Annotated in this window: 53 protein-coding genes, 1 pseudogene and 1 riboswitch (1 of these 55 only partly in view); of the genes and pseudogenes, 20 read left to right on the top strand and 34 right to left on the bottom strand. The window is 71.6% G+C overall.

Annotated features, from left to right (window positions below; genetic code table 11):
- From ACFY5C_RS14695 to ACFY5C_RS14675, 5 genes are all read left to right on the top strand, one after another.
- Positions 1-399, top strand: partial view of an ABC transporter substrate-binding protein gene (locus tag ACFY5C_RS14695; RefSeq protein ID WP_389444335.1) — the final stretch only. Its footprint begins 951 nt before the window's first position; the window shows 399 of its 1,350 coding nt (coding positions 952-1,350); its start codon lies beyond the left edge, outside the window; its stop codon occupies positions 397-399.
- Between the two features lie 108 nt (positions 400-507).
- Positions 508-1,305 carry a rhamnogalacturonan acetylesterase gene (locus ACFY5C_RS14690; RefSeq protein ID WP_389444333.1) on the top strand — a complete coding sequence of 266 codons (798 nt, stop codon included), beginning with the start codon at positions 508-510 and terminating at the stop codon, positions 1,303-1,305.
- 31 nt (positions 1,306-1,336) lie between these two features.
- Complete coding sequence (locus ACFY5C_RS14685; RefSeq protein WP_389444331.1) at positions 1,337-2,647, top strand: polysaccharide lyase family 1 protein; 1,311 nt, start codon at positions 1,337-1,339, stop codon at positions 2,645-2,647.
- A 113-nt stretch (positions 2,648-2,760) separates the two neighbouring features.
- On the top strand, positions 2,761-3,897 hold the full coding sequence (locus tag ACFY5C_RS14680; RefSeq protein ID WP_389444329.1) for a pectinesterase family protein: 1,137 nt from the start codon (positions 2,761-2,763) through the stop codon (positions 3,895-3,897).
- Position 3,898: 1 nt separating this feature from the next.
- Positions 3,899-4,969, top strand: coding sequence for a pectinesterase family protein (locus ACFY5C_RS14675; protein ID WP_389444327.1), 1,071 nt, complete (start codon positions 3,899-3,901; stop codon positions 4,967-4,969).
- On the opposite strand, the gene ACFY5C_RS14670 is transcribed toward ACFY5C_RS14675, so the two are convergent.
- Complete coding sequence (locus ACFY5C_RS14670) at positions 4,870-5,736, bottom strand: hypothetical protein (RefSeq protein WP_389444325.1); 867 nt, start codon at positions 5,734-5,736, stop codon at positions 4,870-4,872. The two genes, ACFY5C_RS14675 and ACFY5C_RS14670, sit on opposite strands and share 100 nt — an antisense overlap.
- On the bottom strand, positions 5,733-6,302 hold the full coding sequence (locus ACFY5C_RS14665; protein ID WP_389444323.1) for a SigE family RNA polymerase sigma factor: 570 nt from the start codon (positions 6,300-6,302) through the stop codon (positions 5,733-5,735). The genes ACFY5C_RS14670 and ACFY5C_RS14665 overlap by 4 nt, the downstream gene beginning before the upstream one ends.
- Before the next feature lie 258 nt (positions 6,303-6,560).
- Between ACFY5C_RS14665 and ACFY5C_RS14660 the strand changes: the two genes are divergently transcribed.
- Positions 6,561-8,012, top strand: a complete 1,452-nt coding sequence (locus ACFY5C_RS14660; RefSeq protein WP_389444321.1) for an NCS2 family permease — start codon at positions 6,561-6,563, stop codon at positions 8,010-8,012.
- Between the two features lie 4 nt (positions 8,013-8,016).
- On the opposite strand, the gene ACFY5C_RS14655 is transcribed toward ACFY5C_RS14660, so the two are convergent.
- The 6 genes from ACFY5C_RS14655 to ACFY5C_RS14630 form a co-directional block, all read right to left on the bottom strand.
- Entirely contained in the window at positions 8,017-9,462 is a 1,446-nt protein-coding gene (locus ACFY5C_RS14655; protein ID WP_389444319.1) for a peptidoglycan D,D-transpeptidase FtsI family protein, read from the bottom strand.
- A gap of 55 nt (positions 9,463-9,517) precedes the next feature.
- Positions 9,518-10,180: a response regulator gene (locus ACFY5C_RS14650; RefSeq protein WP_389444317.1), complete on the bottom strand. Its 663-nt coding sequence runs from the start codon at positions 10,178-10,180 to the stop codon at positions 9,518-9,520.
- Positions 10,177-11,466 (bottom strand): sensor histidine kinase, encoded by a 1,290-nt coding sequence (locus ACFY5C_RS14645; protein ID WP_389444315.1) that lies wholly within the window; start codon positions 11,464-11,466, stop codon positions 10,177-10,179. Before ACFY5C_RS14645 ends, ACFY5C_RS14650 begins: the two co-directional genes overlap by 4 nt.
- Complete coding sequence (locus ACFY5C_RS14640; protein ID WP_389444313.1) at positions 11,463-12,461, bottom strand: hypothetical protein; 999 nt, start codon at positions 12,459-12,461, stop codon at positions 11,463-11,465. Before ACFY5C_RS14640 ends, ACFY5C_RS14645 begins: the two co-directional genes overlap by 4 nt.
- Before the next feature lie 80 nt (positions 12,462-12,541).
- Positions 12,542-13,012: a GNAT family N-acetyltransferase gene (locus ACFY5C_RS14635; protein WP_389444311.1), complete on the bottom strand. Its 471-nt coding sequence runs from the start codon at positions 13,010-13,012 to the stop codon at positions 12,542-12,544.
- Between the two features lie 4 nt (positions 13,013-13,016).
- Positions 13,017-13,790 (bottom strand): IclR family transcriptional regulator, encoded by a 774-nt coding sequence (locus ACFY5C_RS14630; RefSeq protein ID WP_383597305.1) that lies wholly within the window; start codon positions 13,788-13,790, stop codon positions 13,017-13,019.
- Between the two features lie 130 nt (positions 13,791-13,920).
- On the opposite strand from ACFY5C_RS14630, the gene ACFY5C_RS14625 reads away from it, so the two are divergent.
- Positions 13,921-15,450, top strand: a complete 1,530-nt coding sequence (locus tag ACFY5C_RS14625; RefSeq protein ID WP_389444309.1) for an aldehyde dehydrogenase (NADP(+)) — start codon at positions 13,921-13,923, stop codon at positions 15,448-15,450.
- Between the two features lie 108 nt (positions 15,451-15,558).
- On the opposite strand, the gene ACFY5C_RS14620 is transcribed toward ACFY5C_RS14625, so the two are convergent.
- Positions 15,559-16,221, bottom strand: a complete 663-nt coding sequence (locus ACFY5C_RS14620) for a response regulator (RefSeq protein WP_389444307.1) — start codon at positions 16,219-16,221, stop codon at positions 15,559-15,561.
- Positions 16,222-16,314: 93 nt separating this feature from the next.
- Positions 16,315-18,039: a sensor histidine kinase gene (locus tag ACFY5C_RS14615; RefSeq protein WP_389444305.1), complete on the bottom strand. Its 1,725-nt coding sequence runs from the start codon at positions 18,037-18,039 to the stop codon at positions 16,315-16,317.
- A 217-nt stretch (positions 18,040-18,256) separates the two neighbouring features.
- Here ACFY5C_RS14615 and ACFY5C_RS14610 point away from each other — a divergent pair, with 217 nt between their 5' ends.
- Both ACFY5C_RS14610 and ACFY5C_RS14605 read left to right on the top strand, forming a co-directional pair.
- Positions 18,257-18,853, top strand: coding sequence for a hypothetical protein (locus tag ACFY5C_RS14610; protein WP_389444303.1), 597 nt, complete (start codon positions 18,257-18,259; stop codon positions 18,851-18,853).
- A gap of 53 nt (positions 18,854-18,906) precedes the next feature.
- Positions 18,907-19,515, top strand: a complete 609-nt coding sequence (locus tag ACFY5C_RS14605) for a DUF1349 domain-containing protein (RefSeq protein ID WP_389444301.1) — start codon at positions 18,907-18,909, stop codon at positions 19,513-19,515.
- On the opposite strand, the gene ACFY5C_RS14600 is transcribed toward ACFY5C_RS14605, so the two are convergent.
- Positions 19,475-20,863 (bottom strand): MFS transporter, encoded by a 1,389-nt coding sequence (locus ACFY5C_RS14600; RefSeq protein ID WP_389444299.1) that lies wholly within the window; start codon positions 20,861-20,863, stop codon positions 19,475-19,477. The genes ACFY5C_RS14605 and ACFY5C_RS14600 overlap by 41 nt on opposite strands.
- A 71-nt stretch (positions 20,864-20,934) precedes the next feature.
- Here ACFY5C_RS14600 and ACFY5C_RS14595 point away from each other — a divergent pair, with 71 nt between their 5' ends.
- From ACFY5C_RS14595 to ACFY5C_RS14570, 6 genes are all read left to right on the top strand, one after another.
- On the top strand, positions 20,935-21,948 hold the full coding sequence (locus ACFY5C_RS14595; RefSeq protein WP_389444297.1) for a GlxA family transcriptional regulator: 1,014 nt from the start codon (positions 20,935-20,937) through the stop codon (positions 21,946-21,948).
- Positions 21,945-22,448 (top strand): GNAT family N-acetyltransferase, encoded by a 504-nt coding sequence (locus ACFY5C_RS14590; RefSeq protein WP_389444294.1) that lies wholly within the window; start codon positions 21,945-21,947, stop codon positions 22,446-22,448. Before ACFY5C_RS14595 ends, ACFY5C_RS14590 begins: the two co-directional genes overlap by 4 nt.
- 74 nt (positions 22,449-22,522) lie before the next feature.
- Complete coding sequence (locus ACFY5C_RS14585) at positions 22,523-23,239, top strand: DsbA family oxidoreductase (RefSeq protein ID WP_389444292.1); 717 nt, start codon at positions 22,523-22,525, stop codon at positions 23,237-23,239.
- A 99-nt stretch (positions 23,240-23,338) separates the two neighbouring features.
- Positions 23,339-24,391, top strand: a complete 1,053-nt coding sequence (locus ACFY5C_RS14580; RefSeq protein ID WP_389444290.1) for an aminotransferase class V-fold PLP-dependent enzyme — start codon at positions 23,339-23,341, stop codon at positions 24,389-24,391.
- A gap of 45 nt (positions 24,392-24,436) precedes the next feature.
- The gene (locus tag ACFY5C_RS14575) at positions 24,437-25,054 is read left to right on the top strand and encodes an RNA polymerase sigma factor (protein WP_389444288.1); all 618 of its coding nucleotides are present in this window, start codon (positions 24,437-24,439) and stop codon (positions 25,052-25,054) included.
- Between the two features lie 48 nt (positions 25,055-25,102).
- On the top strand, positions 25,103-26,119 hold the full coding sequence (locus ACFY5C_RS14570) for a maleylpyruvate isomerase family mycothiol-dependent enzyme (protein WP_389444286.1): 1,017 nt from the start codon (positions 25,103-25,105) through the stop codon (positions 26,117-26,119).
- Between the two features lie 183 nt (positions 26,120-26,302).
- Here the strand turns inward: ACFY5C_RS14570 and thpD are convergent, their stop codons facing one another.
- From thpD to ACFY5C_RS14540, 6 genes and pseudogenes are all read right to left on the bottom strand, one after another.
- Positions 26,303-27,190 carry an ectoine hydroxylase gene (gene thpD / locus ACFY5C_RS14565; protein ID WP_362378564.1) on the bottom strand — a complete coding sequence of 296 codons (888 nt, stop codon included), beginning with the start codon at positions 27,188-27,190 and terminating at the stop codon, positions 26,303-26,305.
- A gap of 7 nt (positions 27,191-27,197) precedes the next feature.
- On the bottom strand, positions 27,198-27,602 hold the full coding sequence (locus tag ACFY5C_RS14560) for an ectoine synthase (RefSeq protein WP_389444284.1): 405 nt from the start codon (positions 27,600-27,602) through the stop codon (positions 27,198-27,200).
- A 28-nt stretch (positions 27,603-27,630) separates the two neighbouring features.
- Positions 27,631-28,902 carry a diaminobutyrate--2-oxoglutarate transaminase gene (gene ectB / locus ACFY5C_RS14555; RefSeq protein WP_363034076.1) on the bottom strand — a complete coding sequence of 424 codons (1,272 nt, stop codon included), beginning with the start codon at positions 28,900-28,902 and terminating at the stop codon, positions 27,631-27,633.
- Positions 28,903-28,933: 31 nt separating this feature from the next.
- The gene (gene ectA, locus ACFY5C_RS14550; RefSeq protein WP_389444282.1) at positions 28,934-29,440 is read right to left on the bottom strand and encodes a diaminobutyrate acetyltransferase; all 507 of its coding nucleotides are present in this window, start codon (positions 29,438-29,440) and stop codon (positions 28,934-28,936) included.
- Positions 29,441-29,746: 306 nt separating this feature from the next.
- A pseudogene (locus tag ACFY5C_RS14545) lies at positions 29,747-29,881 on the bottom strand (DUF664 domain-containing protein); the annotation flags it as partial.
- 201 nt (positions 29,882-30,082) lie between these two features.
- Positions 30,083-31,183, bottom strand: a complete 1,101-nt coding sequence (locus tag ACFY5C_RS14540) for a pyridoxal-phosphate-dependent aminotransferase family protein (protein ID WP_389444814.1) — start codon at positions 31,181-31,183, stop codon at positions 30,083-30,085.
- A 198-nt stretch (positions 31,184-31,381) separates the two neighbouring features.
- Between ACFY5C_RS14540 and ACFY5C_RS14535 the strand changes: the two genes are divergently transcribed.
- From ACFY5C_RS14535 to ACFY5C_RS14520, 4 genes are read left to right on the top strand one after another with little or no spacing between them, the layout of a single operon-like run.
- Entirely contained in the window at positions 31,382-32,230 is an 849-nt protein-coding gene (locus tag ACFY5C_RS14535; protein ID WP_389444280.1) for a transporter substrate-binding domain-containing protein, read from the top strand.
- A gap of 5 nt (positions 32,231-32,235) precedes the next feature.
- Positions 32,236-33,078: an amino acid ABC transporter permease gene (locus ACFY5C_RS14530; protein WP_362378573.1), complete on the top strand. Its 843-nt coding sequence runs from the start codon at positions 32,236-32,238 to the stop codon at positions 33,076-33,078.
- Positions 33,075-33,884, top strand: coding sequence for an amino acid ABC transporter ATP-binding protein (locus ACFY5C_RS14525; protein WP_389444278.1), 810 nt, complete (start codon positions 33,075-33,077; stop codon positions 33,882-33,884). The genes ACFY5C_RS14530 and ACFY5C_RS14525 overlap by 4 nt, the downstream gene beginning before the upstream one ends.
- A 21-nt stretch (positions 33,885-33,905) precedes the next feature.
- Positions 33,906-35,000, top strand: coding sequence for an amidohydrolase family protein (locus ACFY5C_RS14520; RefSeq protein ID WP_389444276.1), 1,095 nt, complete (start codon positions 33,906-33,908; stop codon positions 34,998-35,000).
- On the opposite strand, the gene ACFY5C_RS14515 is transcribed toward ACFY5C_RS14520, so the two are convergent.
- On the bottom strand, positions 34,997-35,398 hold the full coding sequence (locus ACFY5C_RS14515) for a carboxymuconolactone decarboxylase family protein (protein ID WP_389444274.1): 402 nt from the start codon (positions 35,396-35,398) through the stop codon (positions 34,997-34,999). The genes ACFY5C_RS14520 and ACFY5C_RS14515 overlap by 4 nt on opposite strands.
- Before the next feature lie 277 nt (positions 35,399-35,675).
- Between ACFY5C_RS14515 and ACFY5C_RS14510 the strand changes: the two genes are divergently transcribed.
- Positions 35,676-36,593, top strand: a complete 918-nt coding sequence (locus ACFY5C_RS14510) for an SCO1860 family LAETG-anchored protein (protein WP_389444272.1) — start codon at positions 35,676-35,678, stop codon at positions 36,591-36,593.
- Between the two features lie 36 nt (positions 36,594-36,629).
- On the opposite strand, the gene cobC is transcribed toward ACFY5C_RS14510, so the two are convergent.
- From cobC to ACFY5C_RS14430, 16 genes are all read right to left on the bottom strand, one after another.
- Positions 36,630-37,703: an Rv2231c family pyridoxal phosphate-dependent protein CobC gene (gene cobC, locus ACFY5C_RS14505; protein WP_389444270.1), complete on the bottom strand. Its 1,074-nt coding sequence runs from the start codon at positions 37,701-37,703 to the stop codon at positions 36,630-36,632.
- Positions 37,693-38,631 carry a sirohydrochlorin chelatase gene (locus ACFY5C_RS14500; RefSeq protein WP_389444268.1) on the bottom strand — a complete coding sequence of 313 codons (939 nt, stop codon included), beginning with the start codon at positions 38,629-38,631 and terminating at the stop codon, positions 37,693-37,695. The genes cobC and ACFY5C_RS14500 overlap by 11 nt, the downstream gene beginning before the upstream one ends.
- Positions 38,628-39,230 (bottom strand): precorrin-8X methylmutase, encoded by a 603-nt coding sequence (locus tag ACFY5C_RS14495; protein ID WP_389444266.1) that lies wholly within the window; start codon positions 39,228-39,230, stop codon positions 38,628-38,630. The genes ACFY5C_RS14500 and ACFY5C_RS14495 overlap by 4 nt, the downstream gene beginning before the upstream one ends.
- The gene (gene cobJ, locus ACFY5C_RS14490) at positions 39,227-40,930 is read right to left on the bottom strand and encodes a precorrin-3B C(17)-methyltransferase (protein ID WP_389444264.1); all 1,704 of its coding nucleotides are present in this window, start codon (positions 40,928-40,930) and stop codon (positions 39,227-39,229) included. Before cobJ ends, ACFY5C_RS14495 begins: the two co-directional genes overlap by 4 nt.
- Positions 40,927-42,162: a precorrin-6y C5,15-methyltransferase (decarboxylating) subunit CbiE gene (cbiE, locus tag ACFY5C_RS14485; protein WP_389444262.1), complete on the bottom strand. Its 1,236-nt coding sequence runs from the start codon at positions 42,160-42,162 to the stop codon at positions 40,927-40,929. Before cbiE ends, cobJ begins: the two co-directional genes overlap by 4 nt.
- On the bottom strand, positions 42,159-42,977 hold the full coding sequence (cobM, locus tag ACFY5C_RS14480; protein ID WP_389444260.1) for a precorrin-4 C(11)-methyltransferase: 819 nt from the start codon (positions 42,975-42,977) through the stop codon (positions 42,159-42,161). Before cobM ends, cbiE begins: the two co-directional genes overlap by 4 nt.
- Positions 42,978-43,039: 62 nt before the next feature.
- Positions 43,040-43,786: a precorrin-2 C(20)-methyltransferase gene (gene cobI, locus ACFY5C_RS14475; protein ID WP_389444258.1), complete on the bottom strand. Its 747-nt coding sequence runs from the start codon at positions 43,784-43,786 to the stop codon at positions 43,040-43,042.
- On the bottom strand, positions 43,771-45,261 hold the full coding sequence (locus ACFY5C_RS14470) for a cobyrinate a,c-diamide synthase (RefSeq protein ID WP_389444256.1): 1,491 nt from the start codon (positions 45,259-45,261) through the stop codon (positions 43,771-43,773). Before ACFY5C_RS14470 ends, cobI begins: the two co-directional genes overlap by 16 nt.
- Positions 45,261-45,860: a cob(I)yrinic acid a,c-diamide adenosyltransferase gene (gene cobO / locus ACFY5C_RS14465; RefSeq protein ID WP_389444254.1), complete on the bottom strand. Its 600-nt coding sequence runs from the start codon at positions 45,858-45,860 to the stop codon at positions 45,261-45,263. Before cobO ends, ACFY5C_RS14470 begins: the two co-directional genes overlap by 1 nt.
- A complete protein-coding gene (locus ACFY5C_RS14460; RefSeq protein ID WP_389444252.1) occupies positions 45,860-47,860 on the bottom strand; it encodes a putative cobaltochelatase in 2,001 nt (666 codons plus the stop codon). Before ACFY5C_RS14460 ends, cobO begins: the two co-directional genes overlap by 1 nt.
- Entirely contained in the window at positions 47,857-51,513 is a 3,657-nt protein-coding gene (cobN, locus tag ACFY5C_RS14455) for a cobaltochelatase subunit CobN (RefSeq protein ID WP_389444250.1), read from the bottom strand. The genes ACFY5C_RS14460 and cobN overlap by 4 nt, the downstream gene beginning before the upstream one ends.
- Positions 51,510-53,060, bottom strand: coding sequence for a cobyric acid synthase (locus ACFY5C_RS14450; RefSeq protein WP_389444248.1), 1,551 nt, complete (start codon positions 53,058-53,060; stop codon positions 51,510-51,512). The genes cobN and ACFY5C_RS14450 overlap by 4 nt, the downstream gene beginning before the upstream one ends.
- Positions 53,057-53,998, bottom strand: a complete 942-nt coding sequence (locus tag ACFY5C_RS14445) for a cobalamin biosynthesis protein (protein ID WP_389444246.1) — start codon at positions 53,996-53,998, stop codon at positions 53,057-53,059. The genes ACFY5C_RS14450 and ACFY5C_RS14445 overlap by 4 nt, the downstream gene beginning before the upstream one ends.
- A gap of 100 nt (positions 53,999-54,098) precedes the next feature.
- A riboswitch (cobalamin riboswitch) is annotated at positions 54,099-54,241 on the bottom strand.
- A gap of 115 nt (positions 54,242-54,356) precedes the next feature.
- Complete coding sequence (locus tag ACFY5C_RS14440; RefSeq protein WP_389444244.1) at positions 54,357-54,578, bottom strand: hypothetical protein; 222 nt, start codon at positions 54,576-54,578, stop codon at positions 54,357-54,359.
- 52 nt (positions 54,579-54,630) lie between these two features.
- Positions 54,631-55,863, bottom strand: a complete 1,233-nt coding sequence (locus tag ACFY5C_RS14435) for an anion permease (protein ID WP_389444242.1) — start codon at positions 55,861-55,863, stop codon at positions 54,631-54,633.
- A 164-nt stretch (positions 55,864-56,027) separates the two neighbouring features.
- Entirely contained in the window at positions 56,028-56,777 is a 750-nt protein-coding gene (locus ACFY5C_RS14430; RefSeq protein WP_389444240.1) for a lysozyme, read from the bottom strand.
- Positions 56,778-56,975: the final 198 nt, after the last annotated feature.

Raw genomic sequence — 56,975 nt, 5'->3', positions numbered from 1 at the left:
GTGCAGGTGTCCAACCCGGTTGACGGGATGGGGCTGTTCAAGAGCTCCAGGAACAAGGACGCCGCCTGGAAGTTCATCGAGTTCGCGACCTCGCGCGAGGAGAACTCGAAGTTCAACAAGGCGGCCGGGCAGGTGCCGTCGAACAACGACGCCGCGAAGGACGCGTGGATTTCTGAGGCCGAGCCTACGAAGTTGGCTGCTGCCGCACTGACCGACGGGTCCACGACGATTGTGCAGTTGCCGTACTACCTGCCCGACTGGAACACCATCTCCAAGGCCGACAACGAGCCGAACCTCCAGAAGGTGCTGAACGGGGACATGAGCGCCAAGGAGTTCCTGGACACGGTGGCCGGTCAGCTGAACGAGGCTCAGGCCGAGTGGAAGTCGCGCAACGGCTGAGAGCTCGGTCGATTCGCTGCGCGGCCGGCTGCCCGTCTTGTTGTGGCTGGTCGCGCAGTTCCCCGCGCCCCTAGGTGGGACAACTCGCCCCTGCTGAAAGGCACCCCCGTGTCCCTTACCCGCAGACAGGTCAATTTCGCGGCCGTTGCCGCCGTTCCCCTCGCCCTCGCGGGCACCGGTATCGCCCAAGCAGCGCAGCGCCACCGCACCCTCTACATCGCCGGTGATTCCACCGCCGCTCAGAAATACGCCGACGCCGCCCCCGAGACCGGGTGGGGCATGGCGCTTCCCTTCCTCCTGCGCAAGAACCTGCTCGTCTCCAACCATGCGGTGAACGGGCGCAGTTCGAAGAGCTTCGTCGATGAGGGGCGGCTGGATGTCGTCCTCGCCGCCATCCGGCCCGGCGACCTCCTGCTCATCCAGTTCGCGCACAACGACGAGAAGGCCACCGACCCCGCCCGGTACACCGAGCCCTGGACCACCTACCAGGACTACCTGCGTCTCTACATCGCCGGCGCCGTTGACCGTGGTGCCCGTCCCGTTCTTGCCACCGCTGTCGAGCGCCGCAGGTTCGACGGTGACGGCAACGCTCTGCCGACCCACGGCGACTATCCGGCGGCGATGCGTGCGCTCGCCCGGGAGGAGCGCGTCGCGCTGCTCGACGTTCAGGCGCTGTCGCTCGCGTTGTGGCAGCGGCTCGGGGTCGAGGAGACGAAGACGTACTTCAACTGGACCGCCACCGAGCAGGACAACACGCACTTCAACCCGCCGGGCGCGATCGCCGTGGCGCGTCTCGTGGTGCGGGAGCTGCTGCGTACGCGGGTGCTCGGCCCGCAGGACGTGCGCCGGCTCGGCGAGGAGATCCCGGAGTCCTGGATCACCTGGCCGGAAGCCTCCGCCGCGTAACCACCCCGACTGCAGAAGAGAGAGCCGCACAATGAACGCACGGATATGGCATGGGCATGCCACAAAGAGGGCTGCCGTTCTGATCGGCTGCTCGGCCCTCGTCCTCGGTCTCATCGGTACCGCCGCCCAGGCCGGGCCTCGCGACCTCGGCCGCCAGGTCCTCGGCGCGAACGACGGCTGGGCCTCCGAGGGCGCCGGGACGACCGGCGGGGCCGGCGCCGACGCCGCACATGTGTACACCGTGAGCACCTGGGCGGAGTTCCGGCAGGCGCTCGCCGACGGCACAGGCGCGCCCAGGATCATCAGGGTCGACGGCATGATCGACGCCGCGTCGGAGGGCTGCGACGCCTTCGCGGCGGACGGGTACGACTTCCAGCGGTACCTCGCCGACTACGACCCCGCCGTGTGGGGCCACGACAACCCCGTCAGCGGGGAACAGGAGGAGCTGCGCGCCGCGTCCGCCGCCCGGCAGGACCAGGCCGTCAAGGCGAACGTCCCCGCCGACACCACCATCGTCGGGGTCGGCAAGGGCTCCGGCATCCTCGGCGGCAGCCTCCAGATCAAGGGCGTCGACAACGTCATCCTGCGCAACCTCACCATCGAGGCCCCCGTCGACTGCTTCCCGCAGTGGGACCCGACCGACGACAACAAGACCGGTGCCTGGAACTCCGAGTACGACGGCGTGGTGGTGTACGGCTCGACCCATGTGTGGATCGACCACAACACGCTCACCGACGGCCGCTACCCGGACAGCTCCCTCCCGTCGTACTTCGGCAAGGTCTACCAGCAGCACGACGGGCTCCTCGACATCGTGCGCGGCGCCAACCACGTGACCGTGTCCTGGAACTCCTTCGAGGACCACGACAAGACCATGCTGATCGGCAACAGCGACAGCGCGGGTTCCACCGACACCGGCAAGCTCAAGGTCACCCTGCACCACAACCGCTTCGAGGGGATCGTCGAGCGGGCGCCCCGGGTGCGGTTCGGGCAGGTCGACTCGTACAACAACCACTTCGTCGTCACCGGGGACCAGAACTACGCGTACGTCTTCGGCATCGGCGCCTCCTCGCAGCTGTACGCCACGCACAACGCCCTCTCGCTGGCGCCCGGCGTCAGCGTCGGCAAGGCGCTGAAGAAGTGGAACGAGGCGCCGCTGACCGCCGAGGACAACTACGTCAACGGGAAGCTGACGGATCTCATCGCCGTCCACAACGCCGAGATCCCCGGCGAGCCGCTCCGGTCCGGCGCCGGATGGACGCCGACCCTGCGGACCAAGGTCGACAACCCCAAGGCGGTGCCTGGCATCGTCGACCGCTGCGCGGGTGCCGGCAAGCTGCGCTGACCTCCGTCTCCCGACCCGGGCCGGCCGCCCCGGCCCCCCCGGCCCCCCCGGCCCGGCCCCCCCGCGAGGAAGCACCGCCCCCCTGAAGAGCCGCACTCCCAAGGAGCACCCGCATGCCCTCGCCCCACCGCCGACTCCCCCTGTCCAGAAGGGGATTCCTGCTCGCGAGCACCGCCGCCGTCACGCCGGCCCTCGCGCCGGCTCCCGCCCGGGCCGCCGGCAACTCCAGGCCGCCCCGCCCGTTCGGCCGCTACGGTTCACCGGGCGCCCGTCCGACCCCGCAGACCCTGTACGTCCACCCGTCCGGCCACGGCGACTTCACGTCCGTCCAGGCCGCCGTCACCGCGTCGACCGGCAACGGCTGGACACTGGTCATCGCACCGGGAACGTACCGGGAGACCGTCGCCGTGGACGTGACCCGGACGGGCATGACCTGGCTGGGCGCCAGTGGCGACCCGCGTGACGTCGTCATCGTGTACGACAACGCCGCCGGCACCCCCAAGCCCGGCGGCGGCACCTACGGCACCACCGGCTCCGCCACGACCCTCGTCCAGGCCGACGGCTTCACCGCCCGCGATCTCACCTTCGCCAACGACTGGCTGCGCGCCGACCACCCCGGCGTCAGTGGCACCCAGGCCGTCGCCATCAAGGTGCAGGGCGACCGGTCGGCCTTCCACCACTGCCGTTTCCTCGGCCACCAGGACACCCTGTACGCCGACTCGATCGCCCTCGGCGTCTTCGCCCGCCAGTACTTCTCGCACTGCTATGCCGAGGGCGACGTCGACTTCGTCTTCGGGCGCGCCACGGCCGTCTACGAGCACTGCCACTTCCGGACCCTGACCCGGACCGACCTCTCCTCGGCCCCGTACGGCTTCGCCTTCGCCCCCTCGACAGCGGGCGCCAACCCGCGCGGCTACCTGGTGACCAGAAGCCGTATCAGCAGTGCCGCCCCGGACGCCCACTACAAGCTGGCCCGCCCCTGGGTGCCCAGCTCCGACACCACCGCCCGCCCCAGCCTCGTCGTCCGGGAGACCCACCTAGGGCCCGGCATCGACGCGGTCGCGCCCTACACGAACATGTCGGACGGCTTCCCGTGGCAGGACCAGCGCTTCGCCGAGTACCGCAACAGAGGACCCGGCGCGGTCGTCACCGTCCCGGCCAACCGACCCCAACTCACCTCCGCACAGGCCGCGTCGGCCACCCGCGCGGCCTACCTCGGCGACTGGCAGCCGTGGAAGGCGGGGTACTGACATGCGCAGACGCACTCTGCTGGCCGGGATGGCGGGGACGGCGGGGATGGCCGGGGCGGCGGGCGGCGCCCTGATCGCCGCCGGAGCCGCTCCCGCCGCCGCGAGTGCCTGCCGTGTCCTGCACGTCCGCCCCGGAGACTGCGTCCAGGCGGCCGTGGACGCGGTGGAAGGGCCCGGCTGGACGATCGTCGTGCACCCGGGGACGTACCGCGAGGTCGTCAGCATCCCGGCCGGCAAGCGGGCGTTGACCGTGCGCGGCGCCACCCGCGACCCGCGCGCCGCCGTCATCGTCCACGACAACGCGAACGGCACGAAGAAGCCCGACGGCAGCACGTACGGCACCGCCGGCTCCGCCACCCTCACCTCGGCGGCCCCCGGTCTCACCGTCCGCGACCTGACCATCGCCAACGACTGGCTGCGCACCGACCACCCCGACATCACCGGCACCCAGGCGGTGGCCGCCTACACCTACGGCGACCGCACCCACTTCGAGAACGTCCGGCTGCTGGCCCACCAGGACACGCTCTTCGTCGAGACGAGCGCCCTGGGCGCCTTCGACCGGCAGTACTTCCACCGCTGCTACATCGAGGGCGACGTCGACTTCGTCTTCGGCCGGGCGACCGCGGTCTTCGAGGACTGCCACTTCCACACGCTGCAACGGGACGTGGACTTCCTCCCCAAGGGCATGGTCTTCGCCCCGTCCACCGCCCGCGCCAACCCGTACGGCATCCTCAGAACCACCCGTGCACCCGAGCACCGGCCGTCACCGCAGGGCCCGGACCCTCTCCATCGCGCTCGGCGCAGGCACGAACGCCCCGCCGGTCGTCACCGGCGGGGCGCTTCGCTCTGCCGGCCGAGGGGGGCTCAGGCCGGCAGGTCCAGGGGTGGCTCCGCTCACGCGTGCGTGATGTCAGATCGCGTACGTGATGTCAGATGCCGAGAAACCGCGGCAGGTTGCTTCCGGACGGTGCTTCACGAATCGCCGTCGGCCGCCCCTTCGTTGTCGTCGTGGGCTGCGAAGTCGCCCGCCACGGACAGCTGCCCGCCGCCCGCCGTGGCCGTCATCGCATAGCTGTCGTCTCCGGCGTCCCGGCCGCCGCGGTCATGGGCGTACTGCCCCGCGAACACCCACTCGCCCTCACGGACCGTACGTCCGTCCTTGAGTGTCCAGGTGTAGACGAGGAAGCCGTTCTCCTCCTCGACGGTCAGCGTGAAGTCCTCCTCCGGCAGCGAGCGCCAGGCGCCGGCCGTGGTGACCCCGCCGGTCTGCTTGACCTTCAACCGGACGGTGAGCGCGGTGAGCTGTTCGCTCGTGCGGAGGGTCAGATTGCTCTGGGCCCAGAAGTCGTTGCTGTGCGGGTCCACCGAGCCGTCCGACCACAGGGGACCGTCCTCGACGCCCTCGGCGGCGGGGGGCTCGGCGGTGGCGCTCGGCTGCCGGGTCGGCGTGTCGGTCGTCTCGCGGGACTCCGGCGTCCGCTCCGGCGTCGGGTCCGCCGACGCGGCGGGCGGGACCGGGGCGCGGCTCGTCGCGCCCGGGGGCGGGGCGGGCGTCGGTGAAGTGGACACCGACTGCTGCGGGGTGTCCTCCTTCACGGCGGACGCCACCGCGTACCCGCCGACCGCGAGCACTCCGGCGACCGCGGCCGTGGCGCTGACGACCCGGAACCAGCCGTACCCGGGAGGACGGGTCGCCCGGTGGTCGGTGCGGGTCTGCCCCGACGGGTCCGTCATGCCGCGCTCGACCCGGGCCAGCATCCGCTCGCGGTCGGGCTCGTGCGCCTCGGCCGCCTCGTGCAGCCGGGCGCGCAGTTCGTCGTGCACGTCCCGCCGCATCATCGGTTCCTTCCTCCGGCGCCCTCGGTGTGCACCATCGCCACCGCATGCACCTTGAGGGGAGTGCCCTGTGTCCCGAGCAGCCGTTGCAGCTCGGCCACCCCTTTCGAGGTCTGGCTCTTCACCGTACCGACCGATATCCCGAGGGCGAGCGCGGTGTCCTTCTCGGAGAGGTCGAAGGCGTGCCGCAGCACCACGCAGGCGCGCTTGCGGAACGGGAGTCTGCGCAACGCCTCCTGGACGTCGACGACGCCCGCGACGTCCGGGTTCTCCGTCTTCTCCTCGCGCTGCGACCAGAAAAGAGCGACCCGCCGCCGCTCCCGGACCGCGCTGCGGATTCTGGTGCGGGCCAGATTGGCCACGACACCACGCGCGTACGCCACCGGACGATCGGCCGCGCGGACCCGGTCCCAGCGGTGCCACAGCGCCAGCAGCGCGTCCGCGGCCAGATCGTCGGCCGCGTCCGCCTCGCCCGTCAGCAGGTGGGCCAGACGAGCGAGTTCGGCATAGTGGCGCTCGAAGAAGGCATGGAACTCCACGGAGGCGGCGTCGTCGACGACCGTGCCCACGGGCGGCCCTCCTTGCCAATGAGTGGCATGTGAATGACATGTGATCGTCCGGCGGTCATTCCGCGATCATGCGGCGAGGTCCGGAAGCGTAGCAGTGATCGAATGCCCTGTTCGTACGAGGTGTCGAACGGCGTGTGGTGCTTCGCACGTGAACAGGCCTGATTCCGTAACACGGAGAAAACCTGAAGCGCGTTCAACGCGGGAACAATCCAGCCAGCATCCGCACACCGATCAGTCAGGCAGCAAGGAGCAACCGTCATGTCCGATTCCCAGAAGGTGGCCGACCGGTCAACTGCCCCGCCACCAGGCGTGAACAGCGTCGACCGGTTCTTCAAGATCTCCGAACGGGGGTCCACCTTCGCCCGTGAGATACGGGGCGGCTTCGCCACGTTCTTCACGATGGCCTACATCCTTGTCCTGAATCCCATCATCCTGGGCAGTGCGAAGGACAAGTTCGGCCACCAGTTGGATGCGGTCCAACTCACCACCGCCACCGCCCTGGTGGCCGCGGTCATGACGATCATCATGGGTGTCGGCGGCAACCTCCCGCTCGCCCTCGCCGCCGGCCTGGGCCTGAACGCCGTCGTCGCCTTCCAGATCGCCCCGCTGATGTCCTGGGACGACGCGATGGGCCTGGTCGTCCTCGAAGGCCTGCTGATCTGCGTGCTGGTGCTCACCGGGCTGCGCGAGGCCGTCATGCATGCCATCCCGCAGCCGCTCAAGCAGGCGATCAGCGTCGGCATCGGCCTGTTCATCGCGTTCATCGGCTTCGTCGACGCCGGATTCGTCAGCCGAATCCCGGACGTCGCGAACACCACCGTGCCGGTTCAGCTGGGCGGCACCGGCACCCTCACCGGGTGGCCGATCCTCGTGTTCTGCCTCGGCGTTCTGCTGACGATCGCTCTGCTCGCCCGGAAGGTGAAGGGCGCCATCCTGATCAGCATCGTGACCATGACGGTCCTCGCGATGATCATCAACTCGGTGGCGGACATCAAGGCCTGGGGCCTGACCACGCCGGCGTGGCCCGACAAGGTGGTCGACACCCCCGACTTCGGACTCATCGGCGACTTCAGCCTGTTCGGTGCGTTCGGCGAGACCACCGCCATCACCGTCGTGCTGCTGATCTTCACGCTGGTGCTGTCCGACTTCTTCGACACCATGGGCACGGTCGTCGGCATCAGCGCCGAAGCCGGACTCCTCGACGAGCAGGGCAAGGTGCCGAACCTCGGCAGGGTGCTGCTGATCGACGGCGCCGCGGCGGCAGCGGGCGGCGCGGCCTCCTCGTCCTCGGCGACCTCCTACATCGAGTCGGCCGCCGGCGTCGGCGAAGGCGCGCGCACCGGCTTCTCCAACCTCGTCACCGGAGGCCTGTTCGCCCTGGCCCTCTTCCTGACCCCGCTGCTCACGATCGTCCCGCTCCAGGCGGCGGCCCCCGCGCTCGTCGCCGTCGGCTTCCTGATGATGACCCAGGTGAAGCACATCGACTGGGACAAGTACGAGATCGCCATCCCGGCGTTCCTGACCATCGCCGTCATGCCCTTCACCTACTCGATAACGAACGGCATCGGGGCGGGCTTCCTCGCCTATGTCGTGATCAAGACGGTGCTGGGCAAGGCGAAGGACATCCACTGGCTGCTGTGGGGAACGTCGGTGCTGTTCCTGGTGTACTTCGCCATCAACCCGATCGAGCAGCTCCTGGGCATCAAGTGACCTGCTAGTTCTTGAGCGCCGCCTCCATCACCTTCTTGGCCACGGGGGCGGCCAGCCCGTTGCCGCTGACCTCGGACCTGGCCGCGTTCGACTGCTCGATGATCACCGCCACGGCGACCTCCTTGCCGTCGGCCTTCCCGTACGACGTGAACCAGGCGTACGGCGTCTTGCTGTTCCTCTCGCCGTGCTGGGCCGTGCCCGTCTTGCCGCCCACCGTCGCGCCAGGGATCTGCGCGTTCGTGCCCGTGCCCTTCTCGACGACCGTCTGCATCGCCGACTGGAGCTGCTCGGCGGTGTCCGAGCTGACGATCTCCTTGGTCTCGGCCCTGTCGTCGTAGTTCTCCAGGACGTCGCCGCCCCCATCGGTGATCTGCGACACCATGTGCGGCGAGACCAACTTGCCGCCGTTGGCTATGGCGGCGGACACCATGGCGATCTGCAGCGGGGTCGCGGTGACGTCGAACTGGCCGATGCCCGAGAGCGCGGTCTGCGGCTTGTCCATGTCGGAGGGGTACACGCTGGGGTACGCCCGCACCGGGACGTCCTGCTCCTCGTCGTTGAAGCCGAACTTCTCGGCGGTCTCGCGGACCTTGTCCTGACCCAGGTCGACGGCCATCTTCCCGAAGACGTTGTTGCAGGAGTACTGGAGCGCGACCCTGATCGAGGCGTCCTCACAGGGGGCGTTGGGGTTCTCGTTGCCCAGGTCCCTGCTCGAGTCCGGCAGGTCGTACGGGTCCGGGCTGTCCGTCTTCTCGTCCACCGACGAGTACAGGCCGTCCTCCAGCGCGGCGGCCGCCACGACCAGCTTGAACGTCGAACCCGGCGGCAGCGGCTGCCGCAGCGCGCGGTTCGTCATCGGCTTCTCGGCGTCCTTGGTCAGCTGCGTCCAGGCCTTCGAGTCGCCCGTGGTGATCCGCGACGGGTCGTACGACGGAGTGGAGACGACCGCGAGGATCTTCCCGGTCCTGGGGTCGATCGCGACTGCGGCGCCCTTGTTGTCGCCGAGCGCCTCGTAGGCCGCCTTCTGCACATCCGGGTCGATCGTCGTGACCACGTTGCCCGGGTCGGCCCGCTTGTCGGTGATGGTGTCCATCACGCTCTTCACGCGGGTGTCGCTGCCGTCGAGCAGGTCCTGATAGATGCCCTCCAGCTGGGTGGCTCCGAACGCCTGCGAGCTGTAGCCGGTCACGGCCGAGTACAGCGAGCCGTCCGTGTAGGTCCGCTTGTACGCCAGGTCGCCGCTCTTCGTCGGCGCCGAGCCGGTGACCGCCTCGCCGCCCACGATGATGTTGCCGAGCGGCTGGCTGTACAGCGCCATCGTGTTCCGCCGGTTGTTCTTGTCGTCCGCGAGGGCCTGGCCTTCGTAGAACTGCACCCAGGTCGCCCTGACCAGCAGAGCGAACACCAGGAGCAGCGTGAAGACGGACGCCCGCCTGATCGTCTTGTTCATCCCACCCGAGAGGACGATCCGGATGGGGGCAAACGTTCCCTTGCGCCCGCATTTCTCATCGCGTGTTCATGAAGCCCGCCTCGTACGCGGCGATCACGGCCTGCGTGCGGTCCCGGGTGCCGGTCTTCGCCAGCACCGCCGCCACATGCGACTTCACGGTGGCCGGGCCGACCTCCATCCGCCGCGCGATCTCCGCGTTGGTCAGGCCCTGCGCCATCAGCCGCAGCACCTCGCTCTCGCGTCCTGTGAGCCTCGCCACCCAGGGCGGCGGCGCTGGGTACGCGCGCGCGTGCTCGGCCGCGAGGGCGCGTACGGCCGCCGGGAACAGCAGGCTGTCGCTGTGCGAGACCAGCCGTACGGCCTGCACGAGTGCGTCGGCGTCCGCCCGCTTCAGCAGGAACCCGGCCGCTCCGGCGCGCAGGGCGTCGTACACGTAGGAGTCGTTCTCGAAGGTGGTCACGACGACGATACGGGGCGGTTCGTCGAGGGTGGCGAGGATCTGCTCGGTGGCCCGGATGCCGTCGATCTCGGGCATGCGGACGTCCATGAGCACGACATCGGGCCGCCGGTCCCGTACGACGGACACCGCCTCGGCGCCGGTCGCCGCCTCGCCGACCACCTCCAGGTCCGGCTCGGCGGAGAGGATGGCGCGCAGGGCGCTGCGGACCATGCGCTCGTCGTCGGCCAGGACGACACGGATCGCGGGGCGGGGCGTCATGGGCGTTCCCTCGGAGTCGGTGGGCAAGTCGTCGGCAGCCGTACGCGCAGTCTCCAGAGGCCCTCCGCCCCAGCCGCTTGCACCGGCCCCGCCGTCGTCGTCCCGCCCAGCAGCCGCGCCCGGTCTGCGATGCCGCGCAGCCCGTGGCCGCCGCCGGGGCGGCAGGCGGGGGCGTGGGTCAGCGGGTTCTCCACGGTGATGTCCAGGTGCCCTTCGACGATCACGATCCGCAAGGCCACGCTCACCCGCTCCCCGGCGTGCTTCAGGGCGTTGCTCAACCCCTCCTGCACGATCCGGTAGGCCTCGCGGGACAGGACGGGCGGCAGGGCCTGTGCATCGGCGTCGATGCCGGCGGTCACACGCAGCCCGCCCGCGCGCGTGCGGCGCAGCAGGCCGTCCAGGTCGGCGGCGAGGGTGGGCGCGGGAGCCGTACCGGGAGTGTCGCCGTCCCTCAAGACGCCCAGGACGGCGTCGAGTTCGCCGACCGTACGCCGTGTCGTGTCCTCGATCGCGGCGAGGGCCTCGCGGACGAACTCCGGGTCGGTGTCGAGAACCCGGCGGGCCGCGCTCGCCTGCAGGGTGACGGCGCTCAGGGCGTGGCCGACGGAGTCGTGCAGTTCGCGCGCGAGCCGGTTGCGCACGGCGAGGTCGGCGGCGTGCGCCTCGGCCGCCGCGAGGCGGTCCTCGGGCGTGGGGCCGAGCAACGCGGGCGCCCAGCGGGCGAGAAGCGAGCCGCAGACGGCCGCGCAGCCGGCCAGCGCGACGAGCGTCGCCACGCCGGCGACCGGCGCGAGCGCCAGCACCCAGGTCTGGTCGAGGGCCTCGGGCAGGTCGACCAGCCGATCCCCGCCCAGCCACACGAGCAGCGGCAGCGCGGTGAGGAAGCCGGCGAACGGCGGCACCGCCAGCGACATCCCCGAGATGATCCCGCCGAACCCGAGATGCAGCGTGAACCAGGCCGCCGCCCGCCCCTTCGCCGCCCGCGTCCGGGCAGGCCCGTGGGCGAGCAGGCCCGTGCCGACACCGCACAACGACCGCACCGCGCCGGCCTCCATGGGCCGGGTCAGCGGGAACAGGACTGCGGTGAGGGTGGCGAGGGGCAACCCGACGGCGAAGGAGAGCAGTTGGAGAGGGAGGTCGTTGAAGACGTACCGCGAGTCGGTGGCGGGACCGACGACGAGCTGGCCGACGAAGACGTACGGCATCGCGAGCGCGCCGCCGAGGATCAGATGAATCCAGCGCCGGCGCGCCCGCCGCCCGAACAGCAACCCGATGAACCGGCTCACGCCGTACGACGATTCCGGCTCGCGGAGCGCTCCGCGAGGAAGTGGACCCCGAGGCAGGCGACGAGGATGCCGACGATCATCTGGCCAGCGTAGGCGAGGTTCATCAGTGGTGTCGGGGCGTCGGCCACGTCGGTGAGCGGGGCCAGCGACAGCCAGCCCGCCCAGCAGACCGCGGCCGCCGAGCCGACCCAGGCGAGGGCGAGGGGCAGCCCGACGGGCAGGGCCCGGCCGCGCCGGAAGGCGAGGAGAAGTCCGCCGGTGACGGCCATGGCGAGGAACACGGCCGACAGGGCCGCCATGACGTAGAACCCACTGGTCCGGTCTGCGAGGTGGGTCTCCTCGAGCCCGGCGGTGCCGCCGCACGCCCACAGCAGGTGGGCGATCAGCGGCGGCAGCGCGCAGCCGGCCGCCGCCACGGCGACGGCACGCTGTGCCCCTGCGATGAGGCCGACCGGAAGCTCCCAGACCCGCCCCTCCCACAACCGGCCCCAGCGGTCGCGGGCGTAGAGCACGAGCAGGGGGCCGAGGGTGAGCCCCTGCACGATGAATCCGGTGTAGACGACCCCGAAGACCCAGGCGTCGAGGAACGGTTCACCACCGGCGGTGGTGTGCGCGGGCCCGCCGAGCGCGTCGACGACGAGCTGGATCGGGAACCCGGCCATGATCGGCGCGAGCAGCCCGGTGGCCACCCAGGCGGGCAGGACGAGCAGCCACGCGGGCACCCGCAGCCCCCACGGCCGGGTCAGCAGCAGCGCGAGCGCGATGACGGCCGCGTCCATGAGCACGGTGACGCTGTTGGCGACGACGATGCTCGCCCGGTGCTCCAGCAGCGAGCTGCCGTCCGGGATGCCGATCCGGCTCCCCGCGATCCAGGCGGCCTTGAGCGAGAGATAGGGCACGCAGGAGACGATGGCGACGGCCCGCAGGGCACGACGGGACCTGCCGGGGCCGACGGCGTGGTCGGTCTCCGGGGCTGGAGCGAGTGTCTGCGTCATACGGCCACGCTCCCGCGAGAGCACCGGCCGACGCCTCCTGCGAGGCGATGATCCGTCTCCGCCTGACGGGGGAGACGACCTCACCCCTCCAGGTGCAGCACGACCTCGTCGATCTCCTCGCCCCGCGCGTTCGCGAAGCCCCGCGCGTGCGCGCTCACCCGGAACCCGCACTTGTGCAGCACCCGCAGCGAGCCCTCGTTGTCCGCCGCCGCCCGCGCGTACAGCGGGCGTTCGGGGACCTGGGCGAGCAGCCCCCGCAGGGCGGCCGTGGCGACTCCCCGGCCCCAGTACGCGCGGTCGACCCAGTAGGTGACCTCCCGCTCGCCCGGCTCCCCGTACACGGCCGCGCTGCCCACCACGTCACCGTCGGCCAGGATCGTGCGCAGCACGTCGTCCGAGGACCGGATCCGCCTCCAGTGGGCGTCGAAGGCGTCCCGGTCCTCCGGGTCCTTGGGGGTGAAGGCCGCCATCCGCAGGGCCTCCGGGTCGTTCAACTGCCGGTAGAAAACCGGCAGATCGCTGTCGTGTACCTCGCGGAGTTCCACATCCATGGAGTCAGAGCCTACGAGTGGCCAGCGTCAGCCTGTCGCGTGCGTCGAACAGCGCGTCCTTCACCATCTGCTCGTGCGCGGGCGTCAGCCGTGCCACCGGCACCGAGCAGCTGATCGCGTCGCGGGCCGGCGTGCGGTACGGGATCGCCACGCCGAAGCAGCGCAGGCCGAGGGTGTTCTCCTCGCGGTCGACGGCGAAGCCCTGTTCGCGGACCTGGTGCAGTTCCTCGATGAGCTTCTCGCGGTCGGTGATCGTGTTCTCGGTCAGCGCGGGGAGCGTCTCCGGGAGCATCTTGCGGACCTGTTCGTCCGTGTAGGTGCTCAGCAGCGCCTTGCCCAGGGAGGTCGAGTGGGCCGGGAGCCGGCGCCCGACCCGGGTGAAGGGGCGCAGGTAGTGCTGGGACTGGCGGGTGGCCAGGTAGACGACGTTCGTGCCGTCCAGGCGGGCCAGGTGGATCGTCTCCGTCGTGTCGTCCGAGAGGCGGTCCAGCGTCGGTCGCGCCGCCGCGACCACCTCGTCGCCGTCGATGTACGAGGTGCCGACCAGCAGCGCCCGTACGCCGATGCCGTACCGCGTGCCCGTCGCGTCCGTCTCCACCCAGCCGAGCTCCACGAGCGTGCGCAGCAGCATGTACAGACTGGACTTGGGGTAGCCGACGGCCTCCTGGACCGCCGCGAGGGAGTGCATACCGGGGCGTCCGGCGAAGTATTCGAGCAGTTCAACCGTCCGTACCGCGGACTTGACCTGCGCTCCGCCCCCCGTCTCGACAGCCGACATCGCCCTTGACCCCTTCGTTCGACGGGAAATAGTCTCCGAAGCATATTCATCATCAGAGACAGCGTTCAGTATATCGAACGACCCTGGTGGATGACCCAGTACTGCGGCATTACATGTGGAGGGACCCGCGGTGGCAGCAGCACCAGTCTGGAGTGTCGACCCCCGAACCGGGAAGCAGCGTGAACAGGTTGCGGTGGAGGCCACAGCCCAGGAGGTGGACGCCGCCGTCCGCGCCGCGCACGAAGCGCGAGGTGCGCTCGCCGACCGCACGGTCCGCGCGGCCTTCCTGCGCGGCGCCGCCGACCGGCTGCAGGCCGCGGGGGACCACCTCGTCGAGGCCGCCGACGCCGAGACCGCGCTCGGCCCGGTCCGCCTCACCGGTGAACTCGCCCGCACCTGCTACCAGCTGAGGGCCTTCGCGGACATCGTCGACGAGGGCGCCTTCCTCGACGTCGTCATCAACCACCCCGACGACACCGCGACCCCGCCCATCCCGGACCTGCGCCGCTACAAGGTGCCCCTCGGCGTCGTCGCCGTCTACTCGGCCTCCAACTTCCCCTTCGCCTTCTCCGTCGCCGGCGGCGACACCGCGAGCGCGCTGGCCGCGGGCTGCCCCGTCGTCGTCAAGGCCCACCCCGACCACCCGGCGCTGTCCGAGCTGGTCGCCAAGGTGCTGCGGACGGCTGCCGCCGAGCACGGCATCCCGGCGGGCGTGGTGGGCCTGGTGCACGGCTTCGAGGCCGGCATCGAGCTGATCAGGCACCCGCTGGTCGCCGCGGCCGGCTTCACCGGTTCGGTACGGGGCGGGCGTGCCCTCTTCGACGCCGCCGCGGCCCGTCCGGTCCCGATCCCCTTCCACGGCGAGCTGGGCTCCCTGAACCCCGTCGTGATCACCGAGGCCGCCGCCGCCGAGCGGGCCGAGGCCATCGGCACCGGGCTGGCCGGCTCGATGACGCTGGGCGTCGGCCAGTTCTGTGTGAAGCCCGGGCTCGTGCTCGCGCCGAGCGGTGCGGCGGGTGACCGGCTGCTGAAGTCGCTCACGGACGCCGTCAGCAACACCGAGGCGGGCGTCCTGCTGGACCACCGGATGCGGGACAACTTCCTCGCGGGGGTCGCCGAGCGCACCGGGCTGCCGGACGTGGAGTCGCCGGTGACCCCGGGGGCGGGCGGGGAGCACACGGTCAGCGCCGGCTTCCTGACCGTCGCGGCCGAGAAGCTGACCGCCGAGGGGGCCTACGACCTGCTCCTCGAGGAGTGCTTCGGGCCGGTGACGGTCATCGTCCGCTACGACGACGACGCCCAGGCCCAGGCCGTGCTGTCCCGGCTGCCCGGCAACCTCACGGCGACGGTTCACCTGTCGGCCGAGGAGGCCGCGGGCGAGGGGCGGGGCGCGGAGATCCTCGCGGAGCTGACGCCGCTGGCCGGTCGCGTGCTGGTCAACGGGTGGCCGACGGGTGTCGCCGTGGCGCCGGCCCAGCATCACGGCGGTCCGTACCCGGCGACGACCTCGACGTCGACGTCGGTGGGCGGCACCGCGATCGAGCGGTGGCTGCGGCCGGTCGCCTATCAGGGCGCGCCCGAGGCGCTGCTGCCCGCGGAACTGCGGGACGACAATCCGCTGGGGCTGCCCCGGCGGTTCAACGGCACGCTGGAGCGCTGAGCGCTTCGCCGGGAGTGCCGGGGGATTCGGCCGTCGTTGGTCTGCGCCGCCGCCGTGGCTGGTCGCGCGGTTCCCCCTGAAGGCGTTGCGGCCGCCGGCGTGCGGGGGTCAGTTCGCGTCGGCCTCCAGGCCCGCGTCCCGGGCCAGGAGGGCAGCCTGCACCCTGTTCTCGCAGTCGAGCTTGGTCAGGATGCGGCTGACGTACGTCTTCACCGTGGCCTCGCTCATGTGCAGCCGGGCCCCCGCGTCCGCGTTGGACAGGCCCTCGCCCAGCAGGGCCAGTACCTCGCGTTCGCGGGCGGTCAGGTCGGCCAGCCGGCGGCGGGCCTCCTCGCCGCGCGCCGTGGCGGCGGGGGAGGCCAGGGTGTCCACGACGTGCCGGGTGGCCGCCGGGGACAGGTAGGCGTTCCCGGCCGCCGCCGCGCGCACCGCGTGGATCAGCTCCTGCGGCGCGGAGTCCTTCAACAGGAAGCCCGCGCCGCCGTGGCCGAGCGCACGCAGGACGTTGTCGCGCTCACCGAAGGTGGTCAGGATCAGCACGCGTACCCCCGGCGCTGCCCGGCCGAGCTCGGCCAGCGCGGTCAGGCCGTCCATCACCGGCATCTGGATGTCCAGCAGGGCCACGTCGACCGCGGTGCTCCGGGCGGTCTCCACCGCCTCCCGGCCGTCGCCCGCCTCGGCGACGACGTCGATGTCGTCGGCCGAGGTGAGGATCATCCTGATGCCGGCCCGGATGAGCGGCTCGTCGTCGGCGACGAGGACCCGGATCACGCGGCCTCCTGCACGGTGTCGGTGTGATGAGCGGATGGCAGAGCCCCGCCATCATGCCGGATCCGGTCACCTGTGCGACCCGGTTGGCGCCGTTCAGAGCTTGTCCTTGTAGGACTCCTTCGCGACCAGCTTCCCGTCGCGGAAGCAGAACCGGTAGACGATGTCGTCGTCGATGTCCAGATAGTGACGGCACGTGGCGCCCTCGGGCAGCGGCGGGCCCTTCTTCTCCTGACCGTCGGTGAGCAGGGAACTGCCCTTGGGCAGCTTGGCCTTCACGTCCTTCTCGGCGGCGCCCACCTTCGCGGACCTGTACACGCTCGGCGATATGGTGCCGCTCTCCACCTCGTCGAACAGCGCCATCAACCCCCAGGCACCGAGGGCGAGAACGCCCCCGACGAGGACGACGGAGGTGACGGCACAGCCGAGGGCGACCTTCTTCTTGCTGCTCATGATGGCGGCGAACTCCCCTTGCGGATCGGAACGGTCGAAGACCGCTCCACCGTCGCCCGCCGCGCCCCCGCCGGGCTGCCCCCGAAAGTCGTCGTCCGGGGCGACGGAGGTCGCGCCGTCCGGGCGGGGCAGGGTCTCGCCACCGCCGTAGGGCAGCACACCGGCGAGGCGGAAGCCGCCGTCGGGGCCGGGACCGGTGTGCACCATGCCGCCGACCAGCCGTGCCCTCTCGCGCAGGCCCGCCAGCCCCTGGCCGCCGCTCACCGCGGGCGGGGCCTCCGGTGCCCCGGCCGGCACGGGCCCGTTGGCCACCTCGACCACCAGGCTGTCGGGTTCGTAGCGCAGCGCCACCGTGATCGGGGCGCCCGGCGCATGCTTGTGCGCGTTGGTCAGGCCCTCCTGGGCGATGCGGTACGCCGCGTGGTCGGCGGCGGGCGCGAGGGGACGTACGGTGCCGGAGCGGTGCAGCTCGATGGCGGCGCCCGCGGCCCGCGACGCATCGACCAAACCGTCGACGGCGGCCGCCACGCGGGCCGTGGGGGGTTCGGCGTCGCCCGGGTCCGGCTGCTGTCCGGCAGGCGCCTCGACGCCGTCCCGCAGGATGCCCACTGCCTCGCGCAGCTCCCGCATCGCGGCCCTGGAGGCCTCGCGGAGGATGCCCACCCCTTCCCGCTGCCGTTCGCCCAGCTCCGGGTCCACCTCCAGCGCCCCGGTGTGCACGGCGATCAGGGCGAGCTGGTGGCCGAGGCTGTCGTGCATGTCCTGGGCGATGCGCTGCCGTTCGAGGAGACGGGCCTGCCGCGCCACCATCGCCTGCTCGCGCACCAGCTGGGCGTTGTGCCGCTGCAGGGCGTCGAGCAGCGCATGACGCTGGGCGCGATAGCGGGAGGCGAGCCCCGGCACGATCACCATCGCCAGAAACGTGCCCGCCGCCAGCGCGGCCGTCATGAGCAGCGACAGCCGGAACTCCTCGCCGGCAGCGCTGTGGGCGCCCACGGCGAGGTAGAGGACGAATCCCGCGGCGTACGCGGCCAGCGCCCGCCCGGGACGCATGATGCGGCTGCCCGCCGACCAGCTCGCGTACATCAGCAGCGGCGCCGCGCCGCCCACCGCACCGGCCAGGGCCGACGAGACGAGCAGCACCGTGGCCGGCAGCGAGCGGCGGGCCAGCGACAGTACGGCGACGAACAGGGCCACGGCGACGCCCCACGCTCCGAATCCGGCATCGCCGTCGAAGAGGCCCGCCGTTACGGAGAGCACGACGGTGAGCACGACCTCCCCGATGATCCGCTTACGGGGCCACGGGGAGGCGGCGACGAGCCGGGCGCGGAGCGGGCGGTCGGTAGGGGGTATCACTGCTACGTCCACGCGCAGACGATAGACAGCCGCCCCCCGGGGCCCGCATCCGCCCTTCGGCGCCCCCGCGAACGACGAAAGTGAACACCCGCTCCCTGCCGCAGCCGTCATCTTTGGTCGCTGCGGACGACGACTTACGGAGACTGCCCCGGGCCGGGTCGCGCGGTGAGGATGGATGCGCCGGACGACGGAGCCGGCGGCAGCGACCAGCGGCTCGGGGAGCGGAACAGTGGACAGTGCGCGACAGCAGGCGAACGAGCGCTTCACCATCCGGCAGAAGACCACCTTCATGATCAACCGGTATGTCGTGGCCGAGACGCTGCCCGACGGCTCCGAAGGCCGGGTCCTCGCCTTCGCCGAGCAGAAGCGGATGACGCTCAAGGAGCGGATGACCTTCTACACCGACGAGTCCAAGGGCCGCGTCCTGTTCACCGCCCAGGCCCGTCAGGTCCTGGACGTCGGCGCCGTCTACGACGTGCGGGACGCGGCGGACAACCCTCTCGGCACGTTCCGCAAGAAGTTCGCCGCCTCGCTGCTGCGCTCGACGTGGGAGCTGGACCAGCCGGGCTCGGTCGCCGCCGTCGGGCGGGAGCGCAACCGGGTCGTGGCAGTACTGCGCCGGGTCTGGGAGCTGCTGCCGCTCGACCTGGTGCCGTTCGTGTGGCCGTACCACTTCGACTTCACCTCGGGCGACAAGCAGGTGATGAGCGTCGACAAGAAGATGGGGCTGCGCGACCGCTACCTCGTCGACGTGGCCTCGCCCGATCTCGACCTGCGTCTCGCCATCGCCCAGGCCGTGGCCCTGGATGCCCTCCAGTCACGCTGACCGGGACCCCCCTGGGGCCCCCGCCGCCGGGCCCCGCCTGGAAGAATCCCGCCATGGACCTGAAACTCCCCGAACTGCCTTTCCTGCTGCGCACCTACGGCCCCGACGGCCACTGGTCCTACGAGGACGGCATGCTCTCCGGCTGGGCCGGCGCCCGGCAGGACCGTTTCGTGCCGCCCACCGGGGAGGCCCTGGACGCCGCCTCCGACGCGCCCCGGCTGCTCGGCGCGCCCGAGGGCGACTTCCAGCTGATCGCCCGCGTCACCGTCGGATTCGCGGGCGCCTTCGACGCCGGGGTCCTCTACGTCCACGTCGGCGAGCGGGCCTGGGCCAAGCTGTGCCTGGAGTACTCCCCGGACGTGCCCACCGTCTGCACCGTCGTCACCCGGGGCCATTCCGACGACGCCAACTCCTTCACCGTGGAAGGGAGTTCGGTGTGGCTGCGGGTGAGCCGGACCGGCCGCGCCTTCGCCTTCCACGCCTCCCGCGACGGCGAGCGGTGGACCTTCGTCCGCCTCTTCACCCTCGGCGACGAGGAGGAGACCGGCGCGGCCCTGGTCGGCTTCATGACGCAGTCACCGATGGGGGAGGGGTGCGTGGTGACGTACGACCACCTCGAGTTCAGGCCCGACTGGCCGAAGGACCTGCGAGACGGAAGCTGAGCAGACCCGTCACCGCGAGCAGGGCCGCGCTGATGCCCAGACTCAGCCGCATCCCCGCCACGAACCCGTCCGAGATCAGCGCCCCGAAGACGGCGATACCCAGCGCCCCGGCCATCTGCCGCGCCGCGTTGAGCACGCCGGCCGCCAGGCCCGCCCGTTCGGCGGGTACGGCGTCCATCATGGCCGCGGTGAGCGGCGGCACCGTCAGCGCGCAGCCCAGCGCCATGGGGACGAGGAGCAGGGCCACCAGCGTCGCAGGCGTGTCCGCGTCGACGTACAGCATCGCGAGCAGGCCCGCGACGGCCAGGCCCTGGCCCACCAGCATGGGCAGCCGGGCGCCGTGGCGTCCCGCGAGCTTGCCGGCCACCACGTTCGTCACCGCGATCAGACCCGTCATCGGCAGGAACATCAGCCCGGCCTGGAGCGCCGAACGGCCCTGTACCTGCTGGAAGAAGAGCGAGAAGACGAACACCATGCTGTAGAAGGCCACGCTGACCGCCGCTCCGGCGGCGACCGTCACCGCGACGGTCCGGTCACGGAACAGGCTCAGCGGGACGACCGGGTGCGGGTGACGTGCCTCGACCCGGAGGAACGCCACCACCGCCACGACGGCCACCACCAGTGCCACCCAGCCCGCCGTCCCGCCCTCGATCACAGCGAACGTCAGCGCCGTGAGCGCCACCACCGCCGTCACCTGGCCGGGCAGGTCCAGGGGTGCCGGACGGCGTTGCGAGCGCGGGGCCCGCAGCAGCAGCACGAGGATCAGCGCGCCGACGGGAAGGTTGACGAAGAAGATCCCGCGCCAGTCCCAGGCCGTGGTCAGCACACCGCCGGCCACCGGCCCCAGCGCCACCGCCGCCGAACCGCCCGCCGCCCACACGGCCACCGCCCGGGCGCGCCGCGCCGGATCTGCGTACGCCTGCCGCACCAGCGCCAGCGAGGCCGGCAGTACGACGGCCGCCGCCACGCCCTGCACCACCCGCGCCCCGATCAGCGCCGGCAGGTTCGGCGCCAGACCGCAGGCCGCCGAGGCGAGCGTGAACACGGCGGCACCGATCGCGTAGGCACGGCTCGCCCCCACCCGGTCCGAGAACGCACCGGTGGACAGCATCAGCGCGGCGAAGGCCAGGGTGTAGGCGTCCACCACCCACTGGAGGCCGGACATGCCGCCGCCGAGCGAGGAACCGATCGCGGGCAGGGCCACGTTCACGATGGACGCGTCGAGGCAGACCAGCGCGAAGCCGAGGAGCCCGGCGGTGAGGGTGAGCGCGGAGGAGGGCTTCTTGGGCCCCAACCCGCTGGGGGCGAGGGCGAGTTCGTCGCCCTGGAGGGTCTGGTTCGTGGACATGCCCTCCATGCTGCGGATCCGCGCCGTCGTACAGTAGTGGCCAAAATGCCATGCACCCGGAGGTTCTGGCCATGCCCCAGCCGCGCGCCCCGCACCGCATCGCCGTCGTCGCACCGTCGCCGGTCTCGATGTTCAACCTCGCCATCCCGGAGATGCTGTTCGGCAAGGTCGAGGTGGCCGGGCTGCCGGGCTACGAGGTGGTCATCTGCGCGGCCGAGCCGGGACCGGTGCCCACCAGCGGCGGGCTCGACCTGTACGTACGGCACGGACTCGACGCCGTGCGGGAGGCCGACACCGTGCTCGTCGCCGGGACCGGGGAACCCTTCGAGCCGGAGCCGCGGATCGTCACCGCCGTCCGCGAGGCGGCCGACGCCGGCAAGCGGATCGCGTCCCTGTGCACCGGCGCCTTCCAGCTCGCCGAGGCGGGCCTGCTGCACGGGCGCCGGGCCACGACCTACTGGGCGCACGCCGAGGAGCTGCGCCGCCGGTACCCGCACGTCGATCTGCGGGGCGATGTGCTCTACGTGCAGGACGGACCGTACGTCACCTCCTCCGGCTACGCCGCCGGCATCGACCTGTGCCTGCACATCATCCGCACCGACTACGGGGCCGCCGTCGCCAACGAGGTGGCCCGGCGCGCCCTCGTCGCGCCCGTACGGCCGGGCGGCCAGACCCAGTTCACCCAGACCCCGCTGCCGCCCGAGCGCGGCAACGCCTGCGCCGACACCCGCGGCTGGGCCATGCGCAACCTCGACAAGCCGCTCACCCTCACCGACCTGGCCCGCCACGCCGGCGTCAGCGTGCGCACCCTCACCCGCCGGTTCCGCGCCGAGAGCGGGGTGAGCCCGCTGCAGTGGCTGCTCCACCAGCGCATCGAGCGCGCCAAGGAGCTGCTGGAGACCACCGCCCTGCCCATGGACCAGGTGGCCCGCGCCTGCGGCCTGGGCACGGCGGACTCGCTGCGGGGCCATCTGGTCCGCCGCACCGGTCTGACGCCGAGCGGCTACCGGGCGCAGTTCAGCCGGCTCGCGACCACGGGCGCGGCCGGAACCGGAGCCACCGGCGTCACGTCCTCCGTTGCATGATCCGTGACCGAGTGACCCCAAGCCGCGTGATCCGCACCGTCCTGCCCGCCGAGGCCGAGCACATCGTCGCGTTGCACGCGCGCGCCCGGGCGACGTACTACCCCGACGGGCTCCCGCAGGACGGCACCGACTGGCTCGCCGCCTGGCAGAGCGCCATCGCGCGGCCGGACGGGCATGTGCTGTGCGTCGTCGAGCAGGGCCGGATCGTCGGCCTGGCCTCCTTCCGCACACCCGAGTCGGCCGCCGCCGACACGGTCAGGCTGTTCCAGTTCCACGTCGATCCCGAGCACTGGGGCCGCGGCGTCGGCACCGCGCTGCACGCGGCCTGCGTCGAGGAGTGGAAGGCCGATGGCAAGCTCACGGCCGTGCTCGACGTGCACGCCGACAACCGGCGCGCCCAGGCCTTCTACGCCCGTCTGGGCTGGATCCCGGACCCGGAGAACCCGCCCGCGGACGGGGACCACCACCTCTTCCTGCGCTTCTGCGTCACCGGGGAATGAACCTTGCTGATTGAACGTTCACGCACTAAGCGGAGGGAGTCTCCGTACCCGTACGACCGGAGAGAGCCACAGACATGCGCGTCGAGATCTGGAGCGACATCGCCTGCCCCTGGTGCTACGTGGGCAAGGCCCGCTTCGAGAAGGCGCTCGAGGCCTTCCCGCACCGCGAGCAGGTCGAGGTGGTGCACCGCTCGTTCGAGCTCGACCCCGGGCGCGCCAAGGGCGACATCCAGCCGGTGATCACGATGCTCACCAGGAAGTACGGCATGAGCGAGGCACAGGCCAAGGCGGGCGAGGAGAACCTCGGCGCGCAGGCCGCCGCGGAGGGGCTCGACTACCGCACCGAGGGCCGCGACCACGGCAACACCTTCGACATGCACCGGCTCCTGCACCTCGCCAAGGAGCAGGGCAGGCAGGACGCGCTGATCCAGGTCTTCTACCGGGCGAACTTCGCCGAGGAGCGGTCCGTCTTCGCCGAGGGCGAGGAGCGCCTCGTGGAGCTGGCCGTCGCCGCCGGGCTCGACGCAGAGGAAGCCCGCAAGGTTCTCGCCGACCCGGCCGCCTACGCCGACGACGTCCGCGCCGACGAGCGCGAGGCCGCCCAGCTCGGCGCCACCGGAGTGCCGTTCTTCGTCCTCGACCGCAAGTTCGGCGTCTCCGGCGCCCAGCCCGCCGAGGTCTTCGAGCAGGCGCTCACGCAGGCGTGGGGCGAACGGTCGCCGCTGACGCTCATCGACCAGGGCGACGCGGACGCGTGCGGTCCGGATGGCTGCGCGGTGCCGCAGCACTGACCGAACACGCAGGTCGGGGCGGATCCATAAGCACCGCTTGGTGAAACCACGCAAAGAATCGCAATGGACCGAGAGGTGCCGAGGGCCCAGAGTGGAGCCATGGAGACCTTCGAGACCCTCGTCCGTGCCGAGTTCGCCCCGAAGAACGTCTATCTCAACACCGCGAGCAACGGCCTGCTGCCGGCCCGCACCGTCACCGCCGTGCAGCAGGCCGTGCGGATGCGGGCCGAGGGCACGCCGCTCGGCCCGCTGTACGAGGACGTGGAGGCCGTCCGCGCCTCGTTCGCCCGGCTGGCCGGCGTCCCCGTCGAGCGGGTCGCGACCGGGGCCTCGGTCGCCGAGTACGGCGGGCTGATCGCCGCCTCGCTGCCCGCCGGAGCCGAAGTCCTCACCGCAGAGGCCGACTTCGCCTCCCTCGTGAACCCCTTCCACATGCGCGGCGACCTCAAGGTGCGTGCCGTCCCGCTGGACCGTCTCGCCGAGTCCGTCCGCCCGGACACCGCCCTCGTCGCCGTCAGCTCGGCACAGTCCGCCGACGGCCGCGTCGCCGACCTGCCCGCGGTGCGCGCGGCGGCCCGGGCGCACGGGGCGCGCACCTACGTCGACGCCTCCCAGTCGGCCGGATGGCTGCCGATGGAGGCCGGCGAGTACGACTTCCTCGCCGCCGTCGGCTTCAAGTGGCTCATGGGCCCGCACGGAGCCGCGTTCTGCGTCGTCCCCGAGGACTTCGGCGGGCTGACCCCGCTGCTCGCCGGCTGGGTCGCCGGGGAGGTCCCGTGGGACAGCTGCTACGGCCCCGTCGAGAACCTCGCCCGCTCCGCACGGCGCTTCGACATCAGCCCCAGCCTCTTCACCTTCGCGGGGCTGCGCACCTCCCTGGAGCTGATCGAGGAACTCGGCGTGAGTGCCATCATGGCCCACGACCTGGCCCTCGCCGACCGTTTCCGCGCCGGACTCGCCACGCTCGGCCACGAACCGGTTCCGGCCCCGGGCTCGGCGATCGTGTCCGTGCCCGGACTCGGCCACCGCCAGCCCGAGTTGAGCGCGGCCGGAATCCAGGTCTCCGACCGCACGGGCAACCTGCGCGCGGCCTTCCACCTCTACAACACACCTGAGGATGTCGACCGGTTGCTGGACGTCCTGTCCTCCTGAAGCACTGGCGCGGGCTCGGCGGCGACGCTAGGAAGGGCACCAGGGGTGGTGGTGCCGGTGGAGTACCCGGGCGACACGTCCGGACAGCCGCCTGCCGACGCGGAGGTGCACCGGCGGCTGGTGTACGGCGACGAGTCCGCGCTGGCCGAGGTGTACGCGACGTACGGCGGGCTGGTGCGGCGGGTCGCCGTGCGCGTCACCCGATCCGCGGCCGCCGCCGAGGACGTGGCGCAGGAGGTCTTCGCCCAGCTGTGGAGCAGGCCGTACACCTTCGACGCGCGCCGTGGCTCGCTGCGCACGTGGCTGTCCGTGGTCGCCCACCGGCGGGCCGTGGACTGGGTCCGCAGCGAGGCCCGGCACCGCAAGAACGCCGGGGCCGACGACTCGGTGCTCCAGGCCATCCCCGACACCGGTCCCGGCCCGGACGAGACGGTCGTCGACCGGGAACGCTCCCTCCTGCTGCACACCGCGCTCGCCGAACTCCCGCAGTCCCAACGGGAGGTCGTGCACCTCGCCTACTTCGCCGGCCGCACCTACCGGCAGGCCGCCGCCGAGCTGGGCATCCCCGAGGGCACGGCCAAGACCCGGCTGCGCACCGCCCTGCGCACCCTGGCGCAGACGCTGGCCGACCCACCGGACCCGGCGCTCGAAAGAGGCGCATGATGGCGGGAGGGGCACGAACCGGGAACGGGCACGGAGAGGAGGCGAGCGGTGACCGACGATCACGAGGCGGTACGTGAGCTGCTGGCCGCGTGGGCGTTCGGCGCCCTCGGTCCGGCCGAGGAGAAGGCGGTCCCGGCGCACCTCGCCGAGTGCGAGAGCTGCGCGGCTCAGGCGGAGCGGCTGCGGGAGACGGTACGGCTGCTGGAGGGGCCGCCGCCCGGTGCTCCCGCGGGGTGGCCCGCCGAAGGGGCGCCGCCCGCGCTGTCCCTCGCCCTGCGCACACGCCCGGCCGCCGGCCCTGCCGTCGCCGCGCACGCCGCGCCCTACGCCGCCGCGGTTGCCGGGCTGAAGGCGCTGCTGCCCGAGCTCGCGGGCCGCTGGGCCACGCCGGTCGTGCACGACTGGGACGCGCACGCCACCGTCGCCCACCTCCTCGCCGCCGACGAGCACCTGGCCGCCCGGCTCGGCGCCGGCTCCCGCGTGCCGCCCTCGCCGGTCGAGGAGGGCCCGCAGTGGGAGGACGCCTGGAACCGCCGTACCGCGGAGGTCATCGCCCAGGAGCACGGCCGTACACCGGACGAGACCGTGGCCGACTGGGCCGCGCAGACGGACGAACTGCTCGGCGCACCCGAGGCCCATGACGCCGAACTCGCCGCCCGGGCCGTGACGTTGATGGGGTTGCGGCTGCCCGTCGCCGAGCACTTCCTGGTGCGCGCCTTCGAGACCTGGATCCACACGGACGACATCGGCCGCGCGCTCGGCCTCGCCGTCCCGCCGCCGCCCGAGCAGCATCTGAGGCAGCTGATCCGCCTCGCCGTCCGCATCCTCGGTCTGGCCCTGGGACCCACCGCGCCCCCGGTGCTCTTCTCGGTCACCGGGGGCGCGGAATGGGTACTGGGTTCCGAGGACGAGCCCGTACAGGCCGAACTCACCCTCGACCCCCTCGACTTCTGCCTCCTGATCGGCGGCCGCCGATCCCCGGACACAGTCCCGAGGGGCACCACGGGCGACGCGGCCGCCGCCCGGAACGTCCTGGAGCGGGCCGCGTCACTGTCGTGGCTGTGAGGGTCACCTCAAGGGCGTGAGGTCACTTCACGGGGATGAAGTCCCGCGCGCCGATGCTGTGTCCTTCGGGGGGCAACCCCCCGGCCCCCGGCCGCGGTTGGTGTGCCGGGAGGGTGTGTCACGGGCGACGCGGCCGCTGTACGGGGGTACGGTGCGGCCGCGTCGCTGGTGTGGCGGTGAGGGTTACTTCACCGGGGTGAAGTCCCGCGCGCCGATGAACTCCGGGCGGCGGATCGGAGCCGCGAAGGGCTCGACCGCCGTGTTCTCGACGCTGTTGAACACGATGAACACGTTGCTGCGCGGGAACGGCGTGATGTTGTCGCCGGAGCCGTGCATGCAGTTGCAGTCGAACCAGGTCGCCGAACCGGCCTTGCCCGTGAAGAGCTTGATGCCGTACTCGGAGGCCATCTTCGTCAGCGCCTCGTCGGACGGCGTGCCCGCGTCCTGCATCTGGAGCGACTTCTTGTAGTTGTCCTTCGGCGTGGCCCCCGCGCACCCGAGGTAGGTCCGGTGGGAGCCGGGCATGATCATGAGCCCGCCGTTGGTGTCGTAGTTCTCGGTCAGCGCGATCGAGACGGACACCGTCCGCATGTTCGGCAGACCGTCCTCGGCGTGCCAGGTCTCGAAGTCGGAGTGCCAGTAGAACCCACTGGCCCCGAAGCCCGGCTTGACGTTGATCCGCGACTGGTGGACGTACACGTCCGAGCCGAGGATCTGCCGCGCCCGGCCGACGACCCGCTCGTCGCGCACCAGGGAGGCGAACACCTCACTGATCTTGTGCACTTCGAAGACGGACCGGATCTCCTTGGACTGCGGCTCGATGATCGACCGCTCGTCGGCACGGATCGCCGGGTCGGTGACCAGCCGCTCCAACTCCTGAGCGTAGACGGCCACCTCGTCGTCCGTGATGAGCTGGTCGATGGCCAGGAAGCCGTCGCGCTCGAACGACTGGAGTTCGGTGGCCCCGATCGGCCCCGGCGTGTCGGGGGAGCCCCACACAACGGGGTCCTGACGCGGGGTCGACACCTCGGTGGCGCCGCGGCTGGGGTAGAGATCGGTGACGGTGGTCATGGGTTTCTCACACCTCCTCGGGCTCGGTGAGCAGCGGGTATACGCCGTTCTCGTCGTGGTCCTCCCGGCCGGTCACAGGCGGGTTGAACACACAGATGCAGCGGAAGTCCTCCTTGACCCGCAGTGTGTGCCGCTCATGCCCGTCCAGGAGGTACATGGTCCCGGGCGTGATCGCGTGCGTCTGCCCGGTCTCGTGGTCGGTCAGCTCGGCCTCACCCTCGACACAGACGACGGCCTCGATGTGGTTCGCGTACCACATCGACGTCTCCGTGCCCGCGTAGAGGATCGTCTCGTGCAGCGAGAAGCCGACCCTCTCCTTGGCGAGGACGATGCGTTTGCTCTCCCAGGTACCGGACGCCGATTTCACGTGGCGGTCGGTACCTTCGATGTCCTTGAACGAACGGACGATCACGGTGCTGCGATGCCTCCTAGGTGGTGTTTCAGATGGTTTCCCGCACGGCGCGGGCGAGGATGCTGAGACCCTCGTCCAGCTCGTCCGGGGTGATCGTGAGCGCGGGAAGCAGCTTCACGACCTCGCTCTCGGGGCCCGACGTCTCGATGAGCAGGCCCAGCTCGAAGGCGCGCTTCGCCACTCGGCCGGCGCGCTCCTTGTCGTGGAACTCCAGGCCCCACACGAGCCCGCGCCCGCGGTACTCCCGCACGTCGGCGAGGTTCTCCTCGGTGATGGAGATGAACGCCTGCTCGATCTGCTCGCCGCGCTTGCGGGTCTGCTTCTCCATCGCGGACCCGTCGGTCCAGTACGTCTCCAGCGCGGCGGTGGCGGTGACGAAGGCGGGGTTGTTGCCGCGGAAGGTGCCGTTGTGCTCGCCCGGCTCCCAGATGTCCAGCTCGGGCTTGAACAGGCACAGCGACATGGGCAGTCCGTAGCCGCTGATGGACTTGGACACCGTGACGATGTCCGGGGTGATGCCCGCCTCCTCGAACGAGAAGAAGGCGCCCGTACGGCCGCAGCCCATCTGGATGTCGTCGACGATGAGCAGCATGTCCTGCCGCTCGCACAGCTCGGACAGGGCGCGCAGCCACTCCGCGCGGGCGACATTGATGCCGCCCTCGCCCTGCACGGTCTCCACGATCACGGCGGCGGGCTTGTTGAGCCCGGAGCCCTGGTCCTCCAGGAGCCGCTCGAACCACAGGAAGTCCTCGACGGTGCCGTCGAAGTAGTTGTCGAACGGCATCGGCGTGCCGTGCACGAGCGGGATGCCCGCCCCGGCCCGCTTGAAGGCGTTGCCGGTCACGGCGAGGGAGCCCAGGGACATCCCATGGAAGGCGTTCGTGAAGGACACGATGGCCTCGCGGCCCTTCACCTTCCGCGCCAGCTTGAGCGCCGACTCCACGGCGTTGGTACCCGTGGGGCCCGGGAACATGACCTTGTAAGGCAGGTCACGCGGCCGCAGCACGATGTTCTGGAAGGACTCCAGGAAGGCACGCTTGGCGCTCGTCGACATGTCGAGCCCGTGCGTGACGCCGTCACGCTCCAGGTAGTCGATCAGGGCCCGTTTCAGGACCGGATTGTTGTGCCCGTAGTTCAGCGAGCCGGCGCCGGCGAAGAAGTCCAGGTACTCGTGGCCGTCCTCGTCGTACATGCGGCTGCCGCGCGCGCGGTCGAAGACGGTGGGCCAGCCGCGGCAGTAGCTGCGCACCTCGGACTCGAGGGTCTCGAAGACGCTGAGGTCGGGCTGGGTGATGGTCACGACGAATCGCTCCTCGTTGCGTGGGGGGAAGTCAGAGGGAGAGGGGACCGATGCGGTAAAGCACTTCCGGGTCGTGCGGTCCATCCGGAAAAAGGCTTGTGGGGAACAGCACCTCCCGCTCGAGAGCGGCGCTGTGCCGCTCGGCGAAGGCGCCGAACAGACGTTCGGAGGCGGTGTTGCCGGGTGTGATGGTGGTCTCGACGCTCGTGACGCCGTACTCACCACCGACCCGTGCGACGAGCCCGTCGAGCAGCGCGGCGGCGATGCCGCGTCCGCGATAGGCGTCGTCCACGGCCACCTGCCAGACGAGCAGGGTGTGCGGACGCTCCGGCCGTACGTATCCGGTGACGAAGCCGACGGGCTCCCCGCGCTCGTCGCGGGCGACGGCCGACGTACCGGCGAAGTCGCGGCACCACAGCAGATAGCTGTACGACGAGTTGAGGTCGAGGGCCTTGGAGTCACGGGCAATCCGCCACAGCGCGGCCCCGTCGGCCACCGCCGGTCGGTCGATTTGCAGGTCTGCTTGTGCGGCAGTCATGCGAATTGAATTTACCGAGGGAAATTCAAAATTGCATTGCCCTCAGGGGTTACGTATGGGCGTCGGGTGTGTTATCACGCGGGCGTGAGTGATACCGCCGAGAGGGTGCGAAACGCCCGAATTTGCCCGGCTAATCCACCTCAAAACGGTCACGATGTGGAACGCGTCACAGCCATGTAACTCCCACGAGACCTGCCCGAATTACGTCGGTTGGCGTTCGCGAAATCTTTGCGTTTAGGTCCAGAGAAAGCGGGCAGAAGAAGATGGGAAGCTACCCCTTAAGGAATTCCTGGAATTACGTTGAATTCAGGCTCCGGTAACACCGGCGATGCACTCTCGCAGAATGTCGGCGTGACCGTTGTGCCGCGCGTACTCCTCGATCATGTGAATCAGCACCCACCGCAGACCGACCTCCACCCCGGCCATCGCCCCGCCCTGGATCCGCCCGGCGAGCTCCAGCGTGGCCCGGTGGAAGTCGAGCGGGCGAGGCGTTCGCCTCGTAGCGCCGGTCAGGGCATTTCAGCCCGTCCGGCGTTTGAGGACGAGGCCGTTCAGCCCGATACGGGGGTCTGGGGGCGGAGCCCCCAGGTTCGGGACGGGAAGGGGCGGCGGGGGCGAGGGAGGACGGGCCCCGGCCGACGGCTACCGCCAGGCGTCCGCCACGGCACGCAACGCCCCCTCGACATCCACCCTCAGCCCCGTCTCCGCCAGCGCAGCCCCCAGCGCCGCCACACACCCCCGCACCGCACCGACCGTCGCATCCACCCCGTAGTGATTGACCCGGATCATCTCCTCGGCCAACGCCCCACCCCCCGCGGCCAGCGGCAACGCAGGGTCGGCCACCAGCGCCCGAGCCACCACCTCCGACGCCACCACCCCCTCGGGCACCCGAAGCGTCGTGGCGACCGGCGCCGCTTCCCGGGCGTCGCGCACATACGGCTCCAGGCCCCCGCCCAGCGCGACCGCCGCGGCCCGAGTGGACAGAGCAGCGGCCCGGTGCCGGGCCATCACCGCATCCAGCCCGTCCGCCTCGATCCGCTCCACGCAAGCCTCCAGCGCCAGCATCTCCAGCTGTGCCGGGGCGTGCAGCAGAGCCTTCCGGCCCCCGTCGACCCACCGCTGCTTCCAGTCCAGCAGCGACAGGTACGACCGCCGCGGTGCCCGCGGATTCGCCGCCATCCGGGCCCACGCCCGCTCGCTCACCGACACCGCCGACACCCCGGCCGGACCGCCCATCGCCTTCTGTGCGCCGATCACGCACAGGTCGACGCCCCAGGCGTCCGGCAGCACCGGCTCGGCGCCGATCGACGCCACGGCGTCCAGGTAGAACAGCGCCCCGTGCGCCCGCACGACCTCACCGATCTCGGCGACGGGATTGGTGTTGCCGGTGGCCGCCTCGGCGTGCACCAGGGACACGAAGTCGATCTCGGGGTGCTCGGCGAAGGCCGACCGGATCTGATCGGCCGTGACCGCCGTGTGGAAGGGCACCGCCAGATCGATCACGGTCGCGCCGCAGTCCCGCAGCCAGTCCCCGAAGGTCTGCCCGTACGGCCCGGTGATCACGTTCAGCGCGGTCGTACCTGGCCCGGCCGTCCCCCGGATCGCCCCCTCCAGCGGCAGCAGCGCCTCACCCTGCATGATCACGACGTCCTGCCCGGTCCCGAGGAGGCGGGCCACCCGGTCCTCGATCGCGGCGAATCGCGTGGCGCTCAGCGGGGCCAAATCCAGGAAGGGGTGGTTCACGGCGGGGCTCACGTCGCTCTCTCAGCTCTCTCACTGTCGGGTCCGCAGGTGGACGTGACGAGCGTAACCGGGCGCCCAAACGCCCCATCCCGCTACCGACTTCTTAGGTCAAACAGCCCCCTAACCATCAGTTGTGTTTGAGGACCTCAAACCTCTCCTTATAATCGGAAGCTACAGTTCCCTCACAGGAGGCTCCCCGTGAAGACGACCTTCGGGCGCCGGACCCGCATTCTGGCCGCCACCACCGCGACGGCCGGGCTGGTGCTCGTGGCCGGCTGCTCCTCCGACGACAGCGGCAGCAGTGGTACGAAAACGGCCGCCGGCGGTGTCGAAGTCGTCAAGGCGGGCCAGCTCACCACCTGCACCCACCTGCCGTACCCGCCGTTCCAGTCGGAGATCGACGGCAAGGTGCAGGGCTTCGACGTCTCCCTCATCGACCTGGTCGCGGACGACCTGGGCGTGAAGCAGACGATCGTCGACCAGCCCTTCGAGAACTTCAAGACCGGCGGCTCCCTCAACGCCGGCAGCTGCGACCTCGCCGCCGCCGGCATGACGATCACCGAGGAGCGCAAGAAGAACGTCGACTTCTCGGACCCGTACTTCGAGGCCACCCAGGCCGTCCTCGTCGACAAGAAGAGCGGCATCTCCTCCTTCGCGGACCTCAAGGGCAAGAAGGTCGGCGCCCAGGCGCAGACGACCGGCGAGGACTACGCCAAGAGCAAGGGCCTGGACCCGGTCTCCTTCGAGTCCTCCGACGCCGTCATCAACGGCCTGCGCACCGGCCAGGTCGAAGCGGTCGTCATCGACTACCCGGTCGTCCAGGGCTGGCTGAAGGACAAGGCCAACGCGGCCGCCTTCGAGGTCGCCGAGCAGATCAACACCGGTGAGCAGTACGGCTTCACGGTGAAGAAGGGCAACACCAAGCTTCGCGAGGCCATCAACAAGGCCATCGCGGACGCCAAGGCCGACGGCACGTACAAGAAGCTGTACGAGAAGTGGATCGGGCCGTACGACGAGTCCGCCGCCTCTGCCTCGCCCGCCGCCTGACCCCCATGGCCGACACAGACGTACAACTGCAGCCGAAGCAGCCCAGGAAGAAGGGCCTGACCCGGCGCCAGAAGCGCAGCCTGTCGCGCGGCATCCAGTACGTCGTCTTCGTCGCGGCCGTGATCGCCTTCGCGGTCGCGGCCGACTGGGGGCGTCTGCAGAACCAGTTCGCGCAGGGCGACATCGCCGAGCAGATGTTCCCGGACGTCATCACACTCGCGCTCAAGAACACCGTGCTCTACACCCTGTCCGGCTTCGTCGTCGGACTGGTCCTCGGCATGGTGATCGCGCTGATGCGGCTGTCCTCCGTGGGCCCGTACCGCTGGCTCGCCGGGATCTACATCGAGATCTTTCGCGGGCTGCCCGCTCTGCTGATCTTCATCTTCATCGGTGTCGCCGTGCCGCTGGCCTTCCCCGGCACGGAGATCCCGGGCGGCACCTACGGCAAGGTCGCGCTCGCGCTCGGCCTGGTGGCGGCCGCGTACATGGCGGAGACGATCCGCGCGGGCATCCAGGCGGTGCCCAAGGGGCAGATGGAGGCGGCGCGCTCGCTCGGCTTCTCGCCCGCCCGCGCCATGATCTCGATCATCATCCCGCAGGCCTTCCGGATCATCCTCCCGCCGCTGACCAACGAACTCGTCCTGCTCTTCAAGGACTCCTCGCTGGTGCTGTTCCTCGGTGTGACGCTGGAGGAGCGGGAACTGTCCAAGTTCGGCCGTGACCTGGCCAGCCAGACCGCCAACTCCACGCCGATCCTGGTCGCGGGCCTGTGCTACCTGCTGGTCACGATCCCGCTCGGCTTCGTCGTACGCCGCATGGAGGCGAAGGCCCAGGAGGCCGTGAAATGAGTGAGAGCCTTCTCAAGGTCGGCCCGGAGATCGAAGTCCGCGGCCTGCACAAGTCCTTCGGCGACAACGAGGTGCTGCGCGGCATCGACCTGCAGATCAACCAGGGCGAGGTCGTGTGCGTCATCGGCCCGTCGGGCTCGGGCAAGTCGACGCTCCTGCGCTGCGTGAACCTGCTGGAAGAGCCCACCAAGGGCCAGATCTTCGTCGGCGGCGCCGAGCTCACCGACGAGGACGTCGACATCGACGCCGTACGCCGCCGTATCGGGATGGTCTTCCAGCAGTTCAACCTGTTCCCGCACCTCACGGTGACCGAGAACCTCACGCTGCCGCAGCGCCGGGTGCTCAAGCGGGACAAGGCCGCGGCCGCGAAGGTCGCCGCCGAGAACCTGGAGCGGGTCGGCCTGTCGGAGAAGGCCGCGGCCTACCCGTCCTCCCTCTCCGGCGGCCAGCAGCAGCGTGTCGCCATCGCCCGCGCCCTCGCGATGGGCCCCGCGGTGATGCTGTTCGACGAGCCGACGTCGGCGCTGGACCCGGAGCTGGTGGGCGATGTCCTCGCCGTCATGCGCATGCTCGCCGACGAGGGCATGACGATGATGGTCGTCACCCACGAGATGACCTTCGCGCGCGAGGTCGCCGACCGGGTCGTCTTCATGGACGGCGGAGTGATCGTCGAGGACGGCACCCCCGACCAGGTCATCGGCGACCCGCAGCACGAACGCACCCGCCACTTCCTCTCCCGCCTCCTCGACCCGGCGATGGCCGAGGTGGAGGAGGAGACCTCCGACCAGGTGGGCAAGAGCGACTAGCCGGTCACTAAGGTGCGGTACATGAGCGATCGCGGGGTTGTGCTGCACCTGAAGGGCCGGGTCCTCGTCGGACCGGACGACGTCCGGGACGAGCTGTGGGTCGTCGACGGCCGGATCTCCTACGACCGTCCCGCGGGCGCGCGCGACGTGCGCACCGTCGAGGGCTGGGCCCTGCCCGGCCTGGTCGACGCGCACTGCCATGTGGGCCTCGGCGCGCACGGCCCGGTCGACGACGACATCGCGGAGAAGCAGGCACTGACCGACCGCGAGGCGGGCACCCTGCTGATCCGCGACGCCGGTTCGCCCTCCGACACCCGCTGGATCGACGACCGCGAGGACCTGCCGAAGATCATCCGGGCCGGCCGGCACATCGCCCGCACCCGCCGCTACATCCGCGGCTACGCCCACGAGATCGAGCCGGAGGACCTGGTCGCCTACGTCGCCCAGGAGGCCCGGCGCGGCGACGGCTGGGTCAAGCTGGTCGGCGACTGGATCGACCGCGACCTCGGGGACCTCGCGCCCACCTGGCCGCGCGAGGCGGTCGAGGCGGGCATCGCCGAGGCCCACCGGCTGGGCGCCCGTGTGACGGCGCACTGCTTCGCCGAGTCCTCGCTGCGCGACCTGGTCGAGTCGGGCATCGACTGCATCGAGCACGCCACGGGCCTCACGGAGGACCTGATCCCCCTGTTCGCCGAGCGCGGGGTGGCGATCGTCCCCACCCTCGTGAACATCGCGACCTTCCCGAAGCTGGCCGACGGCGGCGAGTCCAGGTACCCCCGTTGGTCGGCCCACATGCGCCGGCTCCACGAACGCCGCTACGACACGGTCCGCTCCGCCTACGACGCCGGCATCCCCGTCTTCGTCGGCACGGACGCGGGCGGCACCCTGCCGCACGGCCTGGTGGCCGCCGAGGTCGCGGAACTCGTCACCGCCGGCATCCCCGCGGTCGAGGCCCTCGCGGCGACCACCTGGTCGGCCCGCACTTGGCTCGGCCGCCCGGGCCTGGAGGAGGGCGCCGCGGCCGACCTCGTCGTTTACGAATCCGACCCGCGGGCCGACGTACGCGTGCTTGCGGCGCCTCGTCGGGTGGTGCTGAACGGGCACGTGGTCGGCTAGCCGGTGGCCGTCTCGGCGAAGACCTCGCGGGCGACCCGGTAGCTGTCGAAGGCGCGCGCGGCACCGGCGTAGGCCTCGATGTGGATGAACGCCTCCACGATCTCCTCGGGGGTGACGCCGTTGTTGAGCGCGATGCGCAGCTGCCCCCGCAGCGGTTCGAGGGTGCCCAGGGTCGCCGCGATCGTCACGGACACCAGGGCCCGGGTGCGCACGTCGAGGGCATCGGTCCGGGGCCATGCGTCGCCGAAGGTGTGGACCGTGGCGAGGCGCTTGAAGTCCGCCGCGTTGGCGGGCTCTCCCGCCCCGGGTTCGAGGAAGCGCTCCAACGGCATGCCGAGCAGCCGCTCGGCCGTGCGCAGTGCGGCGGAGTAGTCCCGCTCCTCGTCGTGGTCGGCCATCTTTCGCTTCCCTTCGTTTCGGGCAGCCGGTTGACGCAGCGTAACGACGGATAGTCCGGTGCCGACGCCCGCTCCCTCGCCTGCGCCCAGGTGTTCACGCGAGCGCTCGCACAGAAGGGGGTACGGGGGTGACTTCGAGGAACATCCGTGCCCAGAGAATCGAAAGCATTCACGGGAGAGTCACGTTGGAGTGAAGTCCTGGCGGATTGCTGACTCCTCACTCTCAGTGCGCAATTCTTGCCGGGTCCCGAGCAAGTCCTCTCTGGGGGTCCCCACCTTGAACGGCAAGAACTTCCGCCTGCCCGCACGCCGTCTCGCCACCGTCGCGACGGCCACCGCCCTCACCGCCGGACCCCTGGTTCTGGCCGCGGGCCCCGCGCACGCGACCGGCGACGAGGGCCGTGCGAGCGCTGTCGTGCTCCGTACGGGGCTCGACGTCTCCCTGCTCAACAAGACCGTGAACGTCCCGCTCGCGGTCTCGCTCAACGAGGTACAGGCGCCGCAGAGCGCCGAGAAGGCAACGCTGACGGCCGAACTGAACGGCGTGGACGGCGGAAAGCCGTTCAGCGTGCTGAGCGCCGAGGTCGCCTCGTCGAAGGCCACGGTCGAGGGCGGCAAGGCCGAGGGGTACACCAACCTCGCCCACGCCAAGGTCCACGTCCCCGGCCTGCCGCTGCTCTCGCTCATCGAGGTGGGCCAGGTCACCTCCAAGGCGACCTGCGAGGCCGGCAGGAAGCCGACGGCCTCGTCCAATGTGCTGGGCGACGTCACCGTGCTCGGCAAGAAGGTCACGCTGACCGCCGGCGGCACCACGAACGTCCAGGTGCCGGGCGTCGGTGACGTGCGCCTGGACTACTCCAGGACGGAGAACACCTCGGACACCGCCGCCGCCACCGCACTCGAACTCAAGGTGTCGGTCAACCCGTTGAAGCTGAACGTCGCCGAGGTCGAGGGCACCCTGACCCTGGCCAAGGCCACCTGCGAGACCCCGGCCGCACCCGAGGAGGAGGCCGCCCCGAGCGCCGACCCGAGCACCGAGCCGGCCGGCGGTGTGAAGCCCCAGGGCGAGGCCGCCGACGAGGGCCTCGCCGAGACCGGCGGCAACTCCATGACGCCGTACATCGCGGGCGGCGCGGTCGCGCTCCTCGTCGCGGGCGGGGGAGCGGTGGCGCTGGCACGACGCGGCCGGAGCTGACCGGGTACGGCTCGCCGGAGCGGGTGCCGACCCGGCTCAGCCCCGCGCGAGAGCCGTCGCCCGTTCCAGCGCCCGCAGGAAGCGGCTGACCGTCGCCCGGTCCCGCACCGCCAGCCGCAGCCACTCCTCGCCGAGCCCGGGGAAGGTGTCCCCGCGGCGGACGGCGAACCCGAGGCCGCGCAGGTGCTGTCGTACGGCAGCGGCCCTCGGCAGGCGTACGAGGACGAAGGAACCCTCGGCGGGCTCGACGACCCGGAGTCCCGCCGACGCGAACGCGCCGAGCCCGGCGACGAGATGGGCGCGGTCGGAGGCGATGCGGTGAGCCGCGTGGGCCGCCTCCGCCAGCGCCTGCGGGGACACGCATGCCTCGGCGGCGGCGAGCGCCGGCGTGGAGACCGGCCACAGGGGCTGGGCGCGCTCCAACTCGGCGATGGTCTCCGGGGCGGCCAGGACATAGCCGATCCGCAGCCCGGCCAGCCCCCACGTCTTGGTGAGGCTGCGCAGCACCACCAGGCCCGGCACGTCCGTCCGCCCGGCCAGCGTCTCGCGCTCGCCCGGCACCGCGTCCATGAACGCCTCGTCCACCACCAACGTCCGTCCGGGGCGGGCGAGTTCGGCGATGAACGCGGCCGGGTGCAGGACCGACGTCGGGTTGGTCGGGTTGCCGATGACGACCAGGTCGGCCTCGTCGGGGACGAGAGCCGGGTCGAGGCGGAAACCGTCCTCCTCGCGCAGCAGCACTCGGTCGACGGTGTGACCCGCGTCCCGCAGCGCTGCTTCCGGCTCCGTGAACTGGGGGTGCACGACGACCGGCCGGACCACCTTCAACGCGCGTGCCAGCAGCACGAACGCCTCCGCCGCCCCCGCCGTCAGCAGCACCCGCTCGGCCGGCAGCCCGTGCCGCGCCGCCACCGCCGCCCGCGCGGCCCGCCCGTCGGGGTAGGCCGCGAGGGAGCCCAGCGACTCGGCGATGCGCTCGCGCAGCCAGACCGGTGGCGTGTCCGCGCGGACGTTCACGGCGAGATCGACGAGCGCCGCGCCGTCGTCACGGCACTCGGCGTCGCCGTGGTGCCGCAGGTCGTGCGCCGGACCGGGCGTCTCAGTGGGCATGCGAGTGGGTGCCATGGTGATGGTGGTGACCGTGACCATGACCGTGGTCGTGGCCGTCGTCGTCCGGGTGGAAGTGCGGCTGCTGCGGCATGCCGACCTTGTCCTCGAAGCCGGGCAGCGCGATGCGGTACACGCAGGAGTCGCAGTTCATCCGCAGATCGCCCTTCAGGGCCTCCTCGTACCGCTCCATCACCAGATCGAGCAGCTCCGGCTCCGGACCGATGACGTCGGCGGAGCGCACTTCGATCTCCGGGTGGGCCGCCGCCCAGCCCTCCGTCTGGTGCCGCACCCGGTCCGGCAGGATGCCGGTGAAGAGGAAGTAGGGCAGCACGACGATCTTCCGCGCCCCCAGCTTCACGCACCGGTCGAGCCCGCTCGGCACGTCCGGCGCCGCCAGCGACACGAACGCCGTCTCCACGCCCCCGTATCCGCGCCCCTCCCACAGCAGCCGCGCCGCCTTGTGCACCTCGGCGTTGGCGTCCGGGTCGGTCGAGCCACGCCCGACCAGCAGCACGGTGACGTCGGCCCGGTCCCCGGGCGTGCGGCCCTCGGTGCCGAGCGCCTCGTCCAGCCGCCGCTCCAGGACGGACAGCAGCGACGGGTGCGGGCCCAGCGGGCGGCCGTAGGTGTACGAGATCCCGGGGTGCCGTTCCTTCTCGCGGGCCAGCGCGGCCGGGATGTCGCCCTTGGCGTGTCCGGCGGACACCAGCATCAGCGGCACCGCGGCGAAGCGGCGTACGCCCCGCTCCACCAGCTCGGTGACGGCCTCGCCCAGGGGCGGCGGGGAGAGCTCGATGAAGCCGCCCGCGACGGGCAGTTCGGGGTGGCGGCGCCCCAGCTCCCGGACGAAGTCGCGGAACGCCTCGGCTCCGGCCTCGTCCCGGGTGCCGTGACCGGCGATGAGCAGGGCGGGCGGCGGGGTGGTCACGATTTCTCCTCGGAATGCGAATCGGGGTGCGAAAGGGGGTGGTACAGCAGGGCGTTGAGCGCGGCGGAGGCGACCGCCGAACCGCCCTTCTCGGACACGTTGCTCACGGCGGGCAGCCCGCTCTCGCGCAACGCGGCCTTGGACTCGACCGCGCCGACGAAGCCGACGGGCAGCCCGATGACGAGCGCCGGGGCGGCGTCCAGGGTCAGCAGCTCCTCCAGCGCGGTCGGCGCGTTGCCGATCACCCAGAGCGCGCCGGGGCCGACCTGCTCGTGGGCGAGCCGTATCGCGTGCGCCGAACGCGTCAGCCCGGGACCGGCCACCGCGTCCCTGAGCCGGCAGACGGTCTTGCGCCGGGTGATCCCGGCGGCCACCATCTCGACGTCCCCGACGACGGGCGCGCCGGCGTGCAGTGCGGCGTGCGCCTTCTCGAGGGAACCCTCGTCCATGACGAGATCGGTGGCGTAGTCGAGGTCGGCGGCGGAGTGGATGACCCGCTCCACCACGGCCCGGGTCAGCGGCGGGAAGTGCGAGGTGTCCAGCCGGGCGCGCAGCCGCCGGTAGGACTCCTCCTCGATCGGATGGACGACGCGGTTCACTGCGCTCCCTCCTGCGACGCCTGCCAGCGGTAGCCGCGCGGCGTCACCATGCGCCCCGCGATGTCCCGGGTCGCCGTGTTGCCGACGGTCACGACCGTCATCATGTCGACCGTCGCCGGGTCGAGGGCGCCCAGTGTCGTGACCCGACTGGACTCGTCCGGCCGCGACGCGTTCCGTACGACACCGACCGGCGTCGTCGGCCTCCGGTGCTCGGCGAGGATCGCGAGCGCCTTGGGCAGCTGCCAGTCCCTGCCCCGGGAACGGGGGTTGTAGAAGGTGACCACGATGTCCGCCTCGGCCGCGGCCCGCACCCGCCGTTCGATGACCTCCCACGGCGTGTGCAGGTCGGAGAGGCTGATGGACACATGGTCGTGGCCGAGCGGGGCGCCCAGGATCGCGGCGGCGGCCAGGGCGGCGGTCACACCCGGCACGCCGACCACGTCGATGTCGTCGGACGCCTCGGCGAGCGCGGGGGAGGCCATGGCGTACACGCCCGCGTCCCCGCTGCCGATCAGCGCGACCGCCTGCCCCTTGCGGGCCTCCTCGACGGCCGTGCGCGCCCGTTCCTCCTCGGCGCCGAGCCCCGACTCCAGCACCCGGGTGCCGGGGCGCAGCAGGTCGCGGATCTGGTCGACGTACTGGTCGAGCCCGACCAGTACGGAGGCGCGCCGCAGTTCGGCCTTCGCGCGCGGCGTCAGCAGGTCCCGCGCGCCCGGCCCCAGCCCGACGACCGCGAGCCGCCCGCGCCCCGGACGCCGTACGACGGCACAGGTCGCCATCGCGGGCTTTCCGTCGGCGCGCTCGGACTTCCGCTTCGGTACGAGGAGTTCACCGCCGCGCACCAGAGCGGCGGCCTCGGCGACCGACGGCGTGCCGACGGCGGCGAGGGGCGCGTCGGAGGGGTTGGGGACCTCGACACCCGCGAGCTGCTCGGCGGAGTAGGTCACCAACGGCACCCCGAGCCGCTCGGCGGCCGACACGATGCCGGGTTCGTCGGCCTTGGCTTCGACGGTGGCGAGTTCGGCGAGGGAATCGGGGGAGAGGCCGGCTTCGCCGAGGGTGCTCTCGATCAGCCCGAGCACCTCGTCGACGGGGGCGCCCTTGGAGGCTCCGACGCCGACGATCAGGGACGGCGGGCGCAGCACGACCTCGCGCTCGGCGGCGGGCTCGACCAGCCGATCCGTCACCCGGACGACATACGCCCCATCGGCGCCGACCCGCAGCGGCGGCAACGGCCAGGACACCTCGGCCCGCAGCGCCACCGGCTCCCCGTCGAGCAGTGCCCGCGAGACCCCGGCGACATCGCCCTCCACCGGCATCCCGAGCGTGTCCAGACCGGGCACCCCCACGGCATCGGTCGCCGTCGTCACCACCGGCTGGGCCCCCAACAACTCCCCGACCTGCCGGGCGAGTTCGTTGGCCCCTCCGCCGTGCCCGCCGACCAGCGACACGGCGAACCGCCCGCCCTCGTCGACGCACACCACACCCGGGTCGGCCGCCTTGTCACCCAGCAGCGGCGCGACGAGCCGTACGACGGCCCCTGTCGCCAGGAAACACACGAGCTGCTCGCACTCGGCGAACGCCCGCCGTACGGCGTCCCCGACGGGACCGTCGTACACGCGCACCCGCTCCGGCCACGCCGTGACCAGCCGGTCCCGCGCAGCCGCCCCCGCCGCGGTGGCGGAAATGAGGCCGATCACTGGGCAACTCCCTCTCGGTACACGGGGTTTCTGACACCCCACAGCAGAAAAACGGGATTGGTCGCCGCGAGCCGGGTCACGTCCCCCGGCAGCGGGGCGAGCCGCGACGACTGCAGCAGCACTCCGTCGCAGGAGAACCCGGCGCCGGTGAGTGCCTCACGAGCGGCGGGCACCCGGTCGAGCGCGGCCATGGCGACGACGACCGTCCGCCGCGCCCGACGCGCGCACGCGGTGACGATGGCGGGCAGCTCGCGCCCCCCGCCCCCGATGAACACCGCGTCCGGATCGTCGAGGTCGGACAGGACGGTGGGCGCAGCCCCGTGCACCACATGCACGTCGACGGCGTGCGCGGCGGCGTTGGCGCGGATGCGCTCCACCCCGTCCCGTGCCTTCTCGACGGCTACGGTCGCCGCGCCGAGCCGGGCGCACTCCACGGCCACCGAGCCGGAGCCCGCGCCGATGTCCCACACCAGGTCGCCGAGCCGCGGCCCCAGCCGGGCCAGGGCCAGCGCCCGCACCTCGAACTTGGTGATCATCGAGTCGCGGTGCGCGAAGTCGGCCTCGTCCAGGGCCCATCGGTCGGGCCCCGGCGCCGGGCCGGCCACCGTACGCACCGCGCCGACGGCCCGCTCGGGGTCCAGGCACAGCACGACGCTCACCGCCGTACCCCAGTCGCGGGCGGCGGCCTCGGCGGGCGTCACCCGCTCCACGCGCTCCCGCTCCGGATCGCCCAGCGCGCAGGCGACGACCAGGACCCGCCCGGTGTGCCGCAGTGCCGCGCCCAGCTCGGCCGGCCCGGCACCCGGCCCGGTCAGCACCGCCACCTTGGGGTGCGCCCGGCACACGTTCACCGCGGTCCGCGGCTCACGCCCGTGCGCGCTCACCACCACCGCGTCGTCCCACGGCAGCCCGGCCCGCGCGAACGCGGCGGCCACCGAGGACACCCCGGCACGCACATCCAGCCGCTCCGACCCGAACCGCTCGGCCAGCACCCGCACGATCCCGAGGAACCCCGGGTCGCCCGAGGCGAGCACCACCACGGGCCGCTCCTTCTCGACGTACTCCGCGATGGTGTCGAGGGCGGGCGCCAACGCCCCGAGCACGACCCGCTCCACGTCGCCGGGCAGGTGTACGGCGTCCAGATGCCGCCGCCCGCCGACGACCAGCTCGGCCCCGGCGAGGACGCCCTCGGGAACCGGCGCTCCCGTCCCCGTGCCGACGACGGTGATCATGTACTGGCTCCCCGCTCGCGCAGCGCCCTGCGCGCCTGCGGGTCCGCCTTGCGGTACCCGTGGAAGTGACCGGGGTGGTAGAGGTGCGAGCGCGTGCCGTGCGCGTCGAGGGCGGGGCCGACCAGGAACAGGGTGTGCTTCCAGAGCTTGTGTTCCTTGACGGTCTCCTCCAGCGTCTCGATCGTGCACTTGACCACGAGTTCCTCGGGCCAGGTCGCCTGGTAGGCGACGACGACCGGCGTGGACGTCGGATACCCGCCCTCCAGCAACTCCCTTACGAGCTGCCCGCTGCGGGCCGCCGACAGGAAGACCGCCATGGTCGTGCCGTGCTTGGCGAACTCCCTGACCTCCTCCCCGGGCGGCATCGGCGTCTTGCCGCCGCCGAGCCGGGTGAGGACGACGGACTGCGCGACCTCGGGGATGGTCAGCTCGCGCCCGGCGAGCGCGGCGACGGCGGAGAAGGCGGAGACCCCGGGCACGACCTCGGTCTCGACGCCGATCACGGCACAGCGGTCGAGCTGCTCCTGCGTACCGCCCCAGAGAGCGGGGTCACCGGAGTGGATGCGGGCGACCTTGAGGCCGTCGGCGCGGGCCCGCTCGTACACGGCGACGACGTCCTCGAGGGACATGGTCGCCGAGTCGAGGATCTCGGCGTCCTCGCGCGCGTGCTCGAGGACCTCCGCCTGGACCAGGCTGGCCGCCCAGATCACGACGTCCGCCTCGGCGATGGCACGCGCGGCGCGGAACGTCAGCAGATCGGCGGCGCCGGGGCCGGCACCGACGAAGGTCACCTTGCCGGTGGGGGCATCGGCCATGGGAATTCGGTCCTCTCCTACAGGGGTCGGCGGGGGTTGGTGTGCGGGGCGTGGGACCGGCGTCAGAGCTTGCCGCCCCGCCCGCCGTCGCGCCGGGCGGGCGCGATGAGAGTCGAGAGATAGGGCAGGGGAGAGCCGTCGAGGTCGGCGGCCGGCTGGATCGACTCCTCCGTGAGTCCCAGCGCCGACCCCCACACCGCGTCCTCGATCCGCCCGGTCTCCCGCAGCGCCTCGGCGACCTCACCCGCCTGCCGCCCGAACTTGTAGGCGACGACGGTCCCGGGCCCGCTGAGAGCCTCCTTGAGCACCGTCGCCCCCGCGGTCACGGGCACGAGCGTCAGCGGCTCGGTCCCCTCGGTGAGCACCGCGCCCGACCTCGCGGCGAGGTCCTGCATGGCGGTGATGCCGGGGACGGTCTCGATGACGGTGCCGGGCACCGCCTCGCCGATGGTCTGCGCGAGATACGTGAACGTGGAGTACACGTTGGGATCGCCGATGGTGGCGAAGGCGACGGCGCCATGCTGCTCGAGCAGCTCGGCGACACGCTCACCCGCCCCGTCCCAGGCGGCCTCGCGCCGAGCACGGTCGGTCCGCTCGTTGAGCGCGAACACGACTCGCACGACCTTGTCCTCGGGCACGTAGTGCAGCACGGTGGCCTCGGCCCGTCCCCGTTCCCCGGTGTCCATCACGGGCACGACGACCACGTCCGCCTCGCGCAGAGCGTTGACGCCCTTGACGGTCACCAGCTCCGGATCGCCGGGACCGACCCCGACTCCGATCAACCTGCTGCTGCTCATGACGTCCGGCACCTCTCCACGAACCGACGGGCGACACCGGGCTGTGCTGCCCAGTGCGTGTGCAGATAACTCGCGTGCACGCCCTGCTGTACGAAACCTTCGACCCGCCGCAGCGGGGCCCTGACCCCCCAGGCGGGAGCCGTCCCCGAGCCGGGCTCGACGACGGTCCGATGAAACTCGTGCGCCCGCATCCGCGTCCCCGCCGCCGCCAGGACACTGTCACTCACGGCGACCGCGTCCCGGTACCCCAGCGTCAGCCGCTCGCTCATCCGCGCGCTCACGTCGAGCACCCCGCACATGGGCTGTCCGTCGAGTTCCCGGCTCAGATAGAGCAGCCCCGCACACTCGGCCGCCACCGGAGCACCGCCCTGCGCGAGGGCGGCAACGGCCTTGCGCAGCGGCTCGTTGGCGGACAGCTCAGCGGCGTACACCTCGGGGAACCCGCCGCCGATGACCAGGCCCCGGGCGCCTTCGGGCAGTTGCTCGTCCCGCAGGGGATCGAAGGGCACGACCTCGGCACCGGCGGCGGCGAGCAGTTCGGCATGCTCGGCGTAGGAGAAGGTGAACGCGGACCCTCCGGCAACTGCGACGACCGGCTTTTCCGGAGCCCCGGAGCCGGCAGCAGTTCTCGGCGCCGGCCCAGGAATTTCAGCCCGTCCGGCGTTTGAGGACGAGGCCCTTGGGCCGACAGGGGGGTCTGGGGGCGCAGCCCCCGGGTTCGGGACGGGAAGGGGCGGCAGGGGCGAGGAAGCAAGAACCTCAGCCGCATCCCAAGCCGCACCGGGCACCACCCCCGCACCCCGAGCCAGCCCGTGCAACGCGTCCAGATCGCACCCCGCCGCAACCTGCGCGGCCATCGCCGCAACAGCCTCCACGGCCTCCCCGTGCCGCTCGGCAACCGGCACCAGCCCCAGATGCCGCGACGGCGTATCCACCTGAGCCACCCGCCGCAGCACCCCCAGCACGGGCACCCCGGCCGACTCCAATGCCTCCCGCAGCAACACCTCATGCCGGTCCGAAGCGACCTTGTTCAGAATCACGCCCCCGACCCGCACCTGCGGATCCCAGGACGCGAACCCGTGCACCAGCGCCGCCACGGACCGCGACTGCGACGACGCGTCGACGACGAGCACCACCGGCGCCCGCAGCAACTTCGCCACCTGCGCGGTGGACGCCAGTTCCCCCTCCCCGGCGGCCCCGTCGTACAGCCCCATCACGCCCTCGACGACGGCGATGTCACACCCACGCGCCCCATGCAGGAACAACGGCCCGACCAACTCCGGCCCGCACAGATACGCGTCCAGATTCCGCCCCACCCGCCCGGTCGCGAGCGTGTGATACCCCGGATCTATGTAGTCCGGCCCGACCTTGTGCGGGGACACGGCAAGCCCTCGCGCGGCGAACGCGGCCATCAACCCCGTGGCAACGGTGGTCTTGCCGCTGCCGGAAGCCGGCGCGGCGATGACCAGTCGAGGGACGGAAGGCATCACCACTCGATGCCTCTCTGGCCCTTCTGGCCGGCGTCCATCGGGTGCTTGACCTTCGACATGTCGGTCACGAGATCGGCGAAGTCGACGAGCTTCTCCGGCGCGTTGCGCCCGGTGATCACGACATGCTGGGTCCCGGGCCGATCGCGCAGCACGTCGACGACCTCATCGGTGTCGATCCACCCCCAGTGCATCGGGTACGCGAACTCGTCCAGCACATACAGCTGATACGTCTCGGCGGCCAGGTCCCGCTTGACCTGCTCCCAGCCCTCCCGGGCCTTCTCCTCGTTGTCCATCTGGGCGTCCCGCTGCACCCAGGACCACCCTTCGCCCATCTTGTGCCAGTCCACGGTCCCGCCCTGCCCGGACGCCCCCAGCACCCGCAGCGCGTTCTCCTCGCCGACCTTCCACTTGGCCGACTTGACGAACTGGAACACCCCGATGGGCCACCCCTGGTTCCAGGCGCGCAGAGCGAGCCCGAAGGCAGCGGTCGACTTGCCCTTGCCGATCCCCGTGTGCACGACCACCAGAGGCCGATTACGGCGCTGACGAGTCGTCAGTCCGTCGTCCGGCACGACACTCGGCTGTCCCTGCGGCATTACGCGGCCCTCCTCTGTACGTCCTTGACCAGCCCGGCGATGGACTCCGCCCGCAGCTCGTCCAGCGTCACGGCCGTACCGCCGAGCTCACCCGCCAGCTGCCCCGCAAGCCCCAGCCGCACCGGCCCCGACTCACAGTCGACGACCACGGACGCGACACCCTCGGCCGCGAACAGCCGGGCCGCCCGTCCCGCGAGCGCGACCGGATCGGGACCGCCCGTGGCCCGCCCGTCGGTCACCACGACCACCAGCGCCCGCCGGGCCGGATCCCGCAGCCGCTCCACCCGCAGCACCTCGTGCGCCTTCAGCAGCCCGGCCGCGAGCGGCGTACGCCCGCCGGTCGGCAACGACTCGAGCCGAGCCGCGGCGGCGTCCACCGACGACGTGGGCGGCAGCGCGACATCGCCCGCCGTGCCCCGGAACGTCACCAGCCCCACCTTGTCCCGCCGCTGATACGCGTCCAGCAGCAGCGACAGAACGGCACCCTTCACGGCACTCATCCGCTGCCGGGCCGCCATCGACCCGGAGGCGTCCACGACGAACAGCACGAGATTGCCCTCGCGCCCTTCCCGAACGGCCTGCCGCAGATCGTCCCGCCGCACGACGAGACCGCGCCCGGCCCGCCCCCGCGCCCGCTGATGCGGCGCCGCCGCCTGCACGGTGGCCGCCAGGTGCAGCTTGGTGAGCGCCCCTCGGGGCCGTCGCGCGCCGGTCGTGCGCCCATGTTCGGTCCGCGCCCGCGAACGCCGCCCGGCGGCACCCTCACCGATGCCCGGCACGCTCAGCACCTTCGTCCGGAAGGGCTCCGACGCCCGCGCGGGAGTCTGCTCCCCGGCCCCGGAAGCCTGCGGCTCCCCGTCCTCACCGGCCTCGGGCCGCGCGCCCGAGTCCGCGCCCTGCGGCCCGTCGGACTCCGACGGCGGCTGCCCGCCACCCCCGCCCGGCCCGTCGGGGTCGGGATCCTCGTCGCTCTCGTCGCTCCCGTCGTCACCGGAGAACTCCTCCAGCGTCTCGTCGAGCTTGTCCTCGTCCAGCCCCGGCGCGTCGAAGGGGTTGCGGCGCCGACGGTGCGGCAGCGCCAGCAGCGCCGCCTGCCGGACGTCCTCGGCCAGCACATCGGTGCGCCCGGCCCACGCGGCCAGCGCGGTGGCCGTACGGGCCATCACGATGTCCGCCCGCATGCCGTCCACCTCGAAGGCCGCGCAGGTCGCCGCGATCTGCCGCAGCGCCCCGTCGCCGAGCCGCACCGAGGGCAGCAACTCCCGTGCCGCGACGATGCGTTGACGCACAGCGGCCTCGTCGTCCGCCCACCGCGCGGCGAAGGCGCCCGGATCGTCGTCGTACGCGAGCCGCCGCCGTACGACCTCCACCCGCTGCTCGGGCTCCCGCGAGGCGGCGACCTCGACGGTCAGGCCGAAACGGTCGAGCAACTGCGGCCGCAGTTCGCCCTCTTCGGGGTTCATGGTCCCGACGAGCAGGAAGCGTGCGGCATGCCGTACGGAGACACCCTCGCGTTCCACGTACGACGCACCCATCGCCGCCGCGTCCAGGAGCAGGTCGACGAGGTGGTCGTGGAGCAGGTTGACCTCGTCGACGTACAGGATGCCGCGGTGGGCGTCCGCGAGCAGCCCGGGCTCGAACGCCTTCACACCCTCGGCCAGGGCACGCTCGATGTCCAGCGCGCCGACCAGCCGGTCCTCGGAGGCGCCGACGGGGAGTTCGACCATGCGGGCTGGGCGCCGCGCGCCGGCGCCTGTCTCGTGCGGCCCGTCCGGGCACGCGGGGTCGGGGGCGCCCGGGTCGCAGGAGAAGCGGCACCCGGCGACCACCGGCACCTGCGGCATCAGCGCCGACAGCGCCCGTACCGCCGTCGACTTGGCGGTGCCCTTCTCGCCGCGCACCAGCACACCGCCGACCGCCGGGGACACGGCGTTCAGCAGCAGCGCGAGCCGCAGGTCGTCCTGGCCGACAACGGCCGTGAACGGAAACGGAGTTGTCACTGGTCGTCGCCCTCCAAGTCGCCTTCGAGCTCCAGGTACGTGGCGCGCAGCCGCTCCAGCGTCTCGGCGTCCGGCTCGGCCCACAGCCCGCGGTCGGCGGCCTCCAGCAGACGCTCGGTGACGCCGCGCAGCGCCCACGGGTTGGACTTCTTCATGAAGTCCCGGTTCTCCGGGTCGAAGACGTACTCGGCGCTGAGCTTCTCGTACATCCAGTCGTCGACCACGCCCGCCGTGGCGTCGTACCCGAAGAGGTAGTCCACGGTCGCCGCCATCTCGAAGGCGCCCTTGTAGCCGTGCCGGCGCATGGCCGCCATCCAGCGCGGGTTGACCACCCGGGCGCGGAACACGCGGTGCGTCTCCTCGCCCAGCGTCCGCGTCTTCACCTGGTCGGGCACGGCACTGTCGCCCACGTACGCCTCGGGGTTCGCGCCCGTCAGGTGCCGCACCATGGCGACCATGCCGCCGTGGTACTGGAAGTAGTCGTCGGCGTCGACGAGGTCGTGCTCGCGGGTGTCGACGTTCTTCGCGGCGACGGCGATCCGCTTGAACGCGGTCTCCATGTCGCCGCGCGCCGCCCGCCCGTCGAGCCCGCGCCCGTAGGCGTAGCCGCCCCAGACGGCGTACACCTCGGCGAGGTCGGCGTCGGAGCGCCAGTTGCGGGCGTCGATCAGCGGCAGCAGGCCGGCCCCGTAGGCGCCCGGCTTCGAGCCGAAGATACGGGCCGTCGCGCGCCGCCGGTCGCCGTGCTCGGCGGTGTCCTCGTCGGCGTGTGCGCGCACGTAGTTCCGGTCGGCGGGCTCGTCCAGCTCGGCGACCTTGCGGACCGCGTCGTCGATCAGCCCCACCACGTGCGGGAACGCGTCCCGGAAGAAGCCGGAGATACGCACCGTGACGTCGATGCGCGGCCGTCCGAGCTCCTCCAGGCCGATGACCTCGAAGCCGGTCACCCGGCGCGAGGCGTCGTCCCAGACCGGACGGCAGCCCAGCAGAGCGAGGATCTCGGCGATGTCGTCGCCCTGGGTGCGCATCGCGGACGTGCCCCAGACGGTCAGGCCGACCGACTTCGGGTACGCGCCGGTGTCCTGGAGGTACCGCGCGACCAGCGAGTCGGCGAGCGACTGCCCGACCTCCCAGCTCAGCCTGGACGGAATGGCCTTGGGGTCGACGGAGTAGAAGTTCCGTCCCGTCGGCAGCACGTTGACCAGCCCGCGCGTCGGCGAACCGGACGGACCCGCCGGGACGTAACCGCCGTCGAGCGCCTTGAGGATGTGGCCGATCTCGTCCGTCGTACGGGCCAGACGCGGCACGACCTCGTTGCAGGCGAACTCCAACACGGCGACGGCGTCGGGCAGTTCGGTGCCGAGGACGTCACGGATCAGCGTACGGCTCTCAGCGACCGCCCAGCCGCGCTCCTCCATCCCCTCAGCGATCCGCCGGCACAGCTGCTCCAGCAGGTCGATCGCGTCGGCAGCCGTACGCGAGGGGCCGTCGACCAGATCCGACAGCTCCACCGGCACCTTCAACGGCGCGCCCGGCTCGCTCAGCAGCTCCTTCTCGTCGAGCCCGAAGTGTGCGGCCAGCGAGGCCCGCAGGCCCGGCAGGGCATTGGCCTGCCCGCCCCAGACCTGCGAGGCGCGCAGCACGGCCAGCACGAGGTTGACCCGCGCTTCATCGACCGGGCCGCCGCCGAGGATGTGCAGCCCGTCGCGGATCTGCACGTCCTTGATCTCGCACAGATAGCCGTCGATGTGCATGACGAACTCGTCGAAGTCGTCGTCGTCCGGCTGGTCGTCGACGTGCAGGTCGTGATGCAGCTCGGCCGCCTTGACCAGCGTCCAGATCTGCGCGCGGACCACCGGGGCCTTCGTCGGGTCCAGGTCGGAGACGAGCGCGTACTCGTCGAGCAGCTGCTCCAGCTTGGCCAGGTCGCCGTAGGTGTCCGCGCGGGCCATCGGCGGCACGAGGTGGTCGACGACGGTGGCGTGCCCGCGCCGCTTGGCCTGGGTGCCCTCACCGGGGTCGTTGACGATGAACGGGTAGATCAGCGGCAGGTCCCCGAGGACCGCGTCCGGGGCGCACCCGCCGCTGAGCCCGAGCCCCTTGCCCGGCAGCCACTCCATCGTGCCGTGCTTGCCCATGTGCACGATCGCGTCGGCGCCGAAGCTGTTGTCCAGCCACCTGTACGCCGCCATGTAGTGGTGCGACGGCGGCATGTCGGGGTCGTGGTAGATCGCGATCGGGTTTTCGCCGAAGCCGCGCGGCGGCTGGATCATCACGACGACGTTCCCGAACTGCAGTGACGCGAGGACGATGTCGTCCCCGTCGACGTACAGCGACCCCGGCGGCTCGCCCCACGCCTGAAGCATGCCGTCCCTGAGCTCCGGGTCGAGCTTGTCGAACCACGCCTGGTAGTCGGCCAGCGGCACGCGCGCGGGCGCGGCGGCCAGCTGCTCCTCGGTGAGCCACTCGACGTCGTGGCCACCGGCGTTGATGAGCCGGTGGATCAGCTCGTCGCCGTTGTCCGGGTACTCGGTGAGGCCGTACCCGGCGTCCCTGAGCGCGTCCAGCACCCGCACCGCCGAGGCGGGCGTGTCGAGACCGACCGCGTTGCCGACACGCGAGTGCTTGGTCGGGTAGGCGGTGAAGACGAGCGCGAGCTTCTTGTCGCCGTTCGCCTTGTGCTTCAACTGGGCGTGCCGCACGGCGATCCCGGCGACGCGCCCGGCCCGCTCCGGGTCGGCGACATACACGGGCACGTCGTCCGGGCCCTGCTCCTTGAAGGAGAACGGCACGGTGACGAGCCGCCCGTCGAACTCCGGGATCGCGACCTGCATCGCCGCGTCCATGGGCGAGAGGGCGGCGTCGGACTCGTCCCACGCGGCCCGCGAAGAGGTGAGGCAAAGACCTTGCAGCACCGGCACGTTCAGCTCGGCGAGCCGGCCGATGTCCCACGCCTCCTCGTCGCCGCCCGCCGACGCCTGCGAGGCGTGCGTGCCGCCGGCCGCGAGGACGGTGGCGACCAGGGCGTCGGCCTTGCCGAGGATCTCGTACAGCTCCGCGTCCGCCCCGCGCAGCGAACCGCAGTACACGGGGAGGGCGTTGGCGCCCCGCGCCTCGATCGCGTCGCACAGGGTGTCCACGAAGGCGGTGTTGCCGCTCAGCTCATGGGCCCGGTAGAAGAGCACGCCGACGGTCGGACGGCCGGCGGCGAAGGCACGCTCGCCATGGACGCCGTACTCCGGCATCTTCTGCGGCTCGACGAACCCCTCGCCCGTCAGCAGCACGGTGTCGGAGAGGAACCGCGCGAGTTCGGTCAGGTTGGCCGGCCCGCCCTCGACGAGATACCTCAGCGCCTCGGCGACGACACCGGCCGGCACGGACGACTCGGCCATCAGCTCCGCGTCCGGGACGGCCTCGCCGCCGAGCAGCACGGTCGGGATGCCTGAGGCCTTCAGCGCGGCGAGCCCGTCCTCCCAGGCCCGCTTGCCGCCCAGCAGGCGAACGACGGCGATGTCCGCGCCCTCGACGAGCGCGGGCAGCTCCTCGGCGACGTCCACGCGGGTCGGATTGCCGATCCGGTACGAGGCACCGGCAGCGGCCCTTGCCGCCAACAGGTCCGTGTCGGCGGTCGACAACAACAACACAGTGCTCATGCGGGCGCTCCCGGTGGAATGAAGGGCAGTCCTTGCGGCGCGCCCGACTCGATGAGCCGCCAGAGCGCGTCCGTGTCAGCGTGCTGTTCGATCAGGTCGCCGAGCCGGTCGAGCTGCTCCTCGCGCAGCGCGGCGAACGACGTGTCGGGGGCCGGCACGAAGCGGCGGCCCGCGGCGGCGGCCACCTCGCGCAGGAAGGCCCGCCGGAAACCGTCCGACTCCAGCGAGCCGTGCCAGTGCGTGCCCCAGGTCTGGCCGACCCGGCAGCCGTCGAGGAAGGCTTCCCCGCCATGGATCTCGGCGACCCCGTGGTGGATCTCGTACCCCGCGACGTGCTCGCCGAGGGCTTCTCCCACCGGCCGGGTCAGGGTCTTCTCGCGGGCGAACCGCACCCGCACGGGCAACGCACCGAGCCCCTCGACATGACCCTGCCGGCTCTCGACCTCGTCCTCGATGTGCTCGCCGAGGACCTGGAAGCCGCCGCAGATGCCGAGGACGGGCCGTCCTTCGGCGACCCTGCGCTTCAGGGCCTGTGCGAGCCCCCGCTCCCGCAGCCACTCCAGCGCGCGAACCGTCCCCCGGGTCCCCGGAAGGATGACGAGATCCGCGTCCGCCAGCTCCTCCGGCCGGTCCACGAACCGCACCACGACACCGGGTTCGGCGGCCAGGGCGTCGATGTCGGTGAAGTTGGACATCAGCGGGACGGCACAGACGGCGACCCGCAGCACGTCCTCGCCGACGGGCGGGGCGACGTTCGACTCCCGCACGGTCCCGCGCAGGGACACCCGCAGTCCGTCCTCCTCGTCGATGCCGAGGCCGTGCTGGAAGGGGAGGACGCCGTAGGTGTGCCGTCCGGTGAGGCCCAGCAGCATGTCGAGCCCCGGCTCCAGGAGGCTGACGTCCCCGCGGAACTTGTTCACCAGGAACCCGGCGACGAGCGCCTGGTCCTCGGGCGAGAGCAGGGCGATCGTCCCGAAGAAGGAGGCGAACACGCCCCCGCGGTCGATGTCACCCACCACCAGCACGGGCAGCCCGGCATTGCGGGCGATACCCATGTTGACGATGTCGGTCCGCCGCAGATTGATCTCGGCCGGCGAGCCGGCCCCCTCACAGATCACCGCGTCATACGTGCCCCGCAACTCGGCGAGACAGTCGAGCACGGTCCCGAGCAGCTGCTCCTGCCGCCCGCCGTGCAGCCTCTTCCCGGGGGACGACTCCCCAGACCCCCCGAAGAAGCCGCGTGCGCTCAGCTCACCCACCGGCTTGCCCAGCAGCACGACCTGACTGCTCTGCTCCCCACCGGGCTTGAGCAGCACGGGATTCATCAGCGCGGTCGGCTCGACCCGGCAGGCCTGTGCCTGCATGGCCTGGGCCCGTCCGATCTCGGCGCCCTCACGCGTGACGAACGAGTTGAGGGACATGTTCTGCGCCTTGAACGGCGCGACCTTCACTCCCTGCCGCACCAGCCATCGGCAGATCCCGGCGGTGACGACGCTCTTGCCGGCGTCGGATGTGGTGCCGGCGACAAGGAGACCACCGCCCGTCATGAGGTACGTCCCTTCGCGATGCGGCGCGCGACGGCACAGACGCCGAGCGCCAGCCAGCCGACGCGCTTCGACAGCCGTACGGCCCGTTCGATGTCCTGCGTGCCCACGGCCCGCCCGTCCCCGTTCAGCACGGGCCGATGCTCGACGCGTCCGCCGTACGACAGCGTCCCGCCCAGCCGCACCCCGAGCGCCCCCGCGAACGAGGCCTCCACGGGCCCGGCGTTGGGGCTCGGATGCTTGGCGGCGTCGGCGCGCCACGCTCGTACCGCCCCACGGGGGTCACCCCCGGCGACGGCGGCGAGTACGGCGGTCAGCCGGGATCCCGGCCACCCCGCCAGGTCGTCGAGCCTGGCCGAAGCCCAGCCGTACCGCCGGTACTTGGGCGACTTGTGCCCCACCATGGCGTCGAGTGTGTTCACGGCCCGGAACCCGACCAGCCCGGGAACGCCTGCCACGGCGCCCCACACCAGGGCCCCCACCACCGCGTCGGAGGTGTTCTCGGCGACGGACTCCACGACGGCCCGCGCGATCCCGTCCGCGTCCAGCGCCTGCGGATCCCGCCCGCACAGATGCGGCAGCCGGGCACGTGCGCCCTCGATGTCCCCCGCTTCGAGCGCCTGCCCGATGACCCGGGCCTCCCGGGCGAGCGAAGTCCCCCCGACGACCGCCCAGGTGGCGGCGCCGGTCAGCGCGACGGCGGTGGCGGGGGACGTACGTACGAGACGAGCTGCGGTGGCGCCGAGGGCCACGGCGCCACCGGCGCACACGGCGGTGTGCACCGCACCCCATGCGCGGTGGTCACGCCACAACACCCGTTCCACGGCGGCGGCGGTCCGCCCGAACACGGCGACCGGGTGTCCCCGGCGAGGATCGCCGAGCAGCAGATCACCGAGAAGTCCGGCGGCGGCGCCGTACGCGAAGACGCGATCGGCACGCATCGGGGTCAGCCGAGCGTCGAGTCAGACGAGGGTCCGGTTCTGCATGTCGATCGGCAGGCGAGCATCGCGTTATGTCCTCACTCAGGGTGTCCACGCCCTGGTTCGACGAGACCGGCGGTGAGAGTTCCTGGCTCCCGGGGGTGTCTACCCCGGTGACAGTGGCGGGACCGCGCCGGATTCACACCGGCTTCCTCTCCTGCCGCCGCACATGGCTCCGGCAGTCCACCACGGGGTTGGAACGGCCGTCAACTTGCCGTTGACCTGCGAAGGGAGAGTGTGCGAAGGCCCACACAGCAGTGAGGTGCGGGACGGTGATCCGTCCCGCACCTCGGGTGTTTCAGGTGATGCGCGTCGTGCGTCAGGCCACGATCAGATAGATGCCGTACGCCACTGCCGCCGCGCATGCCGCGAAGCACGCGTACGCACCCGTGACCGCGAGAGAGGCCGAGTCGCCCTGGGCCGCGGCCCGTTCGCGCCGGGACAGGCCTGCGATGCCGAGGGTGAACAGGCCCACCAGGGCCACGGTGACCACGAGGCTGACGCCGAAGACGGAGCCGAGTGCCGCCCAGTCGATCTTCATGCTTCTGCTTTCCTGAGTGTGTGAGGGGGAGTGACTGGAGTGACCGGGTGCGTCAGACCGTGGCCTTCGAAGGCTCCGGCTCCGAGGACTGGGCCGGGATGGTGGCCGTGAGTTCCTCGGTCGCCATGCCCGCGGGCGGCGGGGTCACGGCGGCCATGGCCGTGGTCACCACGCCGGCCGGCTCGTCGGACTCGTTGACGTTGGTGTGGTCGATGACCTCACGGCGGGAGATCTTCCAGATCGCGGCGCTGGAGGCGACCAGGAACACCGCGACGACGGCGGTGCCCCAGGCGCCGAAGCCCGTCACGTACTCGGCGATCGCGCCGACCAGCGCGGCGGCCGGGAGGGTCAGGCCCCAGGCGACGAACATGCGGGTCGCCGTCGACCAGCGGACCACACCGCCCTTGCGGCCGAGGCCCGCGCCCATCACCGCGCCGGAGACGGAGTGCGTGGTGGACAGGGAGAAGCCGAGGTGGGAGGAGGCCAGGATGACGGTGGCCGCGCTGGTCTGGGCGGCGAAGCCCTGCTGCGGCTGAAGGTCGGTCAGGCCCTTGCCCATGGTGCGGATGATGCGCCAGCCGCCGAGGTAGGTGCCGAGCGCGATGGCCAGGCCCGCGGAGAGGATGACCCACATGGGCGGGTCGGAGTCGGGGGCGAGGGTGCCGCCGGCGACCAGGGCGAGGGTGATGATGCCCATGGTCTTCTGCGCGTCGTTGGTGCCGTGGGCCAGGGAGACCAGGCCGGCCGAGGCGATCTGGCCGGCGCGGTAGCCCTTCTTGGCGGACTCGCCGTCGGCCTTCTTGCCGAGCGAGTAGGTCAGGCGGGTGGCCAGCAGCGCCGCGATGCCCGCGACCAGCGGGGCGGCGATCGCCGGGATCAGCACCTTGGTGACGAGCGCGTCGCCGTGGACCGCGCCGACGCCGGCCGAGGCGATGGTGGCGCCGATCAGACCGCCCATCAGCGCGTGCGAGGAGCTGGAGGGCAGGCCCACCAGCCAGGTCAGCAGGTTCCAGAGGATCGCGCCGACCAGCGCGGCGAAGATGACCTCGGGACGGATGCCGGTCTCGTCGACGAGACCTTTGGAGATCGTGTTGGCGACCTCCACGGAGAGGAAGGCGCCGACAAGGTTCAGCGCGGCGGACATGGCCACCGCGACCTTGGGCTTGAGCGCACCGGTCGAGATGGTGGTGGCCATCGCGTTGGCGGTGTCGTGGAAACCGTTCGTGAAATCGAACGCGAGTGCGGTTACCACCACAATCGCGAGGATCAGCGAGAAGTTTTCCATTTACCCAGGCAATCGTTCGAGGTCATTGGCCGGACGAACGTAAGTAACCTGAGTGAACGGAAGATGAACTGGGGTGAGCCGCACGGTGTCCGCGGGAGGGGGTTAATCGTCCGGTGGGCGAGGCCCCCGTCCCTCGGCCGTCGCGCGGCCCAGGCGCCGCAAGGTCAGTAGCCTCGGGCGAACTTCCTCAGCTGGGTCATGGACCCGTTGAAGAGATTCTGGTCACCCGGCAGGCTTCCGCTGCCGTTGTCGTACTGCCAGATGGTCCAGAACCGCCATCCGGCCGGCAGCGCCCCCGCGCTGGAGGAGTTGTAGCGCGCTATCCACAGCGCGTGATTCGAGGCGAAGGCGCGGCTGCCGCCGGTGCAGTTGTTCCACCAGTGCGTGGTGGTGTAGATCACCGGGCGACGGCCGGTCAGCCGCTTGACCTCGTTGCTGAAGGACTGGATCCAGCTGACCATCTTCGCCTTGCTCAGCCCGTAGCACTTGTGCCTGCTGTAGGGGTTGTACTCGATGTCGAGAGCGGGTGGCAGGGTCCAGCCGTCGGACCGCCAGTCGCCGCCGTTGCGCACGAAGTACGCGGCCTGCGTCCTGCCCGGCGACTTGTTCGGCAGCGCGAAGTGGTACGCGCCGCGTATCAGGCCCGCGTTGCGGGAGCCGTTGTACTGCTGGCCGAAGTAGGGGTTGCGGTAGGTGTGGGACTCGGTCGCCTTGACGTAGACGAACTTGGCGCCCTTGCTCTTCGCGCTCTGCCAGTTGACGTTCTTCTGGTGGGAAGAGACGTCATGGCCCTTGGGCTTGCCGGCCGCCGCGGCCGGTATCTCGGCGAGTGCGGTCCCGCCGAGCGTGAGCGCTGCGACGGATATCGCCAGAAGGCGGGAGCGGTGACGGGACGGTTTGCGATCACGGGCCATATTTCCCCCCGGAATGGCGGCGTGCACGACAAATCAGCCAGAGGCTACGGGAAGATCGTTGAATCCTGATCGATCCCAGGCCAAGGTGGGGGGTGGAGGGTTATGTCCAGGTATGTGCCCTGCCGGACGCCGGTCCTCCTCCCCTAAAGTGCCCCGGCCCGGCGGTGACTTGGTGCCGTGCCGCGGCCACGCCTGGCA

It is taken from the genome of Streptomyces sp. NPDC012935, from assembly GCF_042900345.1.
In the GTDB taxonomy this organism is placed as follows: domain Bacteria; phylum Actinomycetota; class Actinomycetes; order Streptomycetales; family Streptomycetaceae; genus Streptomyces.
Note: the sequence above shows the minus strand (reverse complement) of the source record. Positions and strands in the feature narration are given on the sequence as shown.

Coding starts and splice junctions, on each gene's coding strand:
- ACFY5C_RS14685 (WP_389444331.1), top strand. CDS start 1,337: ATGAACGCACGGATATGGCATGGGCATGCCACAAAGAGGGCTGCCGTT.
- ACFY5C_RS14680 (WP_389444329.1), top strand. CDS start 2,761: ATGCCCTCGCCCCACCGCCGACTCCCCCTGTCCAGAAGGGGATTCCTG.
- ACFY5C_RS14675 (WP_389444327.1), top strand. CDS start 3,899: ATGCGCAGACGCACTCTGCTGGCCGGGATGGCGGGGACGGCGGGGATG.
- ACFY5C_RS14670 (WP_389444325.1), bottom strand. CDS start 5,736: ATGATGCGGCGGGACGTGCACGACGAACTGCGCGCCCGGCTGCACGAG.
- ACFY5C_RS14660 (WP_389444321.1), top strand. CDS start 6,561: ATGTCCGATTCCCAGAAGGTGGCCGACCGGTCAACTGCCCCGCCACCA.
- ACFY5C_RS14655 (WP_389444319.1), bottom strand. CDS start 9,462: ATGAACAAGACGATCAGGCGGGCGTCCGTCTTCACGCTGCTCCTGGTG.
- ACFY5C_RS14650 (WP_389444317.1), bottom strand. CDS start 10,180: ATGACGCCCCGCCCCGCGATCCGTGTCGTCCTGGCCGACGACGAGCGC.
- ACFY5C_RS14640 (WP_389444313.1), bottom strand. CDS start 12,461: ATGACGCAGACACTCGCTCCAGCCCCGGAGACCGACCACGCCGTCGGC.
- ACFY5C_RS14635 (WP_389444311.1), bottom strand. CDS start 13,012: ATGGATGTGGAACTCCGCGAGGTACACGACAGCGATCTGCCGGTTTTC.
- ACFY5C_RS14630 (WP_383597305.1), bottom strand. CDS start 13,790: ATGTCGGCTGTCGAGACGGGGGGCGGAGCGCAGGTCAAGTCCGCGGTA.
- ACFY5C_RS14605 (WP_389444301.1), top strand. CDS start 18,907: ATGGACCTGAAACTCCCCGAACTGCCTTTCCTGCTGCGCACCTACGGC.
- ACFY5C_RS14600 (WP_389444299.1), bottom strand. CDS start 20,863: ATGTCCACGAACCAGACCCTCCAGGGCGACGAACTCGCCCTCGCCCCC.
- ACFY5C_RS14595 (WP_389444297.1), top strand. CDS start 20,935: ATGCCCCAGCCGCGCGCCCCGCACCGCATCGCCGTCGTCGCACCGTCG.
- ACFY5C_RS14590 (WP_389444294.1), top strand. CDS start 21,945: ATGATCCGTGACCGAGTGACCCCAAGCCGCGTGATCCGCACCGTCCTG.
- ACFY5C_RS14585 (WP_389444292.1), top strand. CDS start 22,523: ATGCGCGTCGAGATCTGGAGCGACATCGCCTGCCCCTGGTGCTACGTG.
- ACFY5C_RS14580 (WP_389444290.1), top strand. CDS start 23,339: ATGGAGACCTTCGAGACCCTCGTCCGTGCCGAGTTCGCCCCGAAGAAC.
- thpD (WP_362378564.1), bottom strand. CDS start 27,190: ATGACCACCGTCACCGATCTCTACCCCAGCCGCGGCGCCACCGAGGTG.
- ectA (WP_389444282.1), bottom strand. CDS start 29,440: ATGACTGCCGCACAAGCAGACCTGCAAATCGACCGACCGGCGGTGGCC.
- ACFY5C_RS14530 (WP_362378573.1), top strand. CDS start 32,236: ATGGCCGACACAGACGTACAACTGCAGCCGAAGCAGCCCAGGAAGAAG.
- ACFY5C_RS14525 (WP_389444278.1), top strand. CDS start 33,075: ATGAGTGAGAGCCTTCTCAAGGTCGGCCCGGAGATCGAAGTCCGCGGC.
- ACFY5C_RS14520 (WP_389444276.1), top strand. CDS start 33,906: ATGAGCGATCGCGGGGTTGTGCTGCACCTGAAGGGCCGGGTCCTCGTC.
- ACFY5C_RS14515 (WP_389444274.1), bottom strand. CDS start 35,398: ATGGCCGACCACGACGAGGAGCGGGACTACTCCGCCGCACTGCGCACG.
- cobC (WP_389444270.1), bottom strand. CDS start 37,703: ATGCCCACTGAGACGCCCGGTCCGGCGCACGACCTGCGGCACCACGGC.
- cbiE (WP_389444262.1), bottom strand. CDS start 42,162: ATGATCACCGTCGTCGGCACGGGGACGGGAGCGCCGGTTCCCGAGGGC.
- cobM (WP_389444260.1), bottom strand. CDS start 42,977: ATGGCCGATGCCCCCACCGGCAAGGTGACCTTCGTCGGTGCCGGCCCC.
- ACFY5C_RS14470 (WP_389444256.1), bottom strand. CDS start 45,261: ATGCCTTCCGTCCCTCGACTGGTCATCGCCGCGCCGGCTTCCGGCAGC.
- cobO (WP_389444254.1), bottom strand. CDS start 45,860: ATGCCGCAGGGACAGCCGAGTGTCGTGCCGGACGACGGACTGACGACT.
- cobN (WP_389444250.1), bottom strand. CDS start 51,513: ATGAGCACTGTGTTGTTGTTGTCGACCGCCGACACGGACCTGTTGGCG.
- ACFY5C_RS14450 (WP_389444248.1), bottom strand. CDS start 53,060: ATGACGGGCGGTGGTCTCCTTGTCGCCGGCACCACATCCGACGCCGGC.
- ACFY5C_RS14445 (WP_389444246.1), bottom strand. CDS start 53,998: ATGCGTGCCGATCGCGTCTTCGCGTACGGCGCCGCCGCCGGACTTCTC.
- ACFY5C_RS14440 (WP_389444244.1), bottom strand. CDS start 54,578: ATGAAGATCGACTGGGCGGCACTCGGCTCCGTCTTCGGCGTCAGCCTC.
- ACFY5C_RS14435 (WP_389444242.1), bottom strand. CDS start 55,863: ATGGAAAACTTCTCGCTGATCCTCGCGATTGTGGTGGTAACCGCACTC.
- ACFY5C_RS14430 (WP_389444240.1), bottom strand. CDS start 56,777: ATGGCCCGTGATCGCAAACCGTCCCGTCACCGCTCCCGCCTTCTGGCG.